Origin of the sequence: Methylobacterium endophyticum, assembly GCF_050591105.1 — a bacterium.
In the GTDB taxonomy this organism is placed as follows: Bacteria; Pseudomonadota; Alphaproteobacteria; order Rhizobiales; family Beijerinckiaceae; genus Methylobacterium.
On the sequence record NZ_JBNHES010000013.1, the window covers coordinates 55254 to 109400 of the forward strand.

The window sequence follows — 54147 nt, forward strand, 5'->3', positions numbered from 1 at the left end:
GCGATGCCGGACGGGGATTTGGAGTGGTCGCGGGAGAGGTGAAAAAACTCGCTGGCGACACGAAGGCCATCCTCGGACGGTCGGAGTGCTCCGTAAGTGAAATCGAAACCTCATTGTCGAAGCTCGGCGACATCATCGCGGAGATCAGAAAATCATTTGCTTCCGAAGAGGGACGTTACAAGGCGACCATCAGCGAGGTCGAAAACATATTCGGCCACTCGGATGCCATCTATAGATCCTTGGAAAGCTTGAATGGCGTGATCGAGCAGCAAAAATCGCTCACCACGAATGCCAAGCAGCATATCGACTTGTTGAAGAGGCTCGATAACTAAGGGCGTCTGCTCCGCATTCGGCTGACTCGGTGCCGTGGGAAGCTCGGATTCGGCGCTCCCCTTCTGCTTCCGCTTCGATTTTTCTGGAGCGGGCGATCGTGCGGCCCGCTCGCGGATGGTCGAGCAGGGGGGCCGAGCGGCAACCTCATTGCCGGCGACGCCGGTCTCCTAGAGCGTTTTCCGTGATCTCCGATTCACGGAAAACGCTCTATCTCCTTGGTGGGTCGCATTTTCTTCACGCGAACCGGAATCCACTTCGCGCGAAAATGCTCTAGCGGCGGCCCTGGCCGATGCGGACGAAGGTCCGCACCGGGCCGAGATCGGTCTCGGTGCGGGTGTCGACGGCGATGCGGCCGGCGGTGGTCGGCACCGCCGCCGCGCCGTGGTTCGAGCCGCGCAGGTCGATCCCCGTCACCACCCGGCCGGAGATGCGGAAGCAGGTGCGGCTGCCCGGCGTCCGGGCGAAGCCCGCGCCCTGCGACGGGCAGGGCAGCAGCCGCTCGGCCGCCAGCGCCGCCGTCGGATCCCTGAGATTGTCGCGCCCCAGCGCCGGCAGCGCGGACAGAGCCGCGACGACGATCCCGATGGCCGATCCCCGCGTCATGCCGCCCGCCTTCCGCCGTTGACGGCCCATCGATAGGCCGGCGGCGGTCCGGCGATCAAGCGTCAGCTCATGTAGTTGACGAGCGACAGCTTCGAGAGCGTGGCGGTGATCTGGTAGCTCGCCTGGAGCCGGTTCTGCACCGCGAGCAGCTTCGTCGCGACCTCCTCCGTGGAGACCGTCTCGACGCCGTCGAGCGACGATTGCAGCGTGGCGCGGGTGCTCGCGTTGAGGGTCTTGGCGTTAGAGAGCGCGCTCGACGCGAGGCTGAAATCCCCCGTGATGTCGTTGAGCCCCGGCGAGCCGGACGCCGTGGTGAGCAGGCTTCCGGCGCGGTCGGCCAGCGCCTTGAAACGGGCGGTGCCGGTGGCGCCGGCGGGGTCGGCCACGGTCTCGACGGCGAGCGCCGCGATGCCGGCGAGCGCCGTGCGGATCGCCGGCTCGTCGGCGCGCGCGCCGATGGAGAGATCCTGGTTGGCGCCGATCCTCACGGTGGCGGTGGAGCGCGCGTCCGTGTCGGAGGCGTCGCCCTGATACCAGATCACGGTGCGGCCCTGCGGCGCCTGCGTGTAATGCGGATTGCCCGAGGCGTCCGTGACGATGCGCTTCGGCTCCTGGCCGGCGGCCGTGGTGCCGTTGAAGAAATCCGCCGAGGCGCGCGCCGTGGAGCTCGCCGAGAGCGTGCCCGAGGCGGCGCTCTTCAGGGAGGTGCCGAGGGCTGTGGCGAGGTTCGCCGCCGTCTCCTCCTTGGTGGCGCCGATGGCGAACTGGCCCGTCGCTCCCGCGTCCGGCGTGGTGCGGGCGGTGAGGGTCACGGTGGTGGTGGTGCCGTCATGCAGGCCCAGCGTCACGGTCACGCTGTCGCCGTTAGAGGGCTGCGCGGTCAGGCCGATCTGGTAGGCGGCCGGGGTTCCGCCCGAGAAGGTCGCGGTGAGCGCGGGCGGGTTCGCGCTCTGCACCCCGGCGACGGTGCCCGGCGCCACCAGCGCGGCGAGCGCGGCGCTCGCGGCGGCCCCGTCCGCCGTGACGGGGAAGCTGTCGGTGGAGCCGGCCGGCGGGTTGGCGCGGGTCGTCAGGTCGAGGGTCTTCTGGCTGCCGTCGGGCTGGTTGACCGTGACGCGGAAGCTCTGCCCGTCCGTGGGCGCGTGGTCGAGGGTGACGGCGGGCTGGGTCGAGGCCGAGCTCTGGGTGATCGCGAACACGCTGCTCGTCGCGGTCGGCGTCTTGGGGAGGGTGAAGCCGAAATTCGCGCGGATCTCGCCGGTGGGGTCGCTGGCGGACGTCTCCTCGCTCAGGGAGAGAATGGCGGAACCGGCGGCGGGCGCGGTGACGCTCAGGCGGCCGTTGCCGGCGGTACCGAGATCGGCCGCCTTCTGCTCGACGACGAGCTTGGCCAGCCCGTCGAGCCCCTTGCCGGCGTCGCCGTTGAGGATCGTGGCGCTGTCGAGCACCGGCTGGGTGTCGGTGGTCCGGCCGCTGAACAGGTACTGCCCCGCCGAGTTCTGGTTCAGGGAGTCGATGGCCGCCGAGAGGCTGTTGGTGGCGAGCTGGCCGCTCGCGGAGGCGTTGGTGCCGTTGAGCAGGCTGTTGGCCAGGTTCTTCTGCATGGTCGAGCTCAGCGACGTGACCTGCTGGAGGCTCGCGGCGGCCAGGCTGACGCGGGTGTTCGCCCCCGTGATCGCGGCGTCGTAGCCGTCGAGGGCGCTGAGCGTGGCATGCGCGCTGAGGCTCGTCGTGCGGCCGGCGCCGAGACCGCCATAGGTCTCCGCCGCCCGGCCGCTGGCGAGCTGGGTCGTCAGGGTGTCGAGCTGGCTCTTGAGGGTGAGCAGGCTGTCGGTGGTGCGGTTCGTCCGGTAGCTGCCGGCGGCGAAGGTCGAGATCGTGCTCATGATGATCCCTCAGATCCGCAGCAGGGTGTCGAGCATGTCGCGCGCCGCCGTCAGCACGCGGGCATTGGCGCTATAGGCCGTCTGCAACTCGATGAGCCGCGACATCTCCTCGTCGATGTTGACGCCCGCGCTCGCCGAGAAGCGCCCCTGCGCCGTGGCGAGCGCGACGCTCTGGCCCTCGTCGAGGCTCTGCGCCGAGGAGGCGGCCGCGCCTTGCGCCGCGATGACGTCCTGCGCGAAGCCGACGACGCTCGTCGAGTAAGGCGCCTGGATGCCGCCGATGCCGCTCGTCGAGGAGAAGGTCTGCTGGCCGCTGGTCAGGGCGTCGTAGAGGAATTGCGGCCGGGTGGAATCCGGCGTGGAGCTGCCGGCGCTGCCGGCGGAGAGCACCGCGCTCTTGCCCACCACCGCCGGGTTGACCGCGAGGCGCTGGGCGAGGCCCGTGATCTGCGCGGTTCCGTCGAGGGAGCCGGTGATCAGCGTGTTGCCCGAGCCGTCCACGAAGAGGGGAAGCTGCGGGAAGGCCGTCGAGAGGTCGCTCGCGGAGGTCGGCACGGTGATGCCGGCGCTGGCGCCCGTGACGGTGGTGGTGCCGGCGCCCGCCAGCGTGACCGTCGCGCCGCTGCCCGTGGCGGTGAGGGTCGGCACGGGCGAGACGCCCGCCGTGGTCAGCCGCCCCGAGAGCGCGCCGAGCGCCTCCTGGATCTTGGCCGCGTAGGTCGCCGGACCGCCGGAGATGTCGAAGGTCTGGGCGTAGCCCGAGGAATCCGTCGTCAGCGACGGATCGACGCCGGCGGTGGCTTTGTTCGAGGCGACGAGGGTGACATTGCGGACCGTGCCGTTCACGCTCACCGGAACGGTGATGGCGTTGCCCGCCTGGATGCCCGAGAGGTCGATGGCGTAGCCGCTGCCGCTCTGGGTGCCGGTGACGGTCTTGTCGGTGAGCGAGCGGGCGAGCCCCGAGGCGAGATCGTCGAGCTGGCGCTGGGCCTGGGGCAGCACCGTGTCGCGCAGCTCGAACTCGGCCGCGATGGAGCCCGAGCGCAGCACGCCCGGCTCGCCGAGATCGATGGTGCCGCCGCCCGGCGTCGTCGCCAGGACGGTGCCGACGGTCCGCTGCGACGGATCTGACGAGTAGGACGAGGCAGGGTTGAGCTGGCCGCGCCCGTCGAAGGAGAGGACCGCCGCCTTGCCCCGGTCGACGAGCGTCACCCCGGAGCCCGTCAGCACGGTCACGGTGCCGTCCCGCTGGGCGACGGTCTGAACGTCGAAATAGCCGGAGAGCTGCGTGATCTGCTGGTCGCGCTGGTCGAGCAGGTCGGCCCGGGCGGCGTCGTCGCTGGTGCTCTGGATCTTCACGTTCAGGCCGGCGATGGAGGAGAGCAGGTTGCTCGCCTCCTTGGTCTGCGTGCCGAGCCGCGTCTCGGAGCCCGAGCGCAGGTCCTGCACGCTGCCGGCGATGCTGCCGATGCGTGTCGCGAGGCTGGAGGCGGCGTTGAGCGCCACGGTGCGCGCCGTCGACTGCGTCGGGTTCGCCGCGAGGTTCTGGAGGGACTCCGTGAACGTGTTGAGCAGCCCGTCGAGGGCGGTCGAGTCGCCGGGCGTGCCGTAGAGCTTGTCGAGCTGGGAGATCACGTCCGACTTGGTGGAGGTGTAGGAGGCGCCCGCCGTCTCGAGGCGCAACTGCTTCAGGGCCGCGTCGTCGAAGCTGCGGGTGATCGTGCCGGTGGCGACGCCGGCATTGCCGATGCCCGAGGAGACGCTGGTGAGCGTGCGCTTGACGTAGCCGGCGGTGCCGGCGTTCGCCACGTTCTGCGATACGATGCCGATGGCGGCCTGCGTCGCCGCGAGCCCGGCATTGGCCGTGCTGAGCGCGTTCAAGGACATGGCATGCCTCCCAGGCTATCCGGATCGGGACCGCGATCTGCGGCCGTCAGCGGATCACGTTGAGCAGGTCGGACATCATCGTCTGCGCGGTCGACATGACGCGCGTGTTCGCTGAGTACGCCTGCTGGGTTACGATCATCTTAGAGAACTCGCTCGCGATGTCGGTATTCGATTGCTCGACGTTGCTGCCGACCACGGTGGTGCCGTTGAGGCCCGTCAGCGCGTTGCCGGAATCGAGGGTCTGGCGGAAGTTGCCGCCCGATTCCTGCTTCAGCCCGTCCGGGTTGATGAAGCGGACGATGCCGACATTGGCGATGGCGAGGCTGGAGCCGTTGGAATAGGCGCCGACGATCTTGCCGTCGGTGGAGACCGAGACGCTGTTGAGCGAACCCGCCGCGTAGCCGTCCTGGGTCAGCGCGTTGGTGGTCACGCTGCCCGAGGAGGTCGCGTACTGGGTCAGCGCGTTCTTGCCGAGGTTGAGCGTGATGTCGCCGACCGTGGTGCCGTCGACGGTCAGCGACGGGATCGTCACGGACGACACCCCGGTGGAGGCGTTCACCGCCGGCGAGGTGAGCTGGCCCGAGGAATCGAAGGCGAAGGCGGTGCCGGTGTTCGTCCAGGCGGTCGAGCCGCCCACCACGTCGCTCTTGGCGGCGTAGTACAGGTTCCAGACCGCCGGCTGGCTCGCCGAGGCGTAGTCCTGCACCTTGGCCCAGCGCGTCGTCACCGAGACCGGGGCGCCGCTCGCGGTGTAGGCGGTGAGCGAGGGGCCGACGACGCTGTGGTCGATGAAGTCGGAGGCGCTCGCCGCCGTCACCTGGAGGCCGGTCGCCGTGGTCGAGGTGTCCGTCGTGACCGAGGTCGAGGCGTTGGTCGGCGCGTAGAGCGCGCTTCCGCCGGTGGCCGTGGCGTTGGTGGTGGGCGTGCGCGGCAGGTTGGCGTTGTAGGTGATCGCGGTGGTCTGCTTGGCCGGCAGCGTGCCGTTGTTGATCTTGATCGGGCCGGAGCTCGCGGTCTGGCCGGTCACGGGGTCGAGGTTGTCGCCCAGCAGGTAGCTGCCGGCGCCGTTGACGAGGTAGCCGTCCTTGTCGACGGTGAAGTCGCCGCGCCGCGTGTAGAGGTTGGAGCCGTTGAAGACCGGCTGCCCGTTGGCGTCGCCGCTCTTCGTCTGCACGGTGAAGAAGCCGTCGCCGTTCAGCGCCATGTTCGTGGGCACGTTGGTGGCGGTGATGTTGCCCTGGATGCTGTTGGAGAGCTGGGACTGCGCCAGCACCGTGCCCGAGACCTCGTGCTTGGGCGTCTGCTCGGCGATCAGGTCGACGAAGCTTGTGTCGATGCGCTTGAAGCCGGTGGTCTGGGAATTGGCGATGTTCCCGGAGATGTTGTCGATGGCGTAGGACTGCGCCTTCAACCCGGTTACGGCCGTCTGAAGCGCGGTGAAGATGTCCATGGCTGCGGTCCCGGCTCGGATGCGACGGGCGCCCCGCGACGGGGGACGCCTCCCGGCCTTCCGGGCGCAACCGGCATGCCAGGGCCAAGTCATTGAGATCGTTGAGGTCGGTCCGGGCCGCCCGGCAGGTTCTCGCCGATCGGCCCGGCCCACCCGGCAGCTTCTGCCGCGTGGGATATGTGCCGCGCGGGGTGTGGGAGGTCCCGTTTACGGGCCGTTATACCGCTGCACGCTAGGGTCGCGTCACGAGGCGCTGGAACGATGCGATCATGCGACCGAAGCGGACGAGTCTCGTCCACCTGATCTACTTCTCGCGTCTGGCGCTGTCGTCCGACCCGCAGCTGCGCTCCAGCCAGCTCGGCGACATCACTCGCCAGGCCCAGAAGAAGAACGAGTTCGCCGTGATCACGAGCTTCATGATCGTGGAGCAGAATTTCGCCGGCCAGATCATCGAGGGCGAGCGCCAGCAGATCCACGACACCTTCGCCCGCATCGCCGAGGATCCGCGCCACCGCGACGTGCAGATCTGCGAATGGCGCGAGATCGCCAAGCGCGAATTCGTGAACTCCTTCAAGATCGCCGTGCGCTCGTCCGCCACCGAGACCCAGTTCGCCAAGGCCAACCTGCTGCCGAGCTTCCAGCGCGGCACGCCGAAGGCCGGTGCCATCCACGCCCTCGCCCTCGCCCTGCAAGCCGACGCCATGTCGAAGCAGGGCATCGATCACCTCTTCGTCTGAAACCCGTCGCGGAAGCCGGCCGGACCATGAGCGACACGCCACCGATCCTCGTCGTCGACGATCAGGAGAAGCTCCTCAAGCTGGTCATCATGCTGATGAACCGGCTCGGCTTCCCCGAGGTCGAGGGCGTGTCGAGCGCCATGGACGCCCTCGATAAGCTGCGCGAGCGGCGCTATGCCCTCGTCATCTCCGATCTCGACATGGAGCCCCTCGACGGCATCGCCCTGCTGCGCGAGATCCGCGCCGACGAGGCGCTGGCGAACACGCCCTTCATCCTCACGGAATCGTCCTTCACCTTCGAGGACATCACCATGGCCCACCAGGCCGGGGCGGATGCCTTCATCCTCAAGCCGTTCGACATGAACGTGCTCAAGGTGAAGCTGAAGCAGGTGCTCAACCGCAAGCCCAGGAAGCGCGAGGCCCCCGCCACCACGGAATCGACCCTGAGCGTCGATTTCCCGATGCTCGGCAAGTTCTGAACCGTATACCGCACGCCACTCAGGGCGCGCGCTTCTGGTAGTCCTTCACGTCGGTGAAGCGGACCTCCGGCCAGCGCTCCTCCTCGTAGCGCAGCGAGAAGGCGGTGGTCGCCATGAACACCGGCGCCCCATCGAGGTCGCGCGCCATGGACGAGCCGTGCTGGCCGACGAACTTGTCGAGCTCGACTTCCTTGTCCGCCTCGATCCAGCGGCAGACCGTGAAGCGGGTGGCGTCGTAGTCCACGGGCAGGCCGTATTCCGCCTGGAGGCGCTCCTTCAGCACGTCGAGCTGGAGCGCGCCGACCACGCCGACGATGGCCTGAGAGCCGTCGTCGGGGATGAAGACCTGGACCACGCCCTCCTCGCCCATCTGCTGGAGCGCCTCGCGCAGCTTCTTGGCCTTCATCGCGTCGGTGAGCTTCACCCGGCGCAGCAGCTCGGGGGCGAAGCTCGGCACCCCGCGAAACACGATCTCCTCGCCCTCGGTGAGGGTATCGCCGATGCGCAAGGTCCCGTGGTTCGGGATGCCGACCACGTCGCCGGCGAAGGCTTCGTCGGCGATGGCGCGGTCCTGCGCGAAGAAGAACTGCGGCGCGGTGAGCGAGATCGGCTTGCCGGTGCGCACCAGCCGCGCCTTCATTCCCCTGTTCAGCCTGCCGGAACAGACCCGCATGAAGGCGATGCGGTCCCGGTGGTTGGGGTCCATGTTCGCCTGGATCTTGAAGACGAAGCCGGTCATCTTCGGCTCGGTCGGCTCGACGAGGCGCTTGTCGGAATCCTGCCCGCGCGGGGGCGGGGCGAAGCGGGCGAGCCCGTCGATGAGGTCGCGCACGCCGAAGTTGCGCAAGGCGCTGCCGAAGAAGACCGGTGTCAGGTGGCCCTCGCGGAAGGCTGCGAGATCGAAGCTCTTGAGCCCGCCCTCGGCGAGCTCCGCTTCCTCCCGCCAGCCGTCGGCCTCGCCGTTCTCGGTGAGCAGCCTGTCGAAGAGCGGGTCGTCGAGCCCCGAGACCGCTACCGTGCCGGCATCGTCCGCGGCATCCAGCCGGCGCACGCGGTTGGCCCCGAGCTCGTAGGTGCCGGCGAAGTTGCGGCCCCGGCCGATGGGCCAGGTGACGGGGGCGACGTCGAGCGCCAGCGTCTTCTCGATCTCGTCCAGGAGTTCGAACGGGTCGCGGGCCTCGCGGTCGAGCTTGTTCACGAAGGTGACGATCGGGATGTCGCGCAGGCGGCAGACCTCGAAAAGCTTTCGCGTGCGCGCCTCGATGCCCTTCGCCGCGTCGATCACCATCACGGCGGAATCCACCGCCGTCAGCGTGCGGTAGGTGTCCTCCGAGAAGTCCTCGTGGCCGGGGGTATCGAGCAGGTTGAAGACGCAGTCGCCGTACTCGAAGGTCATCACCGAGGTGACGACCGAGATGCCGCGCTCCTTCTCGATGCCCATCCAGTCGGAGCGGGTCGAGACGCGGTTGCGCTTGGCCTTCACCTCGCCGGCAAGCTGGATCGCGCCGCCGAACAGCAGCAGCTTCTCGGTGAGCGTGGTCTTGCCGGCGTCCGGGTGGGAGATGATCGCGAAGGTGCGCCGCCGCGCCACCGGGTCGGCGGCGGCCTCGCGCTTGGTTTCGGTCTGCATCAGCATGGCGGTCGCCCTGCCCGCGGTCCGGTCGCGCGGGCATCCGTCTCTAGGAACTGTCAGGAGCGGGCGCCGCCGGGGCGCCCGCCGTGCCTTGTAGGCGGATCGCGCCGCATTGGCAAAGCCGCCCGTCCGCTCAGCCCCGGCCGATATAGGGCATGGCGGTGGCCATCACGGTCATGAACTGCACGTTGGCCGAGAGCGGCAGCCCGGCCATGTAGACCACCGCGTCGGCGACGTGGCGGGCGTCCATCACCGGCTCCGGCTTCATCGAGCCGTCCGCCTGACGCGCTCCCGTCGCGAAGGCGCGGGTCATGTCGGTCTCGGCGTTGCCGATGTCGATCTGGCCGCAGGCGATGCCGTGGGCGCGGCCGTCGAGGGAGGTGGAGCGGGTCAACCCGGTGATGGCGTGCTTCGTGGCGGTGTAGGGCGCCGAGTTCGGGCGCGGCACCTGCGCCGCGAGGGAGCCGTTGTTGATGATGCGCCCGCCCTTCGGGCTCTGCGCCTTCATTATCCGAAAGGCTTCCCGCGTGCACAGGAAGGCGCCCGTCAGGTTGGTGTCGAGGCTGCGCCGCCAATCCTCGATGGCGATCTCGTCGACGGGCGCGGAGGGCGTGAACACGCCTGCGTTGTTGAACAGCACGTCGAGCCGGCCGAACGCCTGTTCGACGCGGGCGAACAGCGCCGCGACGGAGGCCGGATCGGTGACGTCGGCGGCGACGGGAAGCGCCCCGCCGCCGATCTCGCCGGCCAGCGTTTCCAGCGGCTCGCGCCGCCTGCCGGCGAGCACCACGGCGTAGCCGGCCCCGCCGAGCCCCAGGGCCACCGCCCGGCCGACGCCGGAGCCGGCCCCCGTCACGATCGCCACGGGCTTGCCCATACCGTCCCCCGTCCTTGTCCCGATGGCCGCCGACGCCGCGAGGCCAGGGCGCACAGCCTACCCCGCCGGCTGTTGCCTCGACCAGCGCCGCCGTCTAGACAACGCACGGCCTCCGGTGGGGCGTCGCCAAGCGGTAAGGCAACGGTTTTTGGTACCGTCATTCCCAGGTTCGAATCCTGGCGCCCCAGCCAAGCCAATAAGTCTCTGATCTAATTCGTCTATTCGGTGTTCTGACATCCCTATGGTCCCGCCGGGCCACGGAGATGGCGGCCGTGGAGGACGCCATCGGGCTCGCCAATTGCCGCCCTGCTGCGCGTGTCGCCACCCAACCTCATCGAGGGGCTCTGAGAGGAGCTACGGCTTGCGTCGCAGGTCCGTCTTGTCGAAAGCGACGTGACGTCCGAAGCAGACGACGCGATTGCGCTGCTGCCTGACAAAGGCGGGATCCAGCCGGAACGAGCCGCTCTCGGTCCAGATGGAATCTTCCCTGCCATTGACCCAGTCATCGGGCGGCAGGAGCGTCGAGCTGTGTGTCGTCACGTCACTGATGCCGTAGTGATGCGGCACGATGAGCCGCGCGGCGAGCTTCGCGGCGACGGCGTCCGCCTGCGCATGGCTCAGGACGTGCTGCGAGCCGTCTACCGGCAGGAGCAGGACGTCGATCTCTCCAAGCTGTGTCCATACGTGCTCCGGAGGATTCGGGCGGTTGTCGCCCCAGTGCAGGATGCGCAGACCCGCCACCTCGACAAGCAGGAGGCAGTTGTCGAACGAGCGCCAGTTGTCGGGCGGTGAGGTCTTCACCGCGGTGAGCCGCCGCGTCGTCTCCGCCCAATCGTAGGCATTGTGCGTGCTGTCGCAGACGTGCTTGTCGGCAATGCCGGTGATGCGGACGCCGGCGAATTCGTAGGTGCCGATGAGCCTGTCGAGGACCGTGTGCGCGCTCACCCGGTGGACGCCGTCATGGTCGAAGTGAGCATGCGTGGACAAGGCGACGTCCACGGCGATGGACGGGAAGTCGTGGAGAAACCAATCCCCGTTTCCCCATGGCGGATTGCGCCACGGATCGATCAACAGGGTCAGGCCGGACGGGGCGGTGATCCTGAAGGCGGAGCCGCCGAAATAGCTCAGCTCGACATGACCGTCGTGTGGCGGCGGGTCGCCGGCTTGCTCCTGCAAGGCGATCATGTGGTTGTGGTTCTCGGGCTGGCGCCAGGCCCAGAGTCCCTCCTTCGACCTGTCCGTCATCTCGCTGCCGCCTCGTCTCGCTGCCTCGGCCGAAGCCCGGCTGCCGTGGGTCGAACGCATGCGGAGCTCTCCGGCGTGCCGGGTCAGACCGCGTCCGGCGCGTCGGGACCTGAACCGACACGTTCCCCGAGATCGCGGGCGATGTGCGAGGCGAGGTGATCGGCGGCCGAGGAGCGGCCCGGCTGACGCTGCCACAGCATCAGGTCCACATCCGGCATCGGCGGCAAGCCGTCGGCGCGGCCGAGCTGGCGCAGCCCGGCGACGTCGACGCTCTGCGCCAAGACGATCACCGCCGCGTCGGCGAGCGCCATGGCCTGGAGCCCGGCGATGCTTTCCGAGACGCAGGCGATCCGCCACGCGATCCCCGCCCGATCGAGCGCTGCGAGCGCGTGGTCCCGGTAGAGGTTGCCTTCGGGCAGCATGGCGATCGGCATCGGATCGCGCCTATGGGCCGAGCCCCCCTCCGCTCCGAGCCAGACCAGACGCTCCCGACGCAGCAGGGTGATGCTGGGAATGCGGGGGTGCACGTCCGGCATCCGCGTGGCGAGCGCCACGTCGATGTCCCCTTCCTCCATCGCCTGCGCCACCTGCCGGCTGAGGGTGCAGCGCACCGTGACCTCGACCGCCGGATAGGCGGCCTGGAAGCGCGCCAGGGTCCGGGGCAGCAGGAAGGCGGCGTACAGGTCGGGGCATCCGAGCACGACGCGGCCCGAGACCGCATCGGACAGGAGATGCGCGCGAGCCTCGTCGTGCAGGTCGAGGAGGCGGCGGGCATAGGTCAGCAGGGTCTCGCCCTGCGCCGTGAGCCTGGGGCGCCGCAGATCGGACTCGAAGATGGGGCGGCCGACGAGCTGCTCGAGCCGGTTCAGCTGGAGGCTGATCGCCGGCTGGGTTCTGTGCAGGCGCTGCGCGACCCGCGTGACGCTGCGCTCCTCCGCCAGCAGCACGAACGTCTTCAGCAGCGAAAGGTCCAAGAGGTGCGGATGCGTCATAAGCCAGACTTTGCCTGAGGCAAAACATTATAAATTTGTATGTCGGTCCGGTGAAGCGTAGTTTTCGCAGGGATAGGATAGAGCGAGCGCAGATAATTTGCATGATTTGACCCAATATGATGCAGTCATGCACGATAAATAAGCATGCGGCATCGCGGTCCGCTTGACGTTCTAGATCGATTCCATGGGCACGGGAGCGCATCCGGCGTGACGACGGCGATCGAGATTCGGGAGATCGGGAAGGCGTATGGCGGCGCCGCCGCGCTCGACGGCTGCTCCCTCGCCATCGAGGCCGGCTGCGTGACCGGGATCATCGGCCCGAACGGGGCCGGCAAGACGACGCTGCTCAACGTGCTCTGCGGCCTGGTGGCCCCGGATTCCGGGGAGATCCTGTTCCGCGGCGTCCCGATCACCGGGCTGCCCTCGCACATCGTCGCGGCGCGTGGGATCGTGCGCACATTCCAGATCGTGCGCGATCTCGCCGGTCTCACGGTCCTCGAGACCCTGCTTCTCGCGCCAAGTGCCCAGATCGGCGAGACCATCGTCGGCGCGCTGTTCCGCCGGGGCGCCGTCGAGGCCCAGGAGCGTGCGCGCGCGGTCCGGGCCCGTGGCCTGCTCGAACGGATCGGGTTGTGGCGCCTCGCGGACGCGCCGGCCGGATCCCTGTCCGGCGGGCAGAAGAAGCTCCTCGAACTGGCCCGCGCATTGATGCTCGAGCCGGCGGTCCTGTGCCTGGACGAGCCGGCCGCCGGCGTCTCGCCGCCGCTGCTCGACGCGATCATCGACCTGATCCGCGAACTGCGCCGGGCGGGCCTCACGATCATCGTCGTGGAGCACGACATGCATCTCATCCGCGAAGTCTGCGATCATATCCACGTCCTGGCGGAGGGGCGCCCCCTGGTGTCCGGGACCTTCGCCGACGTGACAGCGGATGCCCGCGTCGTCGACGCCTATCTCGGGCTGGCGGCGTGAGCGGCGCGCCGGCCATTCCCGCCCTCGCGGTCCGCGGCCTGCGTGCCGGATACGGGCGCGGCGGAGACATCCTGCGCGGCATCGACCTCGATCAGCGGCCCGAGACGATCCTCGCGGTGATCGGCCCCAACGGCTCCGGCAAATCGACCTTCGTGAAGACGCTCGCCGGGCTCCTGCGGCCCCGCGAGGGCTCGATCGGCATCACCGGGCGCGACGTGACGGGATTGTCGGCGGCGCGCCGCGTGGCGGCCGGCGTCGCCTATGTGCCTCAGGAGAAGAACGTCTTCGCCACGCTCACCGTGCGCGAGAACATGCAGCTCGCCACCGAGTTCCTCCGCCGCCGCGCCGGCACGGGGCGCGAGCAGGAGGAGCGCGTCCTCGCGCTGTTCCCCGAGCTCGCGGGCCGGGGCCGCACGCTGGCGGGAAATCTCTCCGGCGGCCAACGGCAGATGGTCGCCATCGCCTGCGCCCTGCTCGCGAATCCCGAGGTGCTGCTCCTCGACGAGCCCTCCGCCGGGCTGTCGCCGCGCTTCGTCTCCGAGACGATGGAAGCCATCGTCCGGGTCCGGGAAGCAGGCACCACGATCGTCCTGGTCGAGCAGAACGTGCAGGCGGCCCTGCGCATCGCCGACGCGGTGATGGTGCTGGTCGCCGGGCGCAAGAGCCTGGAGGCGCCGGCCGGGCAAGTCCGGCAGGCCGACCTCGCCGACCTGTTCTTCGCGAGGGCCGCATGATCGGTCAGCTTCTGCTCAACGGCGCCGTGAGCGGCCTCCTCCTGGCCCTGCCCGCACTGGCGGTCAGCCTGACCTTCGGCATCCTCAAGTTCCCGAATTTCGCGGTCGGCGGCAGCCTCACCCTCGGCGCCTATGCCGGCTGGGTCTTCAACACGCAGTTCGGCTTCCAGATCGCGGCGGCCGCGCTTCTCGCGGCGGCCACCGTCGCCCTGGTCAGCGTCCTCCTCGACATCGCCGTGTTCGGTCGGCTGCGCGAGCAGGGCTCGATCGCCCTGATGGTCGCGTCGATGGGCGTTTCCCTGATCCTGGAGAACCTGTGCCGCTTCGTCTTCGGCAACGCGACGCGCAGCCTCGACGTCGAGGTGGCGCGGCCCCTGCGCTGGGCGGGCCTGCGCATCAGCCACGAGCAGATCGTCACCGCGTCGGCGGTGCTCTGCTGCCTCGTCCTGCTCCATCTCGTGCTGCGCGCGACGCCCCTGGGCCGAGCGATGCGCGCGGTGGCCGACAACCCGACGCTCGCCTCGGTGCGCGGCATCGAGCGCGAGGCGATCGTGCGGCTCACATGGGCGATCATCGGTCTCCTGACGGGGCTCGCCGGGGTCCTCGCCGCCATCGATCGCGCCGTCGAGCCGCTGGTCGGCTGGAGCTACCAGATCCCGGTTTTCGCCGCCGCGATCCTCGGGGGGCTCGGCAGCCCGCTCGGGGCGGTCCTCGGCGCCCTCGCGGTCGGGCTGTCCGAGGAACTGGCGACCCTCGTGGTGCCGACGAGCTATCGCCAGGTGGTCAGCTTCGCCGTGATCCTCCTGCTTCTCCTCGTGCGCAGCCAGGGTCTCCTCGGTGCGCGGGCGGTGCGCAAATGACGGCCTATCTCGTCACCATCCTGGTCATCGTCGCGATCGCGATCCTTGTCGGGCTGGCCTTGAACTTCCAGTGGGGCTGCGCCGGCCTGGTCAATTTCGGTGTCGTCGGCTTCGTCGCCCTGGGGGCCTACACGACGGCGCTGCTGACGCCGGTGGTGGGCTGGTTCGCGGCGATGCTGGCGGCGGCGGCCTTGAGCGCGTTGCTCAGCGTCGTCCTCGCCCTGCTGTCCATCCGCCTCGCCGACGACTATCTCGCCATCGTCACGTTGGGGTTCGGCGAGGCGGTGCGCCTCGTGCTGCTCAACGAGGACTGGCTGACAGGCGGCGCGCTCGGCATCGCGGGCATACCGAGGCCCTTCGCCGGCCTGGTCGCGCCGGAGCACGCGGACCTCGCCCTTCTCGGTTTCGCCGTGGCGCTCGTCGGCATCGTCTATCTCACCCTCGAGGCCCTGGTGCGCTCGCCCTTCGGCCGGGTGCTGCGGGCCCTGCGCGACGACCCGGTGGTGGCCGCCTCCCTCGCCAAGCCCGTCCTGATCCTGCGGATCAAGGCTTTCGCGGTGGGCGGCGCGACGATGGGGCTCGCGGGCGCCATGCACGCCTTCTACATGACCTATATCGATCCCTCGCAATTCACGGCGATCACGACCTCGTACGCCTTCATGGCGGTGATCGCGGGCGGCCGCGGCTCCAATACCGGCCTGATGATCGGCGCCGGGACGATCATGCTGCTCCTCGAAGGGACGCGGTTCCTCAAGGATCTCATCCCGGCGCTCGACGGATCCCAGATCGCGGCCCTGCGCCTGGGCGGTGTCGGAGTCGGCATCGTGCTGCTCCTGCTGCTGCGGCCGCAAGGCCTCCTGCGCGAGCCTCAGCGCAAGGCCGCGTCCCTGCTCGGCGAGCCCGATCTCGCCGATATGGCCGATCCGAGCCTGCCCCCCTCCCACCCCCAGGAGATCTGAGACCGTGGCTCTTCCCATCTTGAACCGTCGCCATCTCCTCGCCGGGCTGGGTGTCGCCCCCCTCGCGATCCGGTCCGTAGGAGGCGCTGCGGCGCAGGGAGCGGATATCCCGCTCGGCTTCGTCATCCCCTTCACGGGCGCCACGGGCCCCTACGGCCCCGACATGAAGAAGGCGGCCGACCTCGCGACGAAGACCATCAACGATGCCGGCGGCATCCTGGGCGGCCGCAAGCTCAAGCTGTTCATCGAGGACGAGGAGACCAGCGCGACGGCGAGCGTCACGGCCACGCGCAAGCTGCTCGAGGTGAACCGGGTGGAGATGGTCGGCGGCTTCTGGGGCAGCCCGCCCGCGCTCGCCGCCAAGCCGCTTATCGTCGGCGCCAACAAGGTGCAGATGGTCTCGGCCGCCGCCCCCGCGATCACCGAGGGCGAGACAAAGAATCTCGTCTACCGCTTCCAGGCGAAGAGCACGCAATGGGGCCCGGCCGGCGCCAAGATCCTCAAGGATCTCGGCGTGAGGAAGGTCGCCCTGCTCGCCCAGCAGAACCCTTTCATCGTGGCGATGATCGAGCCGTTCAAGGCCGAGATGGCCAAGCTCGGCGGCACCGTGACCGATGTCGTCATGTACACCCCGGATCAGGCGTCCTACCGCGCCGAGGTTCAGAAGGCGTTCGGGCCGGAGCCGGAGGCGGTGTTCGTCCTCGCGCTCCTCACCGACATGGTGGCGATCGCCAAGGAGATCTATCGCGGCGGCTTCCGCTCCAAGGTGCTGGCCCTCGGCACCGGCGCCGATGCCGATGGCGCCTTCCTGAGGAGCGTCAGCCCGGAGGTGGCCGAGGGCATCCATCACTTGCAGCCCGCCCCGCCCCTCAACGCCGCCTCCTACAAGAAGTTCGTCAAGGCGATGGGCGCTCCCGACGGCACCGTCTTTCTCTTCGCCGGGAACATGTACGATCAGGTCTGCGTGACCGCCCTCGCCATGGAGCATGCCAAGAGCACGGACGCACCGGTCTGGGCGAAGTCGATCCGGGCGGTCTGCAACCCGCCGGGCGACGACATCGACGATATCGCCACGGCGCTCGAACGCGTCCGCCTCGGCCACGACATCAACTACGTGGGTGCCGGAGCCACCTGCGATTTCAACGATCAGGGCGATCAGCTCAACCGCTCCTTCCTCCATCAGGTGATCGAGGGCGGGAAGAACCGGATCGTCGGCGTCCTCAGCTAGTTCCGGACGCCGGAGCGCACTCCGCCGAGGTGGATGCCGGTTCGGCGGGGTACGCGGCACGACAAGAGCTCGGAGACGCCCATCCGCCGCGAGGCGATCGGAGGCGGCTCCGGGAGACGAATTCCAAGCCGATCGGTCGACGGCACGGGCGGTTGCTTCCGCCCATGCGCAGCCCGCGCATGCCCGACAGACGAGACGCGGAGGGGACCATGCCCAACAAGACCATGCATCTATGCGGCTTCATGAATGCCGGGCCGGTCGTGCACAGCCACGCCCTGTGGCGCAACCCGCGTCACGAGACGCCTTTTCTCAGTCTCCGGCATTATGTCGAGATCGCGCAGATCCTCGAACGCGGCCGGTTCGACCTGATGTTCTTCGCGGACAGGCTCGCCATCGCCGACCGGTATGGCGACAGCCATGTGGTCGGCATTCGGCACGGCGACCAGGACGCGACGCGGCTCGACCCGCTGCCGATCCTCGGGGCAGCGTCCGCCATGACGCATCATATCGGGCTCGGCGCGACCCGTTCGACGACCTACGCGTCGCCTTACGGCGTCGCGCGGGAATTCGCGACCCTCGACCACATCTCCAGCGGCCGGGCCGCGTGGAACGTCGTCACCTCGATGAACGACGGCGAGGCGCTCAACTTCGGCAACGTGCAGCATCTCGGCCACGACGAGCGCTACGACCGCGCCGACGAGTTCATGGATGTCGCCTTCAAGCTCTGGGACAGTTGGGAGCCGGACGCCCTCGTCCTCGACCGGGAGCGCGGCATCTACGCCGACCCGGCCAAGGTCCACCATATCAACCACGAAGGCGCGTGGTTCCGTTCGCGCGGCCCGCTGAACATTCCGCGCTCGCCGCAAGGGCGGCCGGTCATCATCCAGGCCGGCTCGTCCGGGCGCGGCAAGGCCTTCGCCGCACGCTGGTCCGAGGTCATCTTCGCCCTTCAGCCGAACGTCGAGCGGATGCGGGTCTTCAAGGCCGACGTCGCGGCGAGCCTTGCCGCGCAGGGGCGTCCGCCGAATGCGACCAAGGTGATGATGGCGGTCATGCCCTTCATCGCGCAAAGCCGCGCCGAGGCGGAAGATCTCCGCGACCTCCACGATTCCCTGGTCGATCCCCTCGTCGGCCTGTCGACCCTCGCGGGCCACGCCAATGCCGACCTCTCGACCCTGCCGCTCGATGCGAACGTCGAATCGATCCAGGCCTCGGGGAGCCAGGGCAACCTCGCGGCCCTGAAGAGCATCGCGGCGGGCGAGCCGATCACCATCGGCGACGCGGGGCGCATCTACGGTCGCGGGGTGATGTGCCCGCGCCTCGTCGGGACCGCGCAGGACATCGCCGACGAGCTCGCCGACATTCTGCACAGCGGAGCCGCGGACGGCTTCGTGATCTCCCCGGCCTTCCTGCCCGACACGTTCGCCGACTTCGTGGATCAGGTCGTCCCCCTGTTGCAGGCCCGCGGGCTCGTCCGGCGCGACTACGCCGGCGCCACCCTGCGCGATCATCTCGCCGAGTGAGGCGCGCCATGACGGCCCCACCCGATGCCGGCACCGCGCTGCCCGACCTCCCGAGCGTGAGCGAGGCCGCCTTCAAGGCGGCGATGCGCGCGCTGGCCTCCACCGTCTGCATCGTCACGAGCCGCCATGGCGGCGAGGCGAACGGCATGACGGCGACGGCCGTATCCAGCGTGGCGGCCGCTCCCCCGACGGTCCTGGTCGCCGTCAACCGCAACAACCATTCGCACGCGCTCATTCGCGACGGGGCCTGCTTCGCCCTGAACATTCTGTCTGCCGACCAAGACGGGCTCGCCATGCGGTTCGCGATGCGGGCGCCGCAGCCTTTCGCCACCGTCGCCTTCAGCGAGGGCGTGACCGGATGTCCCCTCATCGAGGGCTGCGGGACGGTGCTCGAATGCGTGCTCGCATCGTCCCTCGATGTGGCGACGCACACCATCTTCATCGGCCGGGTCGTCGCGTCCCGCTGGTCCGGCGAATTGCCGCTGCTCTATCGGGACGGTCAGTTCGGCACGATGCGCTGACATCGGCCGATGGTTCAGTCCAACGGACGCCATCGTGCCGATGCGGGGCTTGTCCTCGGCGCGCGCCGCTCTCCGCTGACGACGACCGGCCTGCCAGGGGCGCCTGCCAGAGGCGCTTGATCCGATTGGGGGTATGAGGTCCGCCCGTTCCTGTCGATCTGCACGGGCGGCGAGCGGACGCTCCGATAGCAACCCGATGCGCCCGGCCGCCCGCCGCCTGCCCGTCGCGCAGCCGCGGCCCATCTCGGAAGTCAGCGTCTCCCAGGGCATCCCCGAGCGCGGTAGGGACAGGGATGCCGGTCGGCGCTCACAGGCTTTCATGCCCGCGATGAGCGCGCGCAAGCCATGTCTGTCCGAGGCTGTATCGGCCCGCACGGACAGTCCGTGCCAGGCCCGAGGGCCGCCTCAATTTTCAGGCTAAGTCATTGGAATGATTGGTGGGCGCACTAGGGTTCGAACCTAGGACCCGCTGATTAAGAGTCAGCTGCTCTACCAACTGAGCTATGCGCCCGATCGCCGGAGCGATCGCCGGGCGGCCACCAAGTCCGCCCGTGAGGAGGCGGCTGATAGCAAGGGGTTTCGGGGGTGTCCACCCCCTAGGCCCAGCTTTTTCGCCGCCTCCTTCACAATCGTGTCGTCCAGGCATCGTTCTCCGCGGCAAGCATGCCGGCCCCGATCGCGGATCGGGACCGGCGTGCGAAAAAAACTACTCGGCGGCGACGTGCTGCGCGTGGAGGCGCACGGCCTGGGCCGAGAGCTTGTTCAGGGCCGAGAGATAGGCCTTGGCGGACGCCACCAGCGTGTCGGGGTCGGCGCCGCGCGCCGTGACGCTGCGCTCGCCGGCCTTGAGGCGCACGGAGACCTCGGCCTGCGCGTCCGTGCCCTCCGTGACCGCGTGGACCTGATAGAGCTCGAGCTGCGCCTCGTGCGGGACCAGCGCCTTGATGCAGTTGAACACCGCGTCCACGGGGCCGTTGCCGTCCGCCTCCTCTGTGAAGAAGCGGCCCTCCATGTCGATCTTCATGGTGGCGCGCTGCGGGCCGCGCGTGCCCGCGATCACCGAGAGCGAGACCAGCTTGATGCGGTCGCGCGCCGTGGCGAGGTTCTCGTCGACCAGCGCCTCGATGTCCTCGTCGTAGACATGCTTCTTGCGGTCGGCGAGCGCCTTGAAGCGCTCGAACACGTCCTGCATCTGGTTGTCGCTCAAGGAGAGGCCCAGCTCGGCGAGCTTGGTGCGGAACGCCGCCCGTCCCGAGTGCTTGCCCATCACCAGCGAGGTCTTGCTGACGCCGACCGATTCCGGGGTCATGATCTCGTAGGTCTCGGTATGCTTGAGCATGCCGTCCTGGTGGATGCCGCTCTCGTGGGCGAAGGCGTTCCGGCCGACGATGGCCTTGTTGTACTGCACGGGGAAGTTCGTCGCGTGGCTGACGAGCTTCGAGGCGCGGGTGAGCATCGTGGTCTCGATGCCGGTCTCGAAGGGCATGACGTCGCCGCGGGTGCGGATCGCCATGATGATCTCCTCCAAGGCCGCGTTGCCGGCCCGCTCGCCGATGCCGTTGACGGTGCACTCCACCTGCCGCGCGCCACCCTCGACGCCGGCGAGCGAGTTGGCGATGGCCAGCCCGAGATCGTTGTGACAATGCACCGAGAAGACCGCCTTGTCGGAATCCGTCACGCGCTCGCGCACCGCCTCGAACATGGCGCGGTACTCGCCCGGCGTGGCGTAGCCCACCGTATCGGGCAGGTTGATGGTGGTGGCGCCCGCCCGGATCGCGGCCTCGACGCAGCGGCAGAGATAGTCGACGGGCGTGCGGGTCGCGTCCATGGCCGACCATTCCACGTCCTCCACGAGGTCGCGGGCCTGGGCCACGGTCTTGAGGATGATCTCCAGGACCTCGTCCTGGCTCTTGCGCATCTGGTGCGCGAGATGGATCGGCGAGGTCGAGACGAAGGTGTGGATGCGTCCGCGCTGCGCCTGCCGCACGGCCTCGCCGGCACGGGCGATGTCGGCGGGGATGGCACGGGCGAGCCCCGCGATCACGGCGCGCTTCGAGCGGCGGGCGATCTCGGAAACGGCCTCGAAATCCCCGTTCGAGGCGATGGGAAAGCCCGCCTCGATGATGTCCACGCCCATGCTGTCGAGCAGCTCGGCGACGGCGAGCTTCTCGTCCAGCGTCATGGTCGCGCCGGGGCATTGCTCGCCGTCGCGCAAGGTGGTGTCGAAGATGAGAACCCGGTCCTTGGCGGTGCTGCCGGTGGCGGTGGTGCTGGTCATTGTCCTGAACCCTGTCGCGGCGCGGGCGTCCCGCTTGTCGTCGAGCGGTCGCGGATGGCGCCTCATGAGCCTGTCGTGATGGCGGCGCGATCCCCTGAGAGCCCAGGCGCTCGCGCCCGGACGGCCCTCAGGGGCGGGTAAGGAGAAGGCCGGACAGGAGCGCGCGCGCGGACGCCGCCGCGGTCGCGGCCGTCGTCGTCACGGGCATTGAGCCGGCATAGGCCACGGCTCGTCTCTCCTCAGGGCGGGCGGCGATCTCGCCGGCGCGCGTCTCGTCTATGGCACTAGCTATCGCCGGCGGCGCCGAAACACAAGTGCGGCCCCGGACGACGCCCGGAATCGAGCGGACGCCCGGACACGGGCTCATTTCGCGGCCGGCCCATTGCCGTGCTTCGCGCACAGCCTACTTGCCACGCGCCCGCCAAGGGCCGCCCGCGCCGTGCCATCCGCGCGGCGCGACGACAGAGATCGATCGGACCAAGGGAGAACCGTCCGCCATGTTCCCGACCTTCGCACGCATCCTCGTCCTGCCCGGCCTCGCCCTCGTGGCGACGACGCTGCCGGGCCATGCCATCGAGGTGGCGAAGTCCGCCGCCGTGGCGGCGCTGCCGGCCAAGGTCTGGCAGACCGTCGGCGACTTCTGCGGCATCGGCACCTGGCACCCAGCGGTTGAGAAGTGCGTCGTCTCGCAGAAGGACGGCAAGACCCTGCGCACGCTGAGCCTCAAGGGCGGCGGCACCATCGTGGAGGAGCAGGTCTCGCGCGACGACAAGGTGATGACCTACACCTACGCCATCGTCGAGAGCCCGCTGCCGGTCTCCGACTATACCTCGACCCTCTCGGTGTCGCCGAGCGACTCCGGCTCGAAGCTCGACTGGAAGGGCAGCTTCAAGGCCAAGGGCGCGCCCGACAGCGTCGCCACCGACGTGATCTCGGGCATCTACGACGCCGGCCTCAAGGGCATCGCCGACAAGGCGAAATAGCGCCCCTCCGGCGTCACGCCGCCGCCGCGGATGCGACCGCGGCGGCGATTGACCCCATGCCGCCCGATGGCGCAGAAATCCCCGCCCGGCCGAGCTCGGCCGCGAGGGAGAAGCATCCGTGCCCTTCGTTCGTTCATGCGTCGCCGGCCTCGCCTGCCTCGGGTTGGCGCTGCTCGGCGCCTGCCAGCAGAAGGCCGCCGCTCCGGTCGCCGTCGCCGCCGCGCCCGCGCCGGTGGTGATCCCGCCGGACGGGCCGGGATGCGGGGCGGCCATCGCCCGCACGCAGGCCGTGGTCGACAGCGACGTGGCGACCGGGAACCTCAACACTCCCGTCGGCACCCGCTTCAGCGCCGACCTGTCGAAGGCTCGGGCCGCCTGCGAGGGGGGCCGCGATGGCGAGGCGCTGTCGCTGCTGGCCTCCGCCAAGGCGCGTTACGGCTATCGGTGACGGGTCCGTCCCGGCACCTTCAGATAGACGAGGATCGGGGGGCGGATATGGACGAGCGTCTGACGGCGATCCTGCCCTGTAACGATCTCGACGCGGCGGAGGCGTTCTTCGCGCGGCTCGGCTTCCGCCGCGACGAGGGCAGTCCCGACGCCTACCGGCTGCTCTCCGACGGGCATGGCGGCAGGCTGCATCTGAACCCGGCCGTCGAAGGCTGGCTGGAGCCCGGCCGCAACCCGTTCGGGCTCTATCTGTACCGGAAGGACGTGGACGCGCTGGCGGCCGCCTTCGCCGGCGAGATCATCGAGCGCGAGGGGCCTAGCGACAAGCCCTGGGGCATGTACGAGTTCGCCCTCAACGGCCCGGACGACGTGCTGGTCAGGGTCGGCTGGCCGACCGAGCTGCGGGCGACGTCGGCCCGAAGGCATCCCTGAGGAAGGCACGCACATAGCCCGGCATCCGCTCCGGCTCGATCTCGGCGATGCCGCGCACGATGACGATCCCGGACAGTTCGGGCGGGTCCTCCGCCGCGAGATGGCGCTCCATCCGCTCGCGCAACGCCAGAGCCGGTTCCGGGAAGCGGACCGGGCGCAGGAAGGCGAGATGCCCCTCGCCGCGCAGAAGCACCCAGGATTCCGGGGCGCCCGGCGGCAGGCTCACCCCCGTCTCCTCGAGGAGCTCGCGGGCGGCGCTCCCCGAAAGGTCGACCGTCGTGCCCGTCAGGTCGTCGCGGTCGGGCGTGCCGCAGGCGAAATAGACCTGTCCGGCATTGGCCGTGTGCGGGGCCATCTCGCCGAGCAGGACGCCGCCATCGGCACCGAACGGGGCGATGGCCGCGAAGGCGTTGGCGACGCTCCCGTCGGGGAAGCCGAGGTCGCGATGGGCGATGAAGGCCGAATAGCGGGTCTCGAACAGGTCGACGCGGCACCCCCCGTCCGCGATCTCGCAGGCGCAGGCCAGAAAGACCGGCCCGTCGAAGAGCGCCGGCTGCGCCGCGCGCCGCCGCTCCCAATGGCGCGCGATCCTGTCCGCGTTGGTCCTCGCCCAGGTCCAGTCGTGCGGGACGAGCCGGGCGCGGATCCGGCTGAGCCGGGTGAGGACGTAGCCCTCGGCCGAAGGCTCAGACAAGCAGCACGCCCTCGGCGACGACCACCGCCCCGCCGCCGATCTCGACGGAATCGAGGGCGCCCTCGCGGATGACGAGCTGGAGGTCGATGTCGCTCGGACGCCCCATGGCGACGCCCTGGGCGATGGCGACGTCGTGCGTGCCGTTGCCGAGCGCCTCGAACTGCATCATCACCCCCGCGAAGGCCGCCGCCGCCGAGCCCGTCGCCGGGTCCTCCGGCATGCCGAGATGCGGGGCGAACATGCGCGCCTGGAAGCGATGCCCGAGCCCCTCCGGGTCCGCCGCGTAGACGTAGAGCGCGTCGCCGCCCGCGAACCGCGCCAGATCGAGGCGCACCGCGTCGAGCTTTTCGCGGGAGGCGACGGGCACGAAGGTGAAGGGCACGCCGGCCGAATGCCGGCTCGGGAGATGACGCGCGGAGCCGATATCCTCCGTCGACAGGCCGAGCATGGCGGCGAGCGCAGCGGCCGTGGGGGCCTCGCCGAGATAGTCCGGCAGCAGCGGCGCCTTGAAGCGGGCCCGTCCGCGCCCGTCGGCGGCTTCCGCCACGCAGGGCACCGTGCCGGCGTCCTCCTCCAGGCCGAACGCGATGGCGTCGGCCCGGCCCGCGCGCGAATCCTCCAGCGCTAGCAGCACGGCGGCGCCGAGGGTCGGGTGGCCGGCAAAGGGCAATTCGCGGGTCGGCGTGAAGATGCGCAGCCTCGCCCGGTGGCGCGCGTTCTCGGGCGGCAGCACGAACACCGTCTCCGAGAGGTTGAACTCCCGCGCGATCCTCTGCATCGCCGCCCCGTCGAGCCCCTTCGCGTCGAGGACCACGGCGAGCGGGTTCCCGGCAAGCGCCTCCTGCGTGAACACGTCGAGGGTGACGAAGCGGCGTCGGGCCATCGTGGGGGTTCCGTCCGTGGGGAAGAGGCGAGGCGGGTCTACACGCTCTCGACGGGGAAGGTCTCGCTCGGCGACACGAACTCGTCCTGCGCCTCCACCGTGAGGATCTCGCGCGAGCCGGCTTCCGCCGTCCGCCGCAGCAGGCCGTAGACGGAGGCTGCCGCCATGCCGAGGGCCAGCGCCGCCGAGCCGGTACGGGCGTAGTGCACGAAGAACAGCGCGGCGACGGCATCGCCAGAGCCGTTCACGTCGAGATCGAGGCGCGGGGTGCGCACCCGCCAGAACTCGCCGTCCTCCGCCGCCAGCATATCGATGCGGTCGGGGGGAGTCTCGTCGGTGGCAAAGGATGTCACCAGCACCACGCGCGGCCCCCTGGCGTGGAGCCCCGCGACGGCCGCCTTCGCTTCGTCGAGGGTGGCGCACGGGCTGCCGGCGAGGAAGGCCAGCTCGAAATGGTTCGGCGTGACGATGTCGGCCGCCGGCACCGCGTGGTCGCGCATGAATTCGGGGATGCCGGGGCGCACGTAGCAGCCGCAGCCGGTGTCGCCCATCACCGGGTCGCAGCAATAGAGCGCGTCCGGGTTCAGCGCGCGCACCGAGGCGACGGCGCGCAGGATCGCGGTGCCGATATCGGCCGAGCCCATATAGCCCGAGAGCACCCCGTCGCAGGTGCCGAGCACCCCGCGCTCGCCGATGCCCTGCACCACCTCCTCGACGGCCGGTCCGTCGAACACCCGGCCCCGCCAGGCGCCGTAGCCGGTGTGGTTGGAGAACTGCACCGTGTGCACCGGCCAGACATCGACGCCGAGCCGCTGCATCGGGAAGACGGCCGAGGCGTTGCCGACATGCCCGTAGGCGACGTGAGACTGGATCGACAGGATCTTCACCACGGGCCTCCCAGGCGCGGAGCATCGCCGATGCCTGTTAGCGCCTAACCGTCCCCGGCGCATCCGCGTAAGCGCCTTGCCGGACGGGGCAGGGGCCGCCACATCGGGCGGGCATCACCCGTATAAGGACCCGATGGACCTCGACACCCTGCGCACCGCGACCCTCGGGTTCGTGGAGGCCCACAAGGCATGGGCGCCGCTGATCGCGGGCGCGCTCGCCTTCTGCGAATCCGTGGCCTTCCTGTCGCTGCTGGTGCCCGCCACGGTGATCCTCGTCGGCATCGGCGCGTTGGTGGGCGCCGCCGGCCTGCCGTTCTGGCCCGTCGTGGCGGCGGCGGCGGCGGGGGCCGCGCTCGGCGACTGGCTCTCCTACGAGTTCGGCCGCCATTACAAGGACGGCGCCCGGCGGATGTGGCCGATGCGGCGCTTCCCCCGTCTCGTGGCGCGGGGCGAGCGCTTCCTCGCCCGCTGGGGCGCGGCCTCGGTGGCGGTGGGCCGCTTCTTCGGGCCGGCGCGGGCCGTGGTGCCGCTCATCGCCGGCATGTTCGGGGTGGCGCGCCTGCCCTTCCAGATCGCCAACCTCGCCTCGGCCGTGGTCTGGGCCTTCGTCCTGCTCGCGCCCGGCGCCGGGCTCGTGGAGTGGCTGAAGGGCTGACGGCGCGCCATCCCGCGCGGCAGGTGACAAGCCCGGCCCGACCTGATTCCATGGCGTCTCGCCGCGCGAATCCGAGCCGTCCCTTGTCCGCAGCCGTCGCCTTCTCCGCCCCGGCCTTCGCTCCGCTTCCGGCCGACGGGCGCCAGTCCGCCCGCGCGCTGAGCGTCCAGCGCGGGGTGCGCCGCCTGTTCGCGGAGCTCGGATCCGTCACCATCCCCGAGTTCGGCCTCGCCAACGGGCGGCGGGCGGACGTGATCGCGCTCGCCGCCTGCGGGCGGCTCACCATCGTGGAGATCAAGTCGAGCGTCGCGGATTTCCGGGCCGACCGGAAATGGCCTGACTACCGCGACTATTGCGACCGCTTCTTCTTCGCGATCCCGCCGGATCTGGCCCCGGAGATCATCCCGCAGGAGGCCGGCCTCATGGTCGCCGACGCCTTCGGCGGCGCCGTCCTGCGCGAGGCCGGCGAGCACCCCCTGAGCGGCGCCCGCCGCAAGGCGGTGACGCTGCGCTTCGCCCATTCCGCCGCGCGCCTGCTGCACGCCCTCGCCGACCCCGGCGCCATCCGCGAGGGAGCGCTTTAGGGCGGGGATCCGCTCGGTGCTCCTCTCCCGGTCGTGGAGACAGGCAGGCATGAACTTCCGCCTCAAGATCGACTATCAGGGCTGACTCCGGGCGACGTCGCCGAGCGCTTCACCAAGACGGGCCCTGCGGGGGAGGGGAGCCTTTCGCGACGGTGGCGATCGCGGTCCGCAGCCTCGGCGCCGCGTGATCCACGAACGCCCGCGGAAACCCCGCTCCTGCGCGCGGCGGCCGCGAACGAGCCCTCGTCGACGACGGCGACGAACAGGGCCATGGCGTCGCGGCGATCCATCGTTGCAGTTCCTGAAACGTAGACTTGCGGACGCCGGATATTATTGCCGGCCGACTGGAACGCCACCTCCATCGCACGATGCGACATGGAGGAGCGGCAGGCATGGCACGGTTCGAAAATGGCTGGGAACGGCGCGAGGTCCTCGCGGCCCTCGGGCTGGGGCTCGGGGCGGCACCGCTGGCGGCCCGTTCGGCACTGTCGGCTTCGCGCGCGTCCCCTGCATCGATAACCCAGGAGGATCGAATGGCTGTCCGTTTCGCGACCGAAAAGGTCGGCGACGTCGAGGTGTTCTATCGGGAGGCCGGCCCGCAGGACGGGCCGGTGCTGCTCCTGCTCCACGGCTTCCCGACCGCCGGCCACATGTTCCGCGACCTGATTCCCCAACTCGCCGACCGCTACCGGGTGATCGCCCCCGACCTGCCCGGTTTCGGCAACACCGTGGCGCCGCCGCGCGGCCGGTTCGACTACAGCTTCGATCGCCTGGCGGAGGTGATCGAGGGCTTCGTCGAGGCGATCGGCCTGAGCCGCTATGCCCTCTACATCTTCGACTACGGCGCCCCGGTCGGCCTGCGGCTCGCGATGCGCCACCCGGAGCGGGTCACGGCGATCGTCACCCAGAACGGCAACGCCTATGTCGAGGGCCTGAGCAAGGAATGGGAGCCCTGGCAGGCCTATTGGCGCGATCCCAGCCCGGCGAACCGCGAGGCCTGCCGCGCCGCGCTCTCGGATGCGGCCATCCGGGTCCAGTACGGGCAAGGCGCCCCGGCCGGGCTCCTCTCGCCCGACGGGATGACCCTCGACATGCACTACATGCGCCGAGGGGAGGCTCAGGAGATCCAGCTCGACCTGATCCTGAGCTACCGCACGAACGTGGCGCTCTATCCCGACTTCCAGGGCTATTTCCGCGCGCGCAAGCCGCCGCTCCTCGCGGTCTGGGGCCGGAACGATCCGTTCTTCATCCCGGCGGGCGCGGAAGCCTATCGGCGCGACCTGCCCGAGGCCGAGATACACCTCCTCGACACGGGCCATTTCGCCCTGGAGACGCACCATGCCGAGATCGCCCGGCTGATGCGCGATTTCCTGGCCCGCAAGCTGGCGGGCTGAGACCGGGGCGTCCGCCTCGAACCGCCACCCCGCGGGTCTCCGGCGTTTTCGACCCATGCCGTCATGGCCCCGGCGGGGCCGGCCGGCACGGGGCGGAAGGGTTTTCCGCCGCCGGTCAGATCTCGAAATCCCGTGAGCGGGCCTGCCGCGCGGCAGGTCCGTCAGGCGGCCTGTCGTCGCGCCTCGGCCGCGATGGCCGGGACGGCCTGTGCCGGGGCGGGCGCGCCGGTGGGACGCAGGATGCCGGATGCGCCTTCGAGGGCGCCCGCGCGCAACTCGAGCCCGAGGAAGCGCTCGCGTTCGAACGGTCCCGGCATGGCGAGACCGGCGGCGAGCCCCGGCTCGAAGCCGAAGCGGGCATAGTAGGGCGCATCGCCGACGAGCAGCACGGCGCCGTGGCCGCGCGCCTCCGCCCGGCCGAGCACGGCATGCATCATCACGGTGCCGAGGCCCTGGCGCTGGATCGCGGGATCCACCGCGAGCGGCCCGAGCAGCAGCGCGGGACGGCCGGGGCCGGCCTCGACATGCCACAGGCGCACGGTGCCCACGAGCCGGCCGTTGCGGATCGCCGAGAGCGCGAGTCCGCGCGCGGGCAGGCGGCCCTCGCGCAGGCGCTCGGAGGTCTTGGCGAAGCGGGAGGCGCCGAAGCACGCGTCGAGCAGACGCTCGCGCGCCGCGACGTCGCCCTGGTGCTGCTCACGGATCTCGATCATGGCAACGAACTCCCCTGGACCTTGGTGAGGGAGAAGCGAAGGCGGGCGACCGTGGCGGGCCGTCCGCTACGAATGCGGCAAGAGGAATGAACCTGCGATGACGGCGGCCGGAAAAAACCGCCCGCGCCGTCAGATGACGATCTGCTCCAGCGGGGGGAAGCCGTTGAAGGCCACCGCCGCGTAGGTCGTCGTATAGGCGCCGGTTCCCTCGATCAGCACCTTGTCGCCGATGGAGAGGGAGACCGGCAGTGGGTAGTGCTCCCGCTCGTAGAGCACGTCCATGGAATCGCAGGTCGGGCCGGCGAGCACGCAAGGCGCCATGCGATCGCCGTCGTGCTCCGTGCGGACGCGGTAGCGGATCGACTCGTCCATGGTCTCGGCGAGCCCCCCGAACTTGCCGATGTCGAGATAGACCCAGCGCACCTCGTCCTCGGCCGCCGACTTCTTCGAGACCAGCACCACTTCCGCCTCGATCATGCCGGCGTTGCCGACCATGCCGCGGCCGGGCTCGATGATGGTCTCGGGCAGGCGGTTGCCGAAATGCTTGGTGAGCGCGCGGAAGATCGCGTCGCCGTAGCTCTCGACGCCGGGCACCTCGCGCAGGTAGCGCGTGGGGAAGCCGCCGCCGAGATTGACCATCGACAGGCCGATGCCGCGCTGCGCGCATTCGCGGAAGATCATGGAGGCGGAGGCGAGCGCTCCGTCCCAGGCTTCCGTGTTGCCCTGCTGCGAGCCGACATGGAACGACACGCCATAGGCGGTCAGGCCCTGGCGGTGGGCGTGCTCCAGCACGTCGACGGCCATCTCCGGCTCGCAGCCGAACTTGCGCGAGAGCGGCCAGTCGGCGCCGGCGCCGTCGCAGAGGATGCGGCAGAACACCTGTACGTCACGGGCTTCCACGCCCGCCGCCCCGGCCGCGCGAAAGATCTTCTCGACCTCGGCCTCGCAGTCCACGGCGAAGAGGCGCACGCCGAGCGTGAGGGCGCGGCCGATGCAGCGCTCCTTCTTGATGGTGTTGCCGAACGAGATCCGCTCGGCCGTGGCGCCGGCCGCGAGCGCCATCTCGATCTCGGCGACGGAGGCCGTGTCGAAGCAGGAGCCCATCTCGGCGAGCAGGCGCAGCACCTCCGGCGCCGGGTTCGCCTTGACGGCGTAGAACACGCGGGTGTCGGGCAGCGCGCGGCTGAACGCAGTGTAGTTGTCGCGCACCACGTCGAGGTCGAGCACCATCACGGGGCCCTCGTCGCGGCCGAGGTCGCGGCGTGCGCGCAGGAAGTCGCGGATGCGATCGGTCATGGTCGTCCCCACCACAGGTTCGCATGCGCCCTCGAACGCGGAGCGCGACGTCGAATCGGTAGACGGCTACGGAGCAGCCGTCCGGCGTCAGGGGGCGAAGCGGCGCGCGACCTCGCGTGCTGTGGAGACACGCGTGACCGAGCGGGCGCAAGGCCCCCGGAAGCTGCCGTGGATTGGATGGGGAGACCCCAACCGCACGCCGGGCAAAGAGAAACAAGCCTCTTCGGTGCCGGCCTTTGGAGGGCCGACGAGACCAAAAAAGCCCGTTCGTCGTTGCTTTAAGCTGCGTCCCCCGTGGAGAGCGGGGTTCGCCGGTTTCGCCTCCGGCTGCCGGTTGTTGTCGAGGTCCGGTGTCGCCACCTGGATTGCCGGCCGTAGGGATCCACCCTTGCGACCATCGATCCTAAGACCCCTGGCGGCTGTCCGGCAGTTGACCGGATGCCCACCAACCGGCACGCGGCCACAGGCACGTGCGAAATTGGGCAGGCGCGATATACGGATCGCCTGCCCCCGCCACAAGGGCAAAAACGAGCCTGAGCCGGCGAAATCCCCGCTCTTTGCCGGCCATGTTGCACGATTGCACGGGCCGGCCGCGCGCGGGGCTTTTCAAGCCGGCGCGAAGGCTGCATCTGACGCGGCGCCCATGGAAAAGCGGAAGGACGATCGTGCTGCGAGAGGACAGGTTGCCGGACGCCGCACGGCCCCGCGAGGCCGGGGCGTGATCGCCGAAGCGCAGGAGCGCGACATGGCGCGGGCCCTCTCCATCCGGGAGGCCGTGCCGGAGGATCTCGACGCCCTGGTGGCGCTGGAGCATGCCGCCTTCGTCAGCGACCGGGCGGAACGGCGCGCCATCCGCCACGCGATCCGCTCGGCGAGCATGACGGTCCTGTCCGCCCTGGTCGAGGACGGCGCGGAGGCGGTGCTGGTGGGCGCGGCGACGCTGGAGCGGCGGCGCGGCTCGCGGATCGCGCGGCTCTCCTCCATCGCGATCGCCCCGGCTCGGTCGGGGCTCGGCCTCGGCGGGCTGCTCCTGGCGGCGGCGGAGGAGGATGCGCGCGCCCATGGCTGCGAGCGGCTGCGTCTCGAGGTCCGCTCGGACAACACCCTCGGCATCCGCTTCTACGAGCGCCGGGACTATCGGCGTTTCACGGTGGTCGAGGATTATTACGAGGACGGCATGTCGGCCTGGCGCTACGAGAAGGCGCTCGGCGCATGAAGAACCCGCTCCGGCGGTAGCCGGAGCGGGCGCATGAATGATTTGCCGGCTTCCCGTCAGTCGCAGGACTCCTTCGTCACGGTCTTGCGGTCGCCCTCGTCGTTGGTCCTGGTGACGGTCTTCGAGCGGCAGCCGTCGGCATGCTCGTGCTTCTCGACGGTGGTGCTGGAGGTCGTGGCCGGCCGGTCGACCACCACGGTGTCGGGCGCGTCGCGGTGGATCACCGTGGTCTCGGCGAAGGCTCCCTGAACGCCGAGCAGGCTGATGACGGCGGCCGCGGCGAGGATGGGGGTGCGCATTCGGGGCTCCTGTGAAGTGTGTCGTGGCCCCCAACGGCAGCGCCTGCCGAAGGGTTCCGCGCGGGAGCCCCGCCCACCGCGAACGCTCCGCCGGCGAGCCCGTTGCGCCGGCGAAGCTTTCGGCCGGCCCTCAGCCCTTCCAGCCCTTCAGGGCGGCGAAGGGGCTGTCCGAGCGGTCGGCCTGCGGCGGGTTGAGGACCGGCTCGACCTGCGCCACCGCGTCGGCCAGCGAGAACACGGAGCCGTCCGGCAGCCGGCCGCCGGCCGCGTCCCGATGTCCGCCGCCCCGGAACTTGCGGGCGCCGTCGAGGGCGGTCTCGTCGTTGGAGCGGAAGGACAGCGAGCCTGTGCGCTGCACGTTGACCACGCGCCTGGCGCGGCCGCCCTGCATGATGAGGTCCGACACCCGCTGGAAGGTACCCGGATCGAGGCCGAAGGAGAGCAGGGTGCCGTCGCTCAGGCGCTGGAACAGCACGTCCGAGCGGGCGAGCGCGCGGGCGATCCGCATCCGCGTGGTGAGCGAGGGATCGTCGTCGGGCTCGTCGCGCATCAGGCGGTCGACGATGGCGGCGCGCGCTCCGACCCCCCGGCGCTCGACCTCGGCGGGGGAGGCGCCTTCCCCCAGCCAGCCGGCGGCGGTCCGCAGCAGATCGCTCACGAAGGGGTCGTGCCAGGGGTGCCCCGGCGGCACCAGCGAGGCGACGTTGTCCCAGAAGAGCTCGTCGAGGGCGACGCCGCCGGCAAATGTCGGGCGCTCCTTCTTCCAGAGATCGAGGGCGTCCACCGCCTCGACCAGGGCGGCGAGCGCGCCGGCCTCCTCCGCGCCGGGCTCCCGCGTGGCGAACAGGGCGTTGTGCTCGTAGGTCATGCGCGTGGCGCAGCGGTCCCCGTCGATGAGGACGAGGACGTCGGGATCGTCGAGATCGAAGCGGAGCAGGCCGGGACGGTCCGGGTCTTCCTTCGGTTCCAGGCCCTGGGCGCGCATCTGGTCGACGGAGGAGGCGTGATGGTCGAGCACGATCAGGCGGTGGCGCAGGCCCTCGTCGCGGCGCCGGTTCATCGCGGCGAACCGCTTGATGAAGGCCACCGCCGGCTCCTCCAGCCCGATATCGGTCATCAGCAGCGTCTCGCGGCCGCCGGCGCGGCCGAGACGCTTCAGCTCTTCGCCCACCACGGGCCCGACATCGGCGTAGCGCCCGACATGGACGACGCGCGTCACCTCGGCGAAGGCGGCCGCGACCGTCGAGGCGCCGTAGCCGTCGAGGTCGTTGTGGGTGATCTGGGTGAGGGTCACGGCAGCTCGTGTCTCGCGGGGCGGAAAGGCGTCGGTCCGGCGCGGGGCCGGTCACGGACGGCAGGGATGGGGCCGGTCCGCAGCATATGCCGCGCCGTTCCGCGAAGCGGCAAGCCCGTTCGCGGATCGACGGTCGCCGGACAGCCGTTGCTGTTCGATTTCGTAGAACGTTTCGTTCGATCTTATTCGGCTTTTCCGGTCGTCGGGCGGGGTCCATCTTCCCTCCATCGAAGGGCGGCCGCAGTGGCCGCCGAAGCCGAACCCCGATGGAGCCTGCCATGACCCGCCTCACTGCCGCTTCCGTTCTCGCCCTCTCCCTGCTCTCCGCCTCCTCCGCCCTGGCCCAGAGCTACACCGCGCCCGCCGGCATCCCCGCCGCGGCCGCCGAGGTCGCGAGCCAGGCCCTGCCGCAGGTCTCGGACCGTTCGGATGATGGCGCCGTCTACACCACGGGCTCGGTCGCCGGCCGGGCCATGCATCACCGCCGGGCGGTGAACCGCTGATCCGAGACCCTCGACGGCGCGAAAAGGCCGGCCCCGGAGACGGGACCGGCCTTCGCCGTATCGGGACCTGCGGTGCGGAAGGCTACCGGCAGACGCGGTCTAGGGTGTAGCCGTTCGGGCCGGCATGGCCGCTGTAGCGGCAGCCGCCATAGGTGCCCATGAAGCCGTAGGCGTTCCGGCCGGTCTTCCAGGTGGAGCCCTCGCCGCCGCTATACTTGGCGGTACGGACCTGGGCCGTGCGCACCGTGCGCTCGGCGACGGCGGGTTTCGCGGTGGGCGCGGGGGCGGTGACGGCGGCCTGCTGCGGCTGGGGCGCGGGCACCGGCCGGGCATCGTTGGCATAGGAGCCCGTCGTCTCGATCACGCGGGGCGCGGGCTTGTCGGCCTGGGGAGCGGGGGACAGTTCGGCCCGCGCGGTCGCGGACAGACCGAGCGAAAGAAGCGCGACGGCGGCGACGAGACGTGTGCTCATGATCAACTCCTCGATAGTGACGATGCCTGTGCCGGGAGGCGGCCCGTTGCTGGGATGGACGCTCCGGCGATGAGGAAAGTCAGTATCGGTCTTCTGAACGGGCCGCCGTGCGCGCCGACACTTGGGCGTTGTTTCATTGGGCGTTGTTTCATTGGGCGTCGCTCCACGGCGGCGTCCCGCGCGGGAGCGCCCGATCAGGGGGCCAGACGCCGGGTGCCTCCGACGAAGCGGTCGCGGCCGGCGCCGAGCGCGCAGAGGGCCGCCGCCAGGACGATCCCGCAATACAGGAGCGCCGGCAGGCCGGGGCGGCCGGAATCGCGGGCGAGCCCGAAGGCGAAGGGGCCGAGCGCGGCGATGCAGTAGCCCGCGCCCTGCGCCATGGCCGAGAGCGCGCCCGCCGAGGCGACGTCGCGGGCACGCAGCACCAGCACCGTCAGCCCGAGGCCGAAGCAGCCGCCGAGACCCACCCCCAGCCCCGCGACGGCCGGGCCGATCAGGGCGACGGGACCGTAAAGCGTCGCCAGGAAGCAGGCGGCGATGAGCCCGAGGATGATGCCGGCGAGGAGTCGCTGGTCGCGCAGGCGCCCCGCCAGCATCGGCACGCCCAGCGCGGCGGGGGCCTGCCCGATGCTCATGAGCGAGGCGATGAGCCCGGCCTCCAGCGGATCGAGCCCGCGGTCCTGAAGGATCGCCGGAGCCCAGCCGAACATGATGTAGGCCAGCGCCGACTGGAACCCCATGTAGCCCGTCACCTGCCAGGCCAGGGGATCGCGCCAGAGACGCACCGGAACGGCGGGCGTTCGCGGCGCCCCCGGCGACAGAGGGGATGCACGCGCCGCCACAGGGGACCAGGCCAGCGCCGCGGCGAAGGCCGGGAGCGACCAGATCGCCAGGGCCGCCGACCAGCTTCCGCCCAGCGCCGCGCTCAACGGCACGGTGAGGCCGGAGCCCGCCGCCGCGCCGAGGCAGAGCATCATGGTGTAGAGCCCCGTCAGCAGGCCGATGCGGGTGGGGAAGTCGCGCTTCACGAGCCCCGGCAGCAGCACGCCGGCGAGCCCGATCCCCGAGGCCGAAAGGGCGGCGCCGGCAAACAATGTGGGCAGGCCGCCGAAGGCGCGCAGCCCCAGGCCCAGCCCCACGAGCAGGGTCGCCAGGAGCACGCCCCGGTCGGCCCCGAGTCGGCGGCTCGTCCAGGGGCCCGCCGCGGCGGAGAGCCCGAGGAAGAGCACGGGGAGCGTGGTGAGCACCGCCGCGCCCGTGGCCGACAGCCCGGTCGCGTCCTGGATCGCATGGAGCAGCGGCCCGACCGTGGTCAGCGCCGGACGCATGTTGAACGCGACGAGCAGCACGCCGGCCCCGATCAGGGCCGGGGCCACCGGCCCCCGCGCGCTCACCGGCGCCGCCTCGCGGCGAGCGCCAGGGCGAGGGCCCCGGCCATCAGCGCGGCGAAGGGTGCCTCGCCGTAGCGGGCATAGGGCGTGCGGCCGGGAATCGCGGCGGGGAGGTCGGCGTCGAGCACGTCCTCGACATTCAGCGGCAGTTGCGCCGTCACCCGGCCGTAGGGATCGACCACCGCCGAGATGCCGGTATTGGCGTCGCGCACCAAGGGCAGGCCTTCCTCGACGGCCCGCAGGCGGGCCTGGGCGAGGTGCTGGCGCGGGCCGGGGGTGTCGCCGAACCAGGCGTCGTTGGTGACGTTCAGGATCAGGCCGGGCTCGCGGACCGCCTCGCCCGCATGCGGGGAGGGCACGACGGCGCCGGGAAAGATCGCCTCGTAGCAGATGGTCGCGGCGACCGGGGGCAGGCCGGCGACGTCGAGGATGCGCTGGCCGGCGGCGCTGCCGGCGGAGAAGCCGCCGGGGATCGACACGAACTGCCGCAGGCCCACCGCGCGCAAGGCGGCGTCGAGGGGCCCCGGCAGATACTCCCCGAAGGGCACCAGATGCACCTTGTCGTAGGTGTCGGCGATCCGCCCGCCGGGCTCGATCACCATGATCGCGTTGTAGAAGCGGATGCGCTCCCCCGGCAGCGGCTCCTCGGCGCGGGCCGCTCCCGTCAGCAGGTGCTGGCCCGTGGGAATCGATGCGCCGACCTTGGCGAGCGAATCGGGGTCGCGCTGGATCAGGAAGGGAAAGGCGGATTCCGGCCAGATCACATGCGTGGGCACGGCCGCGCCCGGCGCCGGCTCGCGCTGCGACAGCTCGATGTAGCGGTCGACGATGTCGGCGCGGTTCTCGGGGCGGAACTTGGCGTCCTGGGGCAGGTTCGGCTGCATCAGCCGCAGGCGCACGCCCGCCACCGTGGCGTCGGCGCCGGAGGGGAGCCGCAGCGCGCCGTAGCCGGCGAGCCCCGCCAGCAGCAGGGCGGCGGCGAGGCTCGGGCCGTAGCGGCCGGCCGGGCGCCCTCCCGTCGCGAGGGTCGCGGGGGCGGCGCAGATCACGACCGCCAGGATGGTCAGCCCGTAGAGCCCGATGACGGACGCGCTCTGGCTTAGAAAAAGATTCTGGCCGAGCGCCATGCCGAGCGTGTTCCAGGGAAAGCCCGTGAACAGGTGCCCGCGCAGCCATTCGGCTCCGGCGAGACCGACGGCGAGGGCGGCGATGCGGCCGGTCCCCGGCGACCAGACCAGCCGCGCGGCGGCGAATCCAGCCCCGTAGAACAGCCCGAGCACCGCCGGCAGGCCGATCACCCCGAGCGGCAGCGCCCAGGCGAACTCGTCCGCCTCCACCAGGAAGGCCGCGCCGAGCCACCACAGGCCGGCGGTGAGGTAGCCGAAGCCCCAGGCCCAGCCGACGAGGGCGAAACGCAGCAGCGAGCGCCCGAGCGGGCCTTCCGCCGCGCCGTCCGCCAGCCAGGTCGCCAGCACCAGCGAGACGGCCAGCGCCGGCAGCAGCCCGAAGGGCGGCATCGCCAGCGCCCCGAGCGCGCCGGCGAGGAAGGCGAGCGCGAGCCGGCGCCAGCCGCGAAGGTCTCTCAAGATCTGGATCATTGCGCCGCGTGGTTCGCCGGAGTCGCCACGGCTCGCCTGCTCCCCTCGGCGGAAGAAGGTGGCCCACGAAGCGGGTCGGATGAGGGGAACGCCGTTTCCGGCCGCGTCGCCCCCTCTCCCGACCCGCCTGCGCAGTGCACCCTCCCCCGCGGAAGGGGGAGGGGAAGGCGCTGCAAGCTCACGGGGTCGGCGGCTCGGCGGCGGGCGGGCTCGGCGGGGGCAGCGCGAGCGGCACCACCGTGCCGATCTTGGCCGCGCCCTTGTGGAAGCGCAGACGCTTCAGCCGGCGCGGGTCGGCGTCGAGCACCTCGAACTCGAGGTCGCCCGGCCCGGCGATGAGCTCGCCCCGCGAGGGCACCCGGCCGGCGAGCGTCACGATCATGCCGCCGATGGTGTCGATCTCCTCGGCCATCTCGCCCACCGCCGCGACGAGATCGACGCCGGTCGCTTCCGATACTTCCGCGAGCCCCGCGCGGGCATCGGCGACGAAGACCTCGGCCTCCCCCTCGACGCGCTGCACGAGGCGCCCCTCGGCCACGTCGTGCTCGTCCTCGATGTCGCCGACGACGACCTCGATCAGGTCCTCGATGGAGATCAGCCCGTCCGTGCCGCCGTATTCGTCGATGACCAGCGCCATGTGGGTGCGGGTCGCCTGCATGCGCACCAGCAGGTCGATGGCCGGCATCGAGGGCGGCACGAACAGCACCGGGCGCTGGAGCTTCGTCGCCGCGAGCGTCGCGCCGAGGTCGACATTGCCGAGGTTCAGCCCGCGCAGCGTCCGCACCGGGGCGCGGCGGGGCTTGGCGGCGGCGGCCGGCTCCGGGGCGGGATCGGAGGCGGCCGCAGCGGCTGCCGCCGCCGGGCGGCGGGCCGGGGCATCGGCGCGCGCGGCGATGTGGTCGACGAAGTCGCGGATGTGGACCATGCCGCGCGGGTCGTCGAGGGTCTCGCCATAGACCGGCAGGCGCGAATGCCCGGCGGTGCGGAACAGCCGCAGCAGGTCGCCGAGGCTCGTGTCCACGGAGACCGCGACGATGTCGGCGCGCGGGATCATCACGTCGTCCACGCGCACCTTGTGCAGGCTGAGCACGTTCTTGAGCATGGCGCGCTCGAGGGGCGAGAACCCGTTCTCGCCGGTATCGGGCTCGTCCAGCGCCCCCTCGATGTCCTCCCGCAGCGAATCGCGCGGCTTCAGATGCAGGACCTGGAGGAGCCGGTCGTACCAGGGCTCGCGCCCCTGCGATTCGGCGTCCGTCGGGCTGGGCGCGGCCTGGGCCGCGCCGCGACTTCGATCGTTGCTCATGTCTCTCGGGTCTGGGGTTGGTCGGGGATCGGCCGCTCAGTCGGCGTAGGGATCGGCCACGCCGAGACCGGCAAGCGCCTGAATCTCGAGGGCTTCCATCGCCTCGGCCTGCGCCTCGCCGGTCTCGTGGTCCTGGCCGAGGAGATGGAGAATGCCATGGACGAGGAGATGGGCGAGATGGTCGGACAGCGGTTTCGACTGCTCCTCACTCTCGCGCAGCAACGTGTCATACGCAAGAACGACGTCCCCCAGCGGCGCCGCGACGCCGGCCTGCGCGGGCTGCGGGGCGGCGGGGAAGGAGAGCACGTTGGTTGGCTTGTCCTTGCCGCGCCAGGTCTTGTTCAGCTCCCGGACCGTGGCGTCGTCGGCGAGCAGGACGCTCACCTCCACGGGCCCGGCGGGCTTCTCGGGCGCCACAGTGAAGGCCGCCTCCACCGCGCGCGCCACGAAGGCCTCGAGGTCGGGGGCGACGGCGGTCCAGCGCTCGTCCTCGATCGCCGTGTCGATCTCGATGGCAGGCATGGTCAGGCGAGGGGCCGGCGGCGCGGGTTCGGGTTGCGGTCGGCGTCGCCCTCGCCGTGGGCGGCTTTCTCATAGGCGGTGACGATGCGGCGCACGAGGTCGTGGCGGACCACGTCCACGTCCTTGAAGGTGACGCGGCCGATGCCCTCGACCCCGTCGAGGACGTTCACCGCCTCCACGAGCCCGGATTTCTGGCCCGGCGGCAGATCGATCTGGGAAGGGTCGCCGGTGACGATCATGCGCGAGTTCTCGCCGAGCCGGGTCAGGAACATCTTCATCTGCATGGAGGTGGTGTTCTGGGCTTCATCCAGCAGCACCACGGCGTTGGTCAGCGTGCGCCCGCGCATGAAGGCCAGCGGCGCGATCTCGATGATGCCGGTCTGGAGGCCCCGGTCAACATGGCGCGCCTCCATGAAATCGTAGAGCGCGTCGTAGATCGGGCGCAGATACGGATCGACCTTCTCGCGCATGTCGCCGGGGAGGAAGCCGAGCCGCTCGCCCGCCTCGACGGCCGGGCGCGACAGGATCAGCCGCTCGGCATGGCCCTGCTCCAGCAGCGAGACGGCGTGGCCGACGGCGAGCCAGGTCTTGCCGGTGCCGGCGGGCCCTTCGGCGAAGACCAGCTCGTTCTCGCGCAGCGCCTTGATATAGGCGTCCTGCGCGGCGTTGCGGGCGCGCACGGCGCCGCGCCGCCGGGTGGCGATCTGCTCGAAATACGGCCGGTCCGGCTCGGCGGCGACCTGGGCCGCCGGGAACAGGTTCCCCTGCGCCTCCGTCTCGCGGATGGCACCGTCGACGTCGCCGAGCGTCAGCGCCGTGCCCCCGCGCCGGACGCGGGCATAGAGCCGCTCGAACACCCGGCGCGCCTTCTCTGCGGCCTCGGGGGCGCCCTTGACGACGACGTGGTTGCCGAGCGCGGTCGCGGTCACGTCGAGGCGGCGCTCGATATGGGCGACGTTCTGGTCGTACTGGCCGAAGACGAGGCTCGCGAGGCGGTTGTCGTCGAAGGTCAGCGAGACCTCGACGCGCTCGACCAACTCGCCGCTGCGCGCCGCCGCCGGGCCGCGCCCGCGCAGGAGACCCCGTCCGCCATCGGAAGCCGTCACGAATCCATCCTCGCCTGTGCGGACGCCGCGCGCATCTAGGCGGCCGCCGCCTCGTTGAGCGCCTGCCCGAACAGGCTGTTCGTCCCGGCCTCGACGATGCGCACGGGCACCACGCCGCCGATGGCCGAGGCCGGCGCGTCGAACTGCACGGCGAGCATGTGCGGCGTCTTGCCGGCGACCTGGCCCGGACGGCGGCCGGTCTTCTCGACCAGCACGTCCACGACTTGGCCCACCGCGGCGTCCTGATAGGCGTAACGCTGCCGGTCGAGCAGGCCCTGGAGCGCCGCGAGGCGGGCGCTCATCACGTCCTCGGGCACCGCGTCGGTGCGCTCGGCGGCGGGCGTGCCGGGGCGTGGGCTGTACTTGAACGAGAAGGCGCTCTCGAAGCCGATCTCCGAGACGAGGCGCAGGGTGTCCTCGAAATCCGCGTCGGTCTCGCCGGGGAAGCCGACGATGAAGTCCGAGGAGAGGGCGATGTCGGGCCGCGCCGCGCGCACCCGCGCGATCAGCCGGCGGTAGTCGTCGGCGGTGTGCTTGCGGTTCATCGCGGCGAGCACCCGGTCCGAGCCGGACTGAACCGGCAAATGCAGGTAGGGCATCAGCGCCGGGATCTCGGCATGCGCGCGGATCAGGTCCTCGCCCATGTCGTTGGGATGGCTCGTGGTGTAGCGGATGCGCGCGATGCCGGGGATGGCCGCCACCGCCCGCATCAGGTCGGGCAGCGTCGCAGCGCCCCCGTCCGGGCCGGCGCCGTGATAGGCGTTGACGTTCTGGCCGATGAGGGTGATCTCGCGCACTCCCGACGCGGCGAGCTTCTCCGCCTCGGCGAGGACGGCCGCCACCGTGCGCGAGACCTCGGCGCCGCGCGTGTAGGGCACCACGCAGAAGGCGCAGAACTTGTCGCAGCCCTCCTGCACCGTGAGGAAGGCCGAGACGCCCTTGTTGCGGCGCGCGGGCAGGTGGTCGAACTTGTCCTCGACCGGGAATTCGGTGTCGACCACGCGCTTCTCGCGGGAGCGGGCGAGGAGTTCCGGCAGGCGGTGGTAGCTCTGCGGGCCGACCACCACGTCGACGGCGGGCGCGCGGGCGAGGATCTCGGCGCCCTCGGCCTGCGCGACGCAGCCGGCCACGACGATGCGGGTGTCGAGCCCCTGCTCCTTGCGCTCGCCCTTCAGCACGCGCAGGCGCCCGAGTTCGGAATAGACCTTCTCGGCCGCCTTCTCGCGGATGTGGCAGGTGTTGAGGAGGACGAGGTCCGCCTCCTCGACGCTGTCCGTGGCGGCGTAGCCCTCGCGCCCGAGCACGTCCGCCATGCGGGCGGCGTCGTAGGCGTTCATCTGGCAACCGTAGGATTTGACGTAGGCTTTCTTCAACGGTCCCGTGCCCCGAGAGGCCGGCGCACCCGTGGCGCCCCGCCTCTTCCCGCTGCGACGGGGCCGCTCTAGCACGCTTTTCCGCCTCCGTCGCCGTGACGGAAGAGGCTCGCCCTTCGAGGATCGTCCAGGGCATGGATCCGTCGACCGACACCGCCTTCCACGCGCTTCTCACCGGAAGCCATCGCCGCCTCGTCGGGAGGGCCCTGGGACCGGAGCCGGACCGGGGCGCGGCCTGGCTCTATGCCGAGGCGCCCTTCGCGGTGCTGGCGCACGATCTCGGCCCGGACCCGCGCTTCGTCTATGCCAACCGGGCGGCGCAGGCGTGCTTCGGCTATGCCTGGAGCGAGATTGTCGGGATGCCCTCGCGGCTGTCGGCCGAGGCGCCGGACCGGGCCGAACGCCAGCGCCTTCTCGATGCCGTGGCCCGCGACGGGTTCGTCGCTGGCTATGCCGGCATCCGCATCGACCGGAGCGGGCGCCGGTTTCCCATCGCCGACGGCGTGGTCTGGCAGTTGATCGACGCGGACGGCGTCCTGCACGGGCAGGCCGCGACCTTCCCGCCGCCGCCGGGCTGAGCGCCCGTCAGGTCGCTGCGATGCCGGAGGCGGGAAGCGGGGTGTCCGCGCGGTCGGGCTTGACCGATCCCGAGGCGGGGCGGCCCTCCGAAGGCGCACCGTTCGCCCGCCCCGTCACCGAGAGGCCCACGGCCCGGCGCACCGCCGTCTCGGCGATCGCCGTGGCGCGCTTGCGGTCGGTGCCGACCTCGAAGGGGATCGGCTCGCCCCAGACGACGTGGACGTCGATGGGCCCCCGGCTCGCGAACAGGCCGAGATGCGGCGCGAGCTCCATGTCGCCGTACCAGGCGATCTCGGGCCGCTCGGAGCGCACCACGGGCAGGCCGTTGCGGCGGGGATAGGTCAGGGCCAGCGGCTGGAGATGCACGCGCTCCAGCTTGGCGCCCTCCGCCTGGAGCGCGGCGCGGGCGGCCCCGACCAGCGACGATCGGAAGGGCAGCACCCGGTTGCCGTCGCCGGTGGTGCCTTCCGCGAAGAGCACGATGAGATCACCCGCCGCGAGCCGCGCGGCCACCGTCTCGTTGACGCTCGCCGTGGAGGCGCGCCGGGCCCGGTCGATGAAGATCGTCTGCTGGAGGCGCGCCAGGGTGCCGATCACCGGCCAGCCGGCGATCTCGGATTTCGCCACGAAGGAGAGCGGCCGCAGGGAGCCCAGCGCGATGATGTCGAGCCAGGAGACGTGGTTGGCGAGCACCAGCGCCGGCTCGCCCGGACCCGGCGGGGTGCCCCCCTGCGTCACCCGCACCGAAAAGAGCCGCAGCACGAGGCGGTGGAACAGGATCGGCAGCCGCGCGGCGACCCGGCCGCGTCCGTAGCGCAGGCTCAGCCATTGCGGGCCTACCATCGCCGCGAAAGCGAGCGCGCAGAGCGCCAGCCGCAGCCCCACGCCGACCCGCGTCATCGGCCGCTCACGCGAGCGTCGCCCGCATGGTCAGCGCCGTGGTCCGGCCGCCGTCCTTGTGGGTGTAGTAGCCGGTCCGCTCGCCGACCTTGGCGAAGCCGTGCCGCGCGTAGAGCCGCAGGGCCGGCGCGTTGCCCTCGTCCACCTCGAGATGGACGTGGCGGATGCCGGCGAGCGAGAGCGCGGCGAGATGCTCGCGCAGCAGTCGCCGGCTCAGGCCCCCGCCGCGCACCGACGGGGAGAGCACCACGGTGAGGATCTCGGCCTCGTCCGCGACCTTGCGGGAGAGCACGAAGCCCTGGACGCTGCCCGCCCGCCAGAGCGCGTGCGCCTGGGTCGAGCGCTCGCACAGCATGCGCTCGAACTCGTGCCCGTCCCAGGGCCGGGCGAAGGCGGTGGCGTGGAGGCGGGCCAGCGTGCGCGCCTGCCCGGAATCGGTGAGCGGCGCCACGTAGGGCTCGGGGCCCCAGGCGTCCCACCAGGCGAGCCACCACTCGAAGGGCCAGAAGGGGGAGATCGGGCGGGTCATCGGCGGGCGAGCCTCGCGTGGTCCTGCGGCTGGGCGTCGGGGCCGCGCAGGTAGAGCGGACGGGCCATGGCCTGGGCCGGATCGGCCACGAGGCCGAGGGAGGCCACCCAGGCGATGGAGGGCGGCCCCGTCTCGGCGACCTCGGCGTCGGCGCCGCGCGCCTGGAGTTCGGCCGCCAGAGCCGGCGCGCCCGAACCGATCAGGGTCACGGGAGCGCCGCCGAGGAGCGCGGCGGCTTCCTCCAGGGAAACGAGGCTCGGCGGCACCACGATGCCCTCGGCGAGGCTCATGGCCTGGAGGTAGACCGAGCCGTGGCGGGCATCGATGGCGGCGGCGAGCAGCCGGTCGGCCTCGGCCGAGAGCAGGGGGGCGAGGAGCGCCGAGAGCGTGGTGACGCCGACCACGGGGATGCCGGCGGCGAGCCCCACGGCGCGGGCGGCGGAGAGCCCGACGCGCAGGCCCGTGTAGCTGCCCGGTCCCACGGTGACGGCCACGCGGTCGAGGCTCTCGAAGCCGCCCTCGACGCGGGCCATCACGCGCTCGATCAGGGGCAGCAGCGCCTCGGCGTGGCCGCGCGCGAGCGTCAGGCTCTCTTCGGAGAGAAGATCGTCGGAGGCGTCCGTCGCGACGCAGGCGGCGCAGGCGTCGAGCGCCGTGTCGATGGCCAGGATACGCACGCTCACTCCAGATGCCGCCGGCGACGGGCGCCGGCCGACCCCTCCCATGAGGCCGAAAACCCGTAAATCCTAAGCCAAAACGGCCGGCCCGTCAGCGCGGGCCGGCCGGTTCGGGATGGTTCGGGGTGGAGTGTTGCGCGGCTGCGTCTTGCCGGGCCGTATCTTGCCGGGCCGTCAGACGGCGCGGACCTCGCGGATCTCCGGCAGGAAGTGCTTGAACAGGTTCTGCACGCCCTGGCGGAGCGTCGCGGTGGAGGAGGGGCAGCCCGAGCAGGCGCCCTTCATCTCGAGGAAGACGATGCCCTCGCGGTAGCCGCGGAAGGTGATGTCGCCGCCGTCGCTCGCCACCGCCGGGCGCACGCGGGTCTCCAGGAGGTCCTTGATGGTGACGACCGTGTCGTGATCGGCCACGTCGTAATCCTCCTCGGCGTCGTCCTCCTCGGAGCGGGCGCCCTCGCCGAGCACCGGCGCGCCGGACTGGAAATGCTCCATGATGGCGCCGAGCACGGCGGGCTTCACCTGGGGCCACTCGTTGCCGTCCTCGGCCTTGGTCACGGAGATGAAATCGTGCCCGAAATAGACGCCGGCGACGCCGGGCACCCCGAACAGGCGCTGGGCCAGCGGCGAATGCTCGGCCGCCTCCGGGCTGCGCGCCTCGAAGGTGGAGTCTGAGAGCACGACCCGGCCGGGCAGGAACTTCAGCGTGGCGGGGTTCGGGGTGGCTTCGGTCTGGATGAACATGGCCTGTCGGAATCCTCGTCCTCTGCGCCGGTTCAAGGCCGGCCGGGAACGGCGCCGCGCGATCGGGCGCCCGCCCTCCATGTGGACCGGAGAGGGGATTTTCTCAACCGTGACGGACGGGACGCGAGAGCATCGACAAGCGGGGACGGTTCGTGTATCGCGGCGCCAACTCACAACAGGATGCCGAAATCCTGACGCCTTCCTCCCATGCAGGGGCGAAGGCGCGACGGCCGGAGCTTTGTCATGAACATCATCCAGCAGCTCGAGCAGGAAGAGATCGCTCGTCTTGCCAAGACCATCCCCGATTTCGAGCCGGGCGATACCGTCATCGTGAACGTCAAGGTGAAGGAAGGCGAGCGCTCCCGCGTCCAGGCCTACGAGGGCGTCTGCATCGCCCGTTCCGGCGCCGGGCTCAACGAGAGCTTCACCGTCCGCAAGATCTCCTACGGCGAGGGCGTCGAGCGCGTGTTCCCCGTGCACGGCCCGCTGATCGATTCGATCAAGGTCGTCCGTCGCGGCAAGGTGCGCCGCGCCAAGCTGTATTACCTGCGCGACCGTCGCGGCAAGTCGGCCCGCATCGTCGAGCGCAACGACCGTCCCGCCAAGGCCGCCCCCGCCGCCCAATAAGGCTGCGCCTCGGGGCCACCCGATCAAGGGCTACGAAACCCGCTTCGGCCGAGAGGCCGGGGCGGGTTTTCGCATGGGTGGGCGCTTTCGGCGGGGGCTTTCAGTGGATGCGCAGGTCCTCGGCCGCCGAGGCGAGGCAGCGCCCGAATACCGCCGACAGCTCCGACGCCTCGATGGCATCGCCTTCGGCGGCGATGTCGGCGCGGGTGCGTTCGAGCAGGTCGGCATCGGGCATGCCGTCGATGGAGAGCGCGACCAGCCTGTCGGCATAGGTCCGGGCCGCCTCCGGCCGCAGCCCCCGCCGCTCGGCGGCGTAGGCGGCGAACTTGCGTAGCGCGCTGCGATGCGCGACGAATCGCGCTTCCTCCGAACGCGCGAAGAGCAGTTCCTCGGCGCGCTCGCGATCCTCGAACAATCGACCCATCGTCGCCTCCTTACACGGCCCGGCACGCGGCCCGGCGGGTTGAGAGGCGAGGGAGGTTACGCCCGCCGCGCGAGACGCGGCAAGGCCGGTCGTGACGCGGGAGGATCTCAGGCGAGGGTGGCCGTGACCTCGATCTCGACCTTCATCTCGGGCCGCAGCAGCCCGGCGACGACGACGAGCGTCGCGGCGGGACGGATCGCGTCGAGCACGCGCCCGCAGACGGCGAGGACCGCCTCCGCCTCTGTCCGGTCGGTGATGGAGTAGGTCGCCCGCACGATGGTCCGCAGGGAGGCGCCGGCGTCGGTGAGGACCGCCTCGATGGTGCGCCAGCACGCCTCGGCCTGGGCCGCCGCATCCTCCGGCATCGTCATCGTGCCATGGTCGTAGCCGGTGGTGCCGGCCACGAACACGAAGCCGTTGGCGACAACCGCCCACGAATAGCCGTAGGCCGCCTCGAAAGGCGAGCCCGAGGACAGGAGCCGCCGGCTCATCCTCGCCGCAGGGCGTCGAGCACCTTGCCGCCGGGGCGGCCGGTCGGCGGCATGCCGAGGCTGCGCTCGACCTCCTTGATGGCGTCGCGGGTCTTGGCGCCGACGCGGCCGTCCGGCTCGCCGACATCGTAGCCCTTGGCGGTCAGCCGGGTCTGGAGGTCGCGGCGCTCGGCGCGCGAGAGCGGCGGGTCGTCGGTGGGCCAGGCGGTCTGCACGCCGGCCCGGCCCTTCAGGCGGTCGGACAGCACGGCGATGGCGAGCCCGTAGGACTCGGCGGCGTTGTAGGAATAGATCGCGTCGAAGTTCTTCGTGACCAGGAAGGCGGGGCCGTCGGCGCCGGCCGGCGCCAGGATGCCGACCGCCCCTTCGCCCGTCAGCGGCCGCCCGTCGAGGCGGGTGACGCCGAGGGAAGCCCAGTGGCCGACGGGCTTCTTGTTCTTGCGGCCGGCGGCGGCGGTGTTGAAGCCGCGCGGCAGGCGCACCTCGTAGCCCCAGCCGATCCCGTTGGACCACTTGGCCGCGCGCAGGAAGTTCGCCGTGGAACCCACCGCGTCGGCGGCCGAATCGACCACGTCGCGGCGACCGTCCCCGTCGAGATCGACGGCCAGCCGCTGGTAGGTCGAGGGCATGAACTGGGTCTGCCCGAAAGCGCCGGCCCAGGATCCGGAGAGGCGCGAGGGCTCGATGTCGCCGCGCTCGATGATCTTGAGCGTCGCGATCAGCTCGCCGCGAAAGTAGTCGCGCCGGCGGTTGCCCGAGCAGGCGAGCGTCGCCAGCGACTGCACCAGCGGCATCTTGCCGAGGTTCTTGCCGAAATTCGATTCGACGCCCCACACCGCCGCGACCACGTAGCGGTCGACGCCGTAGCGGGATTCCGCCGTGGCCAGCGCCTGCGCGTTCGCGCGCATGGCGGCGCGGCCGTCCTCGACGCGCTCGTCGTCGACGAGAGCCGCCATGTAGTCCCAGATCGGGGTCTTGAACTCGGGCTGCGCCTGGGAGAGCTCGATCACCTTGTCGTCGTAGGCGATGCCGGCGGTCGCCGCCCGGAAGGTCTCGGCGGAGACCCCCGACTGCGCCTGGATGCCCGCGAGGCAGGACTGGAAGTCCGCGCGGGCCGCCGCCGGCGCCGCGAGGCCGGCGAGGCAGAAGAGGGCGAGGGTCTTCGCGCGCGTCGGCATGGGCGGCTCCTGGCGAGGCTGGCAGAGTCTTCCGATCTTTAAGGCGCCCTCAAGGTAAACGAAGGGTTTCGCCCAAGCTCCGCACCAGGCTCAGGCCCAGGCCCGCTCGGCGAGCTTCGCCTCGTAGGCGTCGATGGCCGGCGCGCGCTGGAGCGTCAGGCCGATCTCGTCGAGGCCGTTGAGCAGGCTGTGCTTGCGGCCCTCGTCGATGTCGAAATGCAGGGTGCCGCCGTCCGGGCCCTTGATGGTCTGGGCGGCGAGATCGATGCTCAAGGTGGCGTTGGCGCCGCGCTCGGCGTCGAGGAAGAGCTTCTCGAGGTCCTCCGGGGAGACCACGATCGCCAGGATGCCGTTCTTGGCGCAGTTGTTGAAGAAGATGTCCGCGAAGCTCGTGGAGATCACGCAGCGGATGCCGAAATCGGCCAGTGCCCAGGGCGCGTGCTCGCGCGACGAGCCGCAGCCGAAATTATCGCCGACGACGAGGATCTTCGACTGGCGGTAGGCCGGGCGGTTGAGCACGAAATCCGGCTTCTCCGAGCCGTCGTCGTTGTAGCGCATCTCGGAGAAGAGGCCCTTGCCGAGGCCGGTGCGCTTGATCGTCTTGAGATACTGCTTCGGGATGATGCGGTCGGTATCGACATTGACGATCCGCATGGGCGCGGCGACGCCCTCCAGGGTGGTGAATTTTTCCATTTTCCGGCGTCCCGAACCACGGCCGCGCGAGGGCGGCCGATCTTCATCCTGGTCCGTCATGTAGCGGCGGGACGCGCCGACCGGAAGTGCGACGCCGCCGGCGTCTCGTATCCGTCGCGCGGCGGGGCTATCCTCGCGCGCATCGGCGGGCGCGGGGGACGACGGACATGAGCGAGACCGGCAACACCTTCAAGAAGGCGCCCAAGCGCAAGGCCGAGAAGGGCCGCTCCGTGTCCGTGTCGGCCGAGCAGAAACAGGCCTACGCGGAGATGATCAAGGAGCGCGAGCAGCGCGAGCAGGATTACGCGCGCCACCTGCGCGCCGACGAGAGCCCACGCCGCTAGAACGCCCTCAGCGCTTGCGGACGAATTCCGTCCGCAGCACCAGCCCCTTGATGCTGTCGTGGCGGCAGTCGATCTCCTCGGGATCGTCCGTGAGGCGGATCGAGCGGATCACGGTGCCCTGCTTCAGGGTCTGGTTGGCGCCCTTGACCTTCAGGTCCTTGATGAGGGTGACGGAATCGCCGTCCGCGAGGAGGTTTCCGGCCGCGTCGCGGACCTCGACCTTTCCGGCCGCCGCGGCGGCGGTCGCGACCTCCGAGGCCGGGCGCCATTCCCCGGTCGCCTCGTCATAGACATACGCGTCGTCGTCGTCGGCCAAGGATCCGTCTCCCTCTGTGGTCGCGACGCTTCTCGCGAGCGGCGGGGCGCGAGACAAGCGCCGCGGACGGAGGGGCTGATCTTCGCGGGAAGCGGGGCCGTTCATTGGGAACCCAGGTTCCCGAAAGCAGCGGGCGGCCCGCGAAGGCCGCCCGCGTCCGGCGTCAGGCGCGCTTGAGCGGCCCGGCCTCGATCACGTCCTCGACGGTGCGCAGGCCCGCCTTCGGGGAGTTCACCAGCACCGCCATGTTGCCCGGCGGGTGCTGGTTCTTCCACATCTTGGTGTGGGCGGCCGGGATCTTGTCCCAGGGGAAGACCTCGCTCATGCAGGGGTCGACCCGGCGGTCGAGCACGAACTGGTTGGCCGCCGAGGCCTGCTTCAGATGGGCGAAGTGCGAGCCCTGGATGCGCTTCTGGCGCATCCAGACGTAGCGGGCGTCGAAGGTGATGTTGAAGCCGGTGGTGCCGGCGCAGAACACCACCATGCCGCCGCGCTTCACCACCAGCGCCGAGACCGGGAAGGTCGCCTCGCCGGGGTGCTCGAACACGATGTCGACGTCGTTGCCCTTGCCGGTGATGTCCCAGATCGCCTTGCCGAACTTGCGGGCTTCCTTGGTCCAGGTGTTGAACTCCGGCGAGTTCACCTTGGGGAGCTGGCCCCAGCAGTCGAAGTCCTTGCGGTTGATGACGCCTTTGGCGCCGAGGCTCATCACGTACTCGCGCTTCGACTCGTCGGAGATCACCGCGATGGGGTTGGCGCCGGCGGCCGCGCAGAGCTGCACGCCGAACACGCCGAGGCCGCCGGAGGCGCCCCAGATCAGCACGTTCTGGCCCGGCCGCACGGTGTGGGGGGCGTGGCCGAAGAGCATGCGGTAGGCGGTGGCGAGCGTCAGCGTGTAGCAGGCGGCCTCCTCCCAGGTGAGGTGCTGCGGGCGCTTCATGAGCTGGCGCGACTGCACCCGGCAGAACTGCGCGAAGGAGCCGTCCGGCGTCTCGTAGCCCCAGATACGCTGGGAGGACGAGAACATCGGATCGCCGCCATTGCACTCCTCGTCGTCGCCGTCGTCCTGGTTACAGTGGACGATGACCTCGTCGCCGACCTTCCAGCGCTTCACCTTGGCGCCCACCGCCCAGACGATGCCCGAGGCGTCGGAGCCCGCGATGTGGTACTCGGCCTTGTGCACGTCGAAGGGCGAGATCGGCTCGCCGAGCCCGGCCCAGACGCCGTTGTAGTTCACGCCGGCGGCCATGACGTAGACGAGCACCTCGTCGTCGCCGATCGACCACACCGGCAGCACCTCGAGCTGGTGCGACTGCTCCGGCGGCCCGTGGCGCTCGCGCCGGATCGCCCAGGCGTACATCTTCGCCGGCACATGGCCGAGCGGCGGGATCTCGCCCATTTCGTAGAGGTCCTTGACCTCACCGGTCGCTGCCGGTTTCACCGCCGCGCTGGCCGCCATCGTCATCTCCCTGACATTCGTGTCTGATGCGGTCGTCTGGGACCGCCTTCACGGCAGCGCTATAGCGACGATGAAGGATGCCTCCAAGTGCTCCAAAATGGGGATAGCCCAAGCGATCCCGCAAAAAATCGGAGCGCGCAGCACCACCAATGTTGAATGCAGAATTCAAAGACGCCGATTGCTGGCAACAGACGCGCTGGAGCTGCTCATGACCGCCGGGGTGCGGCCCATGGACCTTGCTCGGCAGGCCGCGTAGATCGGGGGCAATAGTGGCCGATGCGTCTGCGGCGCGCGCCTGGTTGAAAATGAGATGACGAGCATGATTTTAAAAAAATTCTTGAAGAAGGATCGTTTTAAAAAATTCCAAAACGACTACAGCATCATTAAGGACGAGTTCGACGTCGAATTCTATAAAAATGAATATTCTGATATATCAAATATAAAACACAGCCCTATCTTGCATTATCTTGAGCACGGTTCCCGCGAAGGGCGTCGTCCGACGCCGGATTTTGATCCGAAATACTATGCATCGAAAAACAAAAACCTCATCGGTGATGAGGACCCTTTTGTTCATTATGTTCTGAAGGGGCGGAAGCTAGGTCTTCGCGGTTCGAGGGAAGGGTTTTTCTATAGCAAGCAGCTCGTTTATCCGAACGGTGTCGTTCCCTCCAGGCGAACCCAGAACGAGAACGACTACGCATTGTCGTCTCCTTTATCTCCGAGCTTGCGGGGCTTCCCGTTCGAACGTGTCGCCGCGATCGTTCATGCCTTCTATCCCGAACTCATGGACGACGTCTTCGATCGGTTGGAGAAATCCCCCTGCGCGATCGACGTCTTCGTCTCGACGGATAGGAACGACAAGGCCGATGTGATCCGGCGATTGGGGGCCGGCTATGGTCGAGGACGGGTCGAGGTGCGGGTCTGCGAAAATCGCGGGCGCGACGTTGGTCCGATGTTGTCGCGTTTCAAGGATGTATTTGAGGAATACGCTGTCTTTCTCCATCTTCATACGAAGCGGTCTCCACATGGCGGCGGCGACTTGGAGCCATGGAGGGATTATCTCTACGATAATCTGGTGGGTTCCGAGGAGATCATCGCGACAAATCTATCTTTGCTCGCCAGGGATCGTGTCGGGGTCGTGTTCCCTCAGCATTTTTACGTGCTGCGGGGCATTCTGAATTGGGGGTTCGATTTCGATCTGGCCTCGCGGTTGCTCAGAAGGGTCGGCATTGCCCTCAACAAGGACATGATCCTCGAGTTTCCGTCCGGCACGATGTTCTGGGCCCGGACGGCCGCATTCAAGCCGCTGGTCGACTTGAATCTCGGGCCCGACGATTTCGATGAAGAAGCGGGCCAGGTGGACGGCACGCTGGCGCATGCCATCGAACGCTCGCTCTTGTTCTTCGCGGAGAGCGCCGGCTTTACCTGGGTCAAGGTGCTCAAGGCGGACATCAAGTATCCGCATCCGCGCAGCGTGTTGCGCGCCGAGACCGCCGAACAGCTCGACAAGGCGCTCGCCCGCATTCACCGGCCGGTCGCCGCGATGGCCGAGTCGGGACGCTACACGTTGAACCGCGGCGTTCCGGAAACGCGCGATCTGTTGTTCTCTCCCTCGATCAAGCATCGTCCCCGGTTCGTCCTGTTGGTGCCGTCCGTCAACCCCAAGCAGACCTTCGGCGGAATCTCCACGGCGATCGGCATCTTCAGGCAGATCATGGAGCGGGTCGGAGGCAGCGCGGACTTTGCCATCGTCGCGACGGATGCGGCCATCGACCCGGAAGGGCGCGAGGCATTCGCCGATTTCGAGTTACGGTCCGTCGATGAGGTGGATACGGGCGCCGAACGGATACTGGTCGACGCGTTCGAGCGTGATACGGCGCGCTTCCAGACGCGATCCAACGATGTCTACTTCGCGACGGCGTGGTGGACGGCGAACTTTTCCGGCGCCGGAAAGGCATTCCAAGAGAAATTCTTTGGAATTAGCCGGCCATTTATCTACTTGATACAGGATTTCGAGCCGAATTTTTACGGGTGGAGCTCGAATTATGTGCTGGCCGAAAATACATATCGCAATGCAAGAGATTATGTCGCAATCATCAATTCGGAAGAGCTGTATCGATTTTTTCTGAAGTCGGAATACGGCATTGAGGATGCCTTATGCTTGCCGTATAAAATCAATGACAAGATCGAAAAGATGATAAATCCGCATCCGCGCGAAAGAATCATCCTCTTCTATGGCCGCCCGTCGGTAAGGCGGAACGCGTTCGAGATCGTCTGCAACGGGTTGGCGCTGTGGCAGGAGCGCAATCCGGTCGAGTCCGCGACGTGGAGAATCCTGTCTGTCGGTGAGGAGTACGATCCGGGCTGGGTCGATCCGGTTCAGAACGTGACGGTTCTGGGAAAGCTGACGCTCGAGCAGTACGCGTACTGGCTCAATAGGGCCAGCATCGGCATATCGCTGATGATCTCGCCTCATCCGAGCTACCCGCCGCTGGAAATGGCCGCGGCCGGACTCATGACCATCACCAACGATTATGAAGGCAAGACCATGGCCGAGCGGTTCGATCTGATCTCGATGCCGTATCTGTCTCCCGATCTGCTTGCGCAGGCGATCGAGAACTGTGCCGCCCGGTTCGTCTCGGGCGAGTACCCGATCAATGCTGGCAGGGGGGTGCCGAAGAAGCTCGATACGAGCGGCATCGACATCTACAGCGTCGACAAGTTGCTTGCGCGCTTCCCATTCGATTAGAGGGGGCGCCGGCATCGGCAGGCGGCGTGTGTCGCCCGCTTGCCGGAATGGGCAGCGGGGCGCGCTTCCTTCCGAACCGGGGGGCGGCCTTCATTCGCCTCGGCACGCGCGTCCTCGGATGACGCGTCGCGGAGGCTCCGCTAGGGTGATCGTCAAGCTGCGCCCAGAGGCGCGTGGTCCAAGAAGGCCGAGACGGAGCGTATCGGGATGAGCGTCAGTGCCAGCGTCGCGGAGGTCAAGCGCGACAAGCCGTGGATCATCCGCACCTATGCGGGCCACTCGAACGCCAAGGAATCGAACGCGCTCTACCGGGGCAACCTCGCCAAGGGGCAGACGGGCCTCTCGGTGGCCTTCGATCTGCCGACCCAGACCGGCTACGACCCCGACCACGAGCTCGCCCGCGGCGAGGTCGGCAAGGTCGGCGTCTCGATCGCCCATCTCGGCGACATGCGGACGCTGTTCGACCAGATCCCGCTCGTCCAGATGAACACCTCGATGACGATCAACGCCACGGCGCCGTGGCTCTTGTCGCTCTATCTCGCAGTGGCCGAGGAGCAGGGCGCGCCCTTCTCCGGTCTCCAGGGCACCACGCAGAACGACATCATCAAGGAGTATCTGTCGCGCGGCACCTACGTGTTTCCGCCCGCGCCCTCGCTCCAGCTCACCAAGGACGTGATCCTCTTCACCACGAAGAACGTGCCGAAGTGGAACCCGATGAACGTCTGCTCCTACCACTTGCAGGAGGCGGGGGCGACGCCGGTCCAGGAGCTGTCCTACGCGCTCGCCATCGCCATCGCGGTGCTCGACACCGTCCGCGAGGACCCGGATTTCGACCCCGAGACCTTCCCGGAGGTGTTCGGGCGCATCTCGTTCTTCGTGAACGCGGGCCTGCGCTTCGTCACCGAGATCTGCAAGATGCGCGCGTTCTCGGAGCTCTGGGACGAGATCGCCCAGGAGCGCTACGGGATCGACGACCCCAAGAAGCGCATCTTCCGCTACGGCGTTCAGGTGAACTCCCTCGGGCTGACCGAGCAGCAGCCCGAGAATAACGTCCACCGCATCCTCATCGAGATGCTGGCCGTCACCCTCTCGAAGCGCGCCCGCGCCCGCGCCGTGCAGCTCCCCGCCTGGAACGAGGCCCTCGGCCTGCCGCGCCCCTGGGACCAGCAATGGTCCATGCGCATGCAGCAGATCCTCG

The 54147-nt window shown here is 69.9% G+C and carries 56 protein-coding genes and 2 tRNA genes (2 of these 58 running past the window's edge); 24 read left to right on the top strand and 34 right to left on the bottom strand.

The features are described from left to right. Window positions 1–332: the 3' end of an FIST N-terminal domain-containing protein gene (locus ACP56T_RS14975; protein WP_430912932.1), read on the top strand. The gene continues 1729 nt to the left of window position 1, outside the view; the window shows 332 of its 2061 coding nt (coding positions 1730–2061); its start codon lies off the left edge, out of view; the stop codon is at window positions 330–332. Window positions 333–603: 271 nt separating this feature from the next. Here the strand turns inward: ACP56T_RS14975 and ACP56T_RS14980 are convergent, their stop codons facing one another. The 4 genes from ACP56T_RS14980 to ACP56T_RS14995 all read right to left on the bottom strand — a co-directional run bounded on the left by ACP56T_RS14980 (window position 604) and on the right by ACP56T_RS14995 (window position 6159). Continuing rightward, a complete protein-coding gene (locus tag ACP56T_RS14980) occupies window positions 604–936 on the bottom strand; it encodes a porin (protein ID WP_430912933.1) in 333 nt (110 codons plus the stop codon). 62 nt (window positions 937–998) lie between these two features. After that, window positions 999–2822: a hypothetical protein gene (locus tag ACP56T_RS14985; RefSeq protein WP_430912934.1), complete on the bottom strand. Its 1824-nt coding sequence runs from the start codon at window positions 2820–2822 to the stop codon at window positions 999–1001. A gap of 9 nt (window positions 2823–2831) precedes the next feature. Further along, window positions 2832–4709: a flagellar hook-associated protein FlgK gene (flgK, locus tag ACP56T_RS14990; RefSeq protein ID WP_430912935.1), complete on the bottom strand. Its 1878-nt coding sequence runs from the start codon at window positions 4707–4709 to the stop codon at window positions 2832–2834. A 46-nt stretch (window positions 4710–4755) separates the two neighbouring features. After that, window positions 4756–6159, bottom strand: a complete 1404-nt coding sequence (locus tag ACP56T_RS14995) for a flagellar hook protein FlgE (protein ID WP_430912936.1) — start codon at window positions 6157–6159, stop codon at window positions 4756–4758. A 269-nt stretch (window positions 6160–6428) separates the two neighbouring features. On the opposite strand from ACP56T_RS14995, the gene ACP56T_RS15000 reads away from it, so the two are divergent. Next, a complete protein-coding gene (locus ACP56T_RS15000; protein WP_430912937.1) occupies window positions 6429–6896 on the top strand; it encodes a BLUF domain-containing protein in 468 nt (155 codons plus the stop codon). Window positions 6897–6922: 26 nt separating this feature from the next. Beyond that, the gene (locus ACP56T_RS15005) at window positions 6923–7375 is read left to right on the top strand and encodes a response regulator (RefSeq protein ID WP_430912938.1); all 453 of its coding nucleotides are present in this window, start codon (window positions 6923–6925) and stop codon (window positions 7373–7375) included. A gap of 19 nt (window positions 7376–7394) precedes the next feature. Here the strand turns inward: ACP56T_RS15005 and ACP56T_RS15010 are convergent, their stop codons facing one another. After that, window positions 7395–9011 carry a peptide chain release factor 3 gene (locus ACP56T_RS15010; protein WP_430912939.1) on the bottom strand — a complete coding sequence of 539 codons (1617 nt, stop codon included), beginning with the start codon at window positions 9009–9011 and terminating at the stop codon, window positions 7395–7397. A gap of 130 nt (window positions 9012–9141) precedes the next feature. Beyond that, window positions 9142–9885: an SDR family oxidoreductase gene (locus tag ACP56T_RS15015; RefSeq protein WP_430912940.1), complete on the bottom strand. Its 744-nt coding sequence runs from the start codon at window positions 9883–9885 to the stop codon at window positions 9142–9144. Between the two features lie 116 nt (window positions 9886–10001). On the opposite strand from ACP56T_RS15015, the gene ACP56T_RS15020 reads away from it, so the two are divergent. Then, window positions 10002–10076 (top strand) — tRNA-Gln (locus ACP56T_RS15020). 163 nt (window positions 10077–10239) lie between these two features. Here ACP56T_RS15020 and ACP56T_RS15025 read toward each other — a convergent pair. After that, on the bottom strand, window positions 10240–11190 hold the full coding sequence (locus ACP56T_RS15025; protein ID WP_430912941.1) for an MBL fold metallo-hydrolase: 951 nt from the start codon (window positions 11188–11190) through the stop codon (window positions 10240–10242). 23 nt (window positions 11191–11213) lie between these two features. Next, a complete protein-coding gene (locus ACP56T_RS15030; RefSeq protein ID WP_430912942.1) occupies window positions 11214–12122 on the bottom strand; it encodes a LysR substrate-binding domain-containing protein in 909 nt (302 codons plus the stop codon). A gap of 207 nt (window positions 12123–12329) precedes the next feature. Here ACP56T_RS15030 and ACP56T_RS15035 point away from each other — a divergent pair, with 207 nt between their 5' ends. The 7 genes from ACP56T_RS15035 (at window position 12330) to ACP56T_RS15065 (ending at window position 18919) form a co-directional block, all read left to right on the top strand. Next, window positions 12330–13094 (top strand): ABC transporter ATP-binding protein, encoded by a 765-nt coding sequence (locus ACP56T_RS15035; RefSeq protein ID WP_430912943.1) that lies wholly within the window; start codon window positions 12330–12332, stop codon window positions 13092–13094. Further along, a complete protein-coding gene (locus ACP56T_RS15040; RefSeq protein WP_430912944.1) occupies window positions 13091–13828 on the top strand; it encodes an ABC transporter ATP-binding protein in 738 nt (245 codons plus the stop codon). The genes ACP56T_RS15035 and ACP56T_RS15040 overlap by 4 nt, the downstream gene beginning before the upstream one ends. After that, window positions 13825–14688, top strand: a complete 864-nt coding sequence (locus ACP56T_RS15045) for a branched-chain amino acid ABC transporter permease (RefSeq protein ID WP_430912945.1) — start codon at window positions 13825–13827, stop codon at window positions 14686–14688. The genes ACP56T_RS15040 and ACP56T_RS15045 overlap by 4 nt, the downstream gene beginning before the upstream one ends. Further along, window positions 14685–15647, top strand: a complete 963-nt coding sequence (locus ACP56T_RS15050) for a branched-chain amino acid ABC transporter permease (RefSeq protein WP_430912946.1) — start codon at window positions 14685–14687, stop codon at window positions 15645–15647. The genes ACP56T_RS15045 and ACP56T_RS15050 overlap by 4 nt, the downstream gene beginning before the upstream one ends. A 4-nt stretch (window positions 15648–15651) precedes the next feature. After that, entirely contained in the window at window positions 15652–16875 is a 1224-nt protein-coding gene (locus ACP56T_RS15055) for an ABC transporter substrate-binding protein (protein ID WP_430912947.1), read from the top strand. A 209-nt stretch (window positions 16876–17084) separates the two neighbouring features. Then, window positions 17085–18398 (top strand): LLM class flavin-dependent oxidoreductase, encoded by a 1314-nt coding sequence (locus ACP56T_RS15060; protein WP_430912948.1) that lies wholly within the window; start codon window positions 17085–17087, stop codon window positions 18396–18398. Window positions 18399–18406: 8 nt separating this feature from the next. Continuing rightward, window positions 18407–18919, top strand: a complete 513-nt coding sequence (locus ACP56T_RS15065) for a flavin reductase family protein (RefSeq protein WP_430912949.1) — start codon at window positions 18407–18409, stop codon at window positions 18917–18919. Between the two features lie 435 nt (window positions 18920–19354). Here the strand turns inward: ACP56T_RS15065 and ACP56T_RS15070 are convergent. Both ACP56T_RS15070 and ACP56T_RS15075 read right to left on the bottom strand, forming a co-directional pair. After that, window positions 19355–19430 (bottom strand) — tRNA-Lys (locus tag ACP56T_RS15070). A 195-nt stretch (window positions 19431–19625) separates the two neighbouring features. Further along, window positions 19626–21197: a 2-isopropylmalate synthase gene (locus ACP56T_RS15075; RefSeq protein ID WP_430912950.1), complete on the bottom strand. Its 1572-nt coding sequence runs from the start codon at window positions 21195–21197 to the stop codon at window positions 19626–19628. 497 nt (window positions 21198–21694) lie between these two features. Between ACP56T_RS15075 and ACP56T_RS15080 the strand changes: the two genes are divergently transcribed. The 3 genes from ACP56T_RS15080 to ACP56T_RS15090 all read left to right on the top strand — a co-directional run bounded on the left by ACP56T_RS15080 (window position 21695) and on the right by ACP56T_RS15090 (window position 23059). Then, window positions 21695–22180, top strand: coding sequence for an SRPBCC family protein (locus tag ACP56T_RS15080; protein ID WP_430912951.1), 486 nt, complete (start codon window positions 21695–21697; stop codon window positions 22178–22180). A 118-nt stretch (window positions 22181–22298) separates the two neighbouring features. Next, window positions 22299–22628 carry a hypothetical protein gene (locus tag ACP56T_RS15085; protein WP_430912952.1) on the top strand — a complete coding sequence of 110 codons (330 nt, stop codon included), beginning with the start codon at window positions 22299–22301 and terminating at the stop codon, window positions 22626–22628. A gap of 47 nt (window positions 22629–22675) precedes the next feature. Then, a complete protein-coding gene (locus ACP56T_RS15090; protein WP_430912953.1) occupies window positions 22676–23059 on the top strand; it encodes a VOC family protein in 384 nt (127 codons plus the stop codon). Here ACP56T_RS15090 and ACP56T_RS15095 read toward each other — a convergent pair. Genes ACP56T_RS15095 through pdxY form a run of 3 tightly spaced genes read right to left on the bottom strand, consistent with a single transcriptional unit; the run spans window position 23004 to window position 25523 of the window. Further along, window positions 23004–23753, bottom strand: coding sequence for an NUDIX hydrolase (locus ACP56T_RS15095; protein WP_430912954.1), 750 nt, complete (start codon window positions 23751–23753; stop codon window positions 23004–23006). The two genes, ACP56T_RS15090 and ACP56T_RS15095, sit on opposite strands and share 56 nt — an antisense overlap. Continuing rightward, on the bottom strand, window positions 23746–24636 hold the full coding sequence (locus tag ACP56T_RS15100; RefSeq protein WP_430912955.1) for a PhzF family phenazine biosynthesis protein: 891 nt from the start codon (window positions 24634–24636) through the stop codon (window positions 23746–23748). The genes ACP56T_RS15095 and ACP56T_RS15100 overlap by 8 nt, the downstream gene beginning before the upstream one ends. Before the next feature lie 38 nt (window positions 24637–24674). Further along, window positions 24675–25523, bottom strand: coding sequence for a pyridoxal kinase PdxY (pdxY, locus tag ACP56T_RS15105; RefSeq protein ID WP_430912956.1), 849 nt, complete (start codon window positions 25521–25523; stop codon window positions 24675–24677). A 133-nt stretch (window positions 25524–25656) separates the two neighbouring features. Between pdxY and ACP56T_RS15110 the strand changes: the two genes are divergently transcribed. The 3 genes from ACP56T_RS15110 (at window position 25657) to ACP56T_RS15120 (ending at window position 28156) form a co-directional block, all read left to right on the top strand. Continuing rightward, complete coding sequence (locus ACP56T_RS15110) at window positions 25657–26178, top strand: DedA family protein (protein ID WP_430912957.1); 522 nt, start codon at window positions 25657–25659, stop codon at window positions 26176–26178. Between the two features lie 83 nt (window positions 26179–26261). After that, window positions 26262–26762 carry an MmcB family DNA repair protein gene (locus ACP56T_RS15115; protein WP_430912958.1) on the top strand — a complete coding sequence of 167 codons (501 nt, stop codon included), beginning with the start codon at window positions 26262–26264 and terminating at the stop codon, window positions 26760–26762. A 533-nt stretch (window positions 26763–27295) separates the two neighbouring features. Next, window positions 27296–28156: an alpha/beta fold hydrolase gene (locus ACP56T_RS15120; protein ID WP_430912959.1), complete on the top strand. Its 861-nt coding sequence runs from the start codon at window positions 27296–27298 to the stop codon at window positions 28154–28156. Window positions 28157–28317: 161 nt separating this feature from the next. On the opposite strand, the gene ACP56T_RS15125 is transcribed toward ACP56T_RS15120, so the two are convergent. Both ACP56T_RS15125 and ACP56T_RS15130 read right to left on the bottom strand, forming a co-directional pair. Then, on the bottom strand, window positions 28318–28869 hold the full coding sequence (locus ACP56T_RS15125; protein WP_430912960.1) for a GNAT family N-acetyltransferase: 552 nt from the start codon (window positions 28867–28869) through the stop codon (window positions 28318–28320). A 129-nt stretch (window positions 28870–28998) separates the two neighbouring features. After that, window positions 28999–30165, bottom strand: coding sequence for a type III PLP-dependent enzyme (locus tag ACP56T_RS15130; protein ID WP_430912961.1), 1167 nt, complete (start codon window positions 30163–30165; stop codon window positions 28999–29001). A gap of 745 nt (window positions 30166–30910) precedes the next feature. Here ACP56T_RS15130 and ACP56T_RS15135 point away from each other — a divergent pair. Continuing rightward, the gene (locus ACP56T_RS15135; protein WP_430913020.1) at window positions 30911–31381 is read left to right on the top strand and encodes a GNAT family N-acetyltransferase; all 471 of its coding nucleotides are present in this window, start codon (window positions 30911–30913) and stop codon (window positions 31379–31381) included. A 56-nt stretch (window positions 31382–31437) separates the two neighbouring features. Here ACP56T_RS15135 and ACP56T_RS15140 read toward each other — a convergent pair whose 3' ends face one another. Both ACP56T_RS15140 and ACP56T_RS15145 read right to left on the bottom strand, forming a co-directional pair. Beyond that, entirely contained in the window at window positions 31438–31680 is a 243-nt protein-coding gene (locus ACP56T_RS15140) for a hypothetical protein (RefSeq protein WP_430912962.1), read from the bottom strand. A gap of 130 nt (window positions 31681–31810) precedes the next feature. Then, window positions 31811–32974, bottom strand: coding sequence for a dimethylmenaquinone methyltransferase (locus tag ACP56T_RS15145; protein ID WP_430912963.1), 1164 nt, complete (start codon window positions 32972–32974; stop codon window positions 31811–31813). A gap of 278 nt (window positions 32975–33252) precedes the next feature. On the opposite strand from ACP56T_RS15145, the gene ACP56T_RS15150 reads away from it, so the two are divergent. Then, window positions 33253–33477 carry a hypothetical protein gene (locus ACP56T_RS15150; RefSeq protein WP_430912964.1) on the top strand — a complete coding sequence of 75 codons (225 nt, stop codon included), beginning with the start codon at window positions 33253–33255 and terminating at the stop codon, window positions 33475–33477. Between the two features lie 82 nt (window positions 33478–33559). On the opposite strand, the gene ACP56T_RS15155 is transcribed toward ACP56T_RS15150, so the two are convergent. The 7 genes from ACP56T_RS15155 to miaB all read right to left on the bottom strand — a co-directional run bounded on the left by ACP56T_RS15155 (window position 33560) and on the right by miaB (window position 41242). Beyond that, window positions 33560–33949, bottom strand: a complete 390-nt coding sequence (locus ACP56T_RS15155) for a translation initiation factor IF-2 (RefSeq protein WP_430912965.1) — start codon at window positions 33947–33949, stop codon at window positions 33560–33562. A gap of 194 nt (window positions 33950–34143) precedes the next feature. Beyond that, window positions 34144–35343 (bottom strand): MFS transporter, encoded by a 1200-nt coding sequence (locus ACP56T_RS15160; RefSeq protein ID WP_430912966.1) that lies wholly within the window; start codon window positions 35341–35343, stop codon window positions 34144–34146. Further along, entirely contained in the window at window positions 35340–36938 is a 1599-nt protein-coding gene (gene lnt / locus ACP56T_RS15165; RefSeq protein WP_430912967.1) for an apolipoprotein N-acyltransferase, read from the bottom strand. The genes ACP56T_RS15160 and lnt overlap by 4 nt, the downstream gene beginning before the upstream one ends. 178 nt (window positions 36939–37116) lie before the next feature. Next, window positions 37117–38241: a hemolysin family protein gene (locus ACP56T_RS15170; RefSeq protein ID WP_430912968.1), complete on the bottom strand. Its 1125-nt coding sequence runs from the start codon at window positions 38239–38241 to the stop codon at window positions 37117–37119. Window positions 38242–38277: 36 nt separating this feature from the next. After that, the gene (gene ybeY / locus ACP56T_RS15175) at window positions 38278–38763 is read right to left on the bottom strand and encodes an rRNA maturation RNase YbeY (protein WP_430912969.1); all 486 of its coding nucleotides are present in this window, start codon (window positions 38761–38763) and stop codon (window positions 38278–38280) included. Between the two features lie 2 nt (window positions 38764–38765). Continuing rightward, on the bottom strand, window positions 38766–39869 hold the full coding sequence (locus ACP56T_RS15180) for a PhoH family protein (protein WP_430912970.1): 1104 nt from the start codon (window positions 39867–39869) through the stop codon (window positions 38766–38768). Window positions 39870–39904: 35 nt separating this feature from the next. Next, the gene (gene miaB, locus ACP56T_RS15185; RefSeq protein WP_430912971.1) at window positions 39905–41242 is read right to left on the bottom strand and encodes a tRNA (N6-isopentenyl adenosine(37)-C2)-methylthiotransferase MiaB; all 1338 of its coding nucleotides are present in this window, start codon (window positions 41240–41242) and stop codon (window positions 39905–39907) included. Between the two features lie 134 nt (window positions 41243–41376). Here miaB and ACP56T_RS15190 point away from each other — a divergent pair, with 134 nt between their 5' ends. Further along, a complete protein-coding gene (locus tag ACP56T_RS15190) occupies window positions 41377–41820 on the top strand; it encodes an MEKHLA domain-containing protein (RefSeq protein WP_430912972.1) in 444 nt (147 codons plus the stop codon). A gap of 7 nt (window positions 41821–41827) precedes the next feature. Here ACP56T_RS15190 and ACP56T_RS15195 read toward each other — a convergent pair whose 3' ends face one another. The 4 genes from ACP56T_RS15195 to ACP56T_RS15210 form a co-directional block, all read right to left on the bottom strand. Continuing rightward, the gene (locus ACP56T_RS15195) at window positions 41828–42721 is read right to left on the bottom strand and encodes a lysophospholipid acyltransferase family protein (RefSeq protein ID WP_430912973.1); all 894 of its coding nucleotides are present in this window, start codon (window positions 42719–42721) and stop codon (window positions 41828–41830) included. A gap of 7 nt (window positions 42722–42728) precedes the next feature. Continuing rightward, window positions 42729–43250 carry a GNAT family N-acetyltransferase gene (locus ACP56T_RS15200; protein WP_430912974.1) on the bottom strand — a complete coding sequence of 174 codons (522 nt, stop codon included), beginning with the start codon at window positions 43248–43250 and terminating at the stop codon, window positions 42729–42731. Next, entirely contained in the window at window positions 43247–43927 is a 681-nt protein-coding gene (tsaB, locus tag ACP56T_RS15205) for a tRNA (adenosine(37)-N6)-threonylcarbamoyltransferase complex dimerization subunit type 1 TsaB (RefSeq protein WP_430913021.1), read from the bottom strand. The genes ACP56T_RS15200 and tsaB overlap by 4 nt, the downstream gene beginning before the upstream one ends. 174 nt (window positions 43928–44101) lie before the next feature. Then, complete coding sequence (locus ACP56T_RS15210; protein WP_430912975.1) at window positions 44102–44668, bottom strand: NifU family protein; 567 nt, start codon at window positions 44666–44668, stop codon at window positions 44102–44104. Between the two features lie 243 nt (window positions 44669–44911). Between ACP56T_RS15210 and rplS the strand changes: the two genes are divergently transcribed. After that, window positions 44912–45295: a 50S ribosomal protein L19 gene (gene rplS / locus ACP56T_RS15215; RefSeq protein WP_430912976.1), complete on the top strand. Its 384-nt coding sequence runs from the start codon at window positions 44912–44914 to the stop codon at window positions 45293–45295. A 100-nt stretch (window positions 45296–45395) separates the two neighbouring features. On the opposite strand, the gene ACP56T_RS15220 is transcribed toward rplS, so the two are convergent. The 4 genes from ACP56T_RS15220 to leuD form a co-directional block, all read right to left on the bottom strand. Then, window positions 45396–45719, bottom strand: a complete 324-nt coding sequence (locus tag ACP56T_RS15220) for an ATPase inhibitor subunit zeta (protein ID WP_430912977.1) — start codon at window positions 45717–45719, stop codon at window positions 45396–45398. Between the two features lie 107 nt (window positions 45720–45826). Further along, complete coding sequence (locus ACP56T_RS15225) at window positions 45827–46210, bottom strand: RidA family protein (RefSeq protein WP_430912978.1); 384 nt, start codon at window positions 46208–46210, stop codon at window positions 45827–45829. Beyond that, the gene (locus ACP56T_RS15230; protein WP_430912979.1) at window positions 46207–47388 is read right to left on the bottom strand and encodes a lytic murein transglycosylase; all 1182 of its coding nucleotides are present in this window, start codon (window positions 47386–47388) and stop codon (window positions 46207–46209) included. The genes ACP56T_RS15225 and ACP56T_RS15230 overlap by 4 nt, the downstream gene beginning before the upstream one ends. A 90-nt stretch (window positions 47389–47478) precedes the next feature. Further along, window positions 47479–48081, bottom strand: coding sequence for a 3-isopropylmalate dehydratase small subunit (gene leuD, locus ACP56T_RS15235; RefSeq protein ID WP_430912980.1), 603 nt, complete (start codon window positions 48079–48081; stop codon window positions 47479–47481). A 167-nt stretch (window positions 48082–48248) separates the two neighbouring features. On the opposite strand from leuD, the gene ACP56T_RS15240 reads away from it, so the two are divergent. Then, entirely contained in the window at window positions 48249–48425 is a 177-nt protein-coding gene (locus ACP56T_RS15240) for a hypothetical protein (RefSeq protein WP_430912981.1), read from the top strand. Between the two features lie 7 nt (window positions 48426–48432). Here ACP56T_RS15240 and ACP56T_RS15245 read toward each other — a convergent pair whose 3' ends face one another. After that, window positions 48433–48741 carry an alkylphosphonate utilization protein gene (locus ACP56T_RS15245; RefSeq protein WP_430912982.1) on the bottom strand — a complete coding sequence of 103 codons (309 nt, stop codon included), beginning with the start codon at window positions 48739–48741 and terminating at the stop codon, window positions 48433–48435. A 163-nt stretch (window positions 48742–48904) separates the two neighbouring features. Beyond that, the gene (ccrA, locus tag ACP56T_RS15250; protein ID WP_430912983.1) at window positions 48905–50200 is read right to left on the bottom strand and encodes a crotonyl-CoA carboxylase/reductase; all 1296 of its coding nucleotides are present in this window, start codon (window positions 50198–50200) and stop codon (window positions 48905–48907) included. 310 nt (window positions 50201–50510) lie between these two features. Here ccrA and ACP56T_RS15255 point away from each other — a divergent pair, with 310 nt between their 5' ends. Together ACP56T_RS15255 and ACP56T_RS15260 are read left to right on the top strand one after the other, a co-directional pair. Beyond that, window positions 50511–52949 carry a rhamnosyltransferase WsaF family glycosyltransferase gene (locus ACP56T_RS15255; protein ID WP_430912984.1) on the top strand — a complete coding sequence of 813 codons (2439 nt, stop codon included), beginning with the start codon at window positions 50511–50513 and terminating at the stop codon, window positions 52947–52949. A 207-nt stretch (window positions 52950–53156) separates the two neighbouring features. Then, window positions 53157–54147: the 5' end (the start) of a protein meaA gene (locus tag ACP56T_RS15260; protein ID WP_430912985.1), read on the top strand. 1052 nt of this gene lie beyond the right edge of the window; only the first 991 of its 2043 coding nucleotides appear in the window; it begins with the start codon at window positions 53157–53159; its stop codon lies beyond the right edge, outside the window.

Excerpts from the sequence above, each read along its gene's own strand:
- rplS (WP_430912976.1), top strand. The coding sequence starts at position 44,912 with ATGAACATCATCCAGCAGCTCGAGCAGGAAGAGATCGCTCGTCTTGCC.
- ACP56T_RS15080 (WP_430912951.1), top strand. The coding sequence starts at position 21,695 with ATGTTCCCGACCTTCGCACGCATCCTCGTCCTGCCCGGCCTCGCCCTC.
- ACP56T_RS15130 (WP_430912961.1), bottom strand. The coding sequence starts at position 30,165 with ATGACCGATCGCATCCGCGACTTCCTGCGCGCACGCCGCGACCTCGGC.
- ACP56T_RS15025 (WP_430912941.1), bottom strand. The coding sequence starts at position 11,190 with ATGCGTTCGACCCACGGCAGCCGGGCTTCGGCCGAGGCAGCGAGACGA.
- flgK (WP_430912935.1), bottom strand. The coding sequence starts at position 4,709 with ATGTCCTTGAACGCGCTCAGCACGGCCAATGCCGGGCTCGCGGCGACG.
- ACP56T_RS15210 (WP_430912975.1), bottom strand. The coding sequence starts at position 44,668 with ATGTTCATCCAGACCGAAGCCACCCCGAACCCCGCCACGCTGAAGTTC.
- ACP56T_RS15255 (WP_430912984.1), top strand. The coding sequence starts at position 50,511 with ATGACGAGCATGATTTTAAAAAAATTCTTGAAGAAGGATCGTTTTAAA.
- ACP56T_RS15150 (WP_430912964.1), top strand. The coding sequence starts at position 33,253 with ATGACCCGCCTCACTGCCGCTTCCGTTCTCGCCCTCTCCCTGCTCTCC.
- ACP56T_RS15015 (WP_430912940.1), bottom strand. The coding sequence starts at position 9,885 with ATGGGCAAGCCCGTGGCGATCGTGACGGGGGCCGGCTCCGGCGTCGGC.
- ACP56T_RS15110 (WP_430912957.1), top strand. The coding sequence starts at position 25,657 with ATGGACCTCGACACCCTGCGCACCGCGACCCTCGGGTTCGTGGAGGCC.
- ACP56T_RS15090 (WP_430912953.1), top strand. The coding sequence starts at position 22,676 with ATGGACGAGCGTCTGACGGCGATCCTGCCCTGTAACGATCTCGACGCG.
- ACP56T_RS15030 (WP_430912942.1), bottom strand. The coding sequence starts at position 12,122 with ATGACGCATCCGCACCTCTTGGACCTTTCGCTGCTGAAGACGTTCGTG.
- ACP56T_RS15225 (WP_430912978.1), bottom strand. The coding sequence starts at position 46,210 with ATGAGCCGGCGGCTCCTGTCCTCGGGCTCGCCTTTCGAGGCGGCCTAC.
- ACP56T_RS15220 (WP_430912977.1), bottom strand. The coding sequence starts at position 45,719 with ATGGGTCGATTGTTCGAGGATCGCGAGCGCGCCGAGGAACTGCTCTTC.
- ACP56T_RS15060 (WP_430912948.1), top strand. The coding sequence starts at position 17,085 with ATGCCCAACAAGACCATGCATCTATGCGGCTTCATGAATGCCGGGCCG.
- ACP56T_RS14985 (WP_430912934.1), bottom strand. The coding sequence starts at position 2,822 with ATGAGCACGATCTCGACCTTCGCCGCCGGCAGCTACCGGACGAACCGC.
- ACP56T_RS15190 (WP_430912972.1), top strand. The coding sequence starts at position 41,377 with ATGGATCCGTCGACCGACACCGCCTTCCACGCGCTTCTCACCGGAAGC.
- ACP56T_RS15100 (WP_430912955.1), bottom strand. The coding sequence starts at position 24,636 with ATGGCCCGACGCCGCTTCGTCACCCTCGACGTGTTCACGCAGGAGGCG.
- ACP56T_RS15200 (WP_430912974.1), bottom strand. The coding sequence starts at position 43,250 with ATGACCCGCCCGATCTCCCCCTTCTGGCCCTTCGAGTGGTGGCTCGCC.
- ACP56T_RS15045 (WP_430912945.1), top strand. The coding sequence starts at position 13,825 with ATGATCGGTCAGCTTCTGCTCAACGGCGCCGTGAGCGGCCTCCTCCTG.
- ACP56T_RS15075 (WP_430912950.1), bottom strand. The coding sequence starts at position 21,197 with ATGACCAGCACCACCGCCACCGGCAGCACCGCCAAGGACCGGGTTCTC.
- ACP56T_RS15170 (WP_430912968.1), bottom strand. The coding sequence starts at position 38,241 with ATGAGCAACGATCGAAGTCGCGGCGCGGCCCAGGCCGCGCCCAGCCCG.
- ACP56T_RS15065 (WP_430912949.1), top strand. The coding sequence starts at position 18,407 with ATGACGGCCCCACCCGATGCCGGCACCGCGCTGCCCGACCTCCCGAGC.
- ACP56T_RS15005 (WP_430912938.1), top strand. The coding sequence starts at position 6,923 with ATGAGCGACACGCCACCGATCCTCGTCGTCGACGATCAGGAGAAGCTC.
- ccrA (WP_430912983.1), bottom strand. The coding sequence starts at position 50,200 with ATGGCGGCCAGCGCGGCGGTGAAACCGGCAGCGACCGGTGAGGTCAAG.
- ACP56T_RS15135 (WP_430913020.1), top strand. The coding sequence starts at position 30,911 with ATGGCGCGGGCCCTCTCCATCCGGGAGGCCGTGCCGGAGGATCTCGAC.
- ACP56T_RS15000 (WP_430912937.1), top strand. The coding sequence starts at position 6,429 with ATGCGACCGAAGCGGACGAGTCTCGTCCACCTGATCTACTTCTCGCGT.
- ACP56T_RS15120 (WP_430912959.1), top strand. The coding sequence starts at position 27,296 with ATGGCTGTCCGTTTCGCGACCGAAAAGGTCGGCGACGTCGAGGTGTTC.
- ACP56T_RS15010 (WP_430912939.1), bottom strand. The coding sequence starts at position 9,011 with ATGCTGATGCAGACCGAAACCAAGCGCGAGGCCGCCGCCGACCCGGTG.
- lnt (WP_430912967.1), bottom strand. The coding sequence starts at position 36,938 with ATGATCCAGATCTTGAGAGACCTTCGCGGCTGGCGCCGGCTCGCGCTC.
- ACP56T_RS15140 (WP_430912962.1), bottom strand. The coding sequence starts at position 31,680 with ATGCGCACCCCCATCCTCGCCGCGGCCGCCGTCATCAGCCTGCTCGGC.
- ACP56T_RS15050 (WP_430912946.1), top strand. The coding sequence starts at position 14,685 with ATGACGGCCTATCTCGTCACCATCCTGGTCATCGTCGCGATCGCGATC.
- ACP56T_RS15240 (WP_430912981.1), top strand. The coding sequence starts at position 48,249 with ATGAGCGAGACCGGCAACACCTTCAAGAAGGCGCCCAAGCGCAAGGCC.
- ACP56T_RS15195 (WP_430912973.1), bottom strand. The coding sequence starts at position 42,721 with ATGACGCGGGTCGGCGTGGGGCTGCGGCTGGCGCTCTGCGCGCTCGCT.
- ACP56T_RS14980 (WP_430912933.1), bottom strand. The coding sequence starts at position 936 with ATGACGCGGGGATCGGCCATCGGGATCGTCGTCGCGGCTCTGTCCGCG.
- leuD (WP_430912980.1), bottom strand. The coding sequence starts at position 48,081 with ATGGAAAAATTCACCACCCTGGAGGGCGTCGCCGCGCCCATGCGGATC.
- ACP56T_RS15230 (WP_430912979.1), bottom strand. The coding sequence starts at position 47,388 with ATGCCGACGCGCGCGAAGACCCTCGCCCTCTTCTGCCTCGCCGGCCTC.
- ACP56T_RS15155 (WP_430912965.1), bottom strand. The coding sequence starts at position 33,949 with ATGAGCACACGTCTCGTCGCCGCCGTCGCGCTTCTTTCGCTCGGTCTG.
- ACP56T_RS15125 (WP_430912960.1), bottom strand. The coding sequence starts at position 28,869 with ATGATCGAGATCCGTGAGCAGCACCAGGGCGACGTCGCGGCGCGCGAG.
- ybeY (WP_430912969.1), bottom strand. The coding sequence starts at position 38,763 with ATGCCTGCCATCGAGATCGACACGGCGATCGAGGACGAGCGCTGGACC.
- ACP56T_RS14995 (WP_430912936.1), bottom strand. The coding sequence starts at position 6,159 with ATGGACATCTTCACCGCGCTTCAGACGGCCGTAACCGGGTTGAAGGCG.